We start from the raw sequence: 55,435 nt of genomic DNA on the forward strand, positions 1-55,435 counted from the left end.
GCGGCGTTCTGAGCATTCGCCGGAGAACTTCATCGCCATCATGTTCTTGTTGAGAGTTACCTTGCATGTCAAATCCTAGAGAATACAAATGGTCTGACGAAGATATTATCGCATATGGGGAACTATGTCAGTGGGTCGGCATGTGTCTCAGCGTTTTTTCTAGAATAGAAGAAAGTCTAGCCGTCTTGTTTGGAACCGCTGCTGGCATCCCATTAATAGAAACAGCTTTTCGCACACATGACGAAATCCGAGAATTTCATTACCGACTAGATGCGACGAACTCCGTTGTTCGTCTATGGATATCGTCATTGCCCCAACATCAATCCAGAAACACACTTGAATCTGAATGGAACGCGCTGTGCAGAATCATCAAAGAAGACTCACAAGATCGCAATAGACTTGCTCATTTTAGAATAGCGCCTAACGACAACAAAGACGGCTCAACAACATACTTTGTATGCCCATATTTTCAGATATTTTCTCATGTAACCGCTCTTCAGGCGATGAAAGGGAAAGCAAAAATCCCTAATGGGGTTAGGAAATTTGACGTCAAATCATTGGAGGCAAAATTGAACAGATTTGAGAGCACCGCAAAAAGAATTGACCGATTTATCGGCGGGCTCACCGAGCACGGAGCGCAGCTTCCAAAACTTTCCTGATCTCTAGAGCCTCATATGAATTTAACGCCTTGGCCGGCGTAACACTCGGGAACTCGACAAGTGTCGTTTTAAAAAGCTCCTTGGTTGCCGCCTCGACCATATCATCAGTAACGACAATCTCGTCGTTTTGAACCGGCCTGTCACGCTCTGGCATGATACGTTCTCGATTCTTGGTACGTTAAGTATATAATTAGGAAATTAATCCTTTACAATGAGAACAAAAAGGGATTATAGCTTGTGGATCAACACCGGAAGTGCATCCGGAAATAGCTTTGATGCGGTCAGAATGGCGGAAAACGGCATGTAAGCCGGGTTTTGCACGTATCACGTTGGCAATCTTTACATATCCGGCAACAGGCGGTTTTGCGCAGTCGATGATGCGCAAAAGGGGAGATTTGTACGCTTTTTTTCGGGGGTGTTGATGCGAGACAGGCAGTTCAGCAGGAGGGTAGAATGAGTGAGCAAAGACTTTTTCCCAAGCCGATAGCGGACCGCGTGACGACCCCGTTTTCCAGCGCCATGCAGGCGTGGTTCTGGTTCGTGCGGTGCCAGGCGGCCCGGATTGAAGGGGCGCGTGTGGTGGCCGATGCCAGCGATGTTGTGCGCCCGTGCGACCCGGATGATATTTATAACGCGGTCATGCGGCTCAGGCGTGAAAATGTGCTGGATGACCGGCATTTGCAGGTGATCGAATATTACGGTCTGGTGGAACGCACGCCCGATCCGCGTGATGGGCGGGAGCGACCGAAATATGATCTTTGGTGCGATGCGATGGCGGTCTTGCAGGATGCGCTGATCGCGCGCGATATCGTCCTGCCCGGTGCCGAGGATGCCTTTCACCATCCCGAAAAGATGATTAAAATGACGGGGGAATTGCCGCCATGCAGGCTTTGATTCGTGAGGCGAATCCAGCCCCCCGAAGGGTGGAAAAATCCCCGGCCCGGACCATGTCCGATGGGGATTCGGAAATGCCGGTCATGCGCGATGTGCTTGTCGTGTTTGCCGATGCACCGGAAAAGCGGCTTTTGCGGTGTTTGAAACCCGGTTTCCGGCATTGTTTCGTGCTGATGTCGGGGCTTCGTGCCGGGGAGTGGATCTGCCTTGATCCGCAAAGCCACAGGATCGCGTGCGATGTCTGGCAGTATTCGGTTCTGTTCGACCCCGAAGCCCATTACCGGGCGCGCGGATTTGACTGCATCTGGGTCAGTTATCCGGCGGAAGTGCCAAGGCGGGTGCGGTTGGGCGCGTTTACCTGTGTCGAGTTCGTCAAGCGGTTGCTGGGCATTTCCGGGTTCTGGATCGTGACACCGCATCAGCTTTTTTGCGCGATAAAACGTGCGGAAACAAAGGCTTATCACGGGTCGGTGTTTTTTTCTGAAAAATGTTCTTGATTTGTTCTTTTTTCTGTGCCATAAGAGACAAATCAACACCAGAACTGCGCCCGCATCGCTTCATCGCGTTGCGGGCGTTTCTGTTTCTAGCCCCGGTTTGGGGCTTTTTTGTTTTCGGGCCCCGTTTCGGGGCGGAACAGGGGGAGGCACAAGGGGCATCATGGGCAGTCTGTTTTCGACACCAAAACCATCCGCGCCAGCGGCACCCCCACCGATTGCCAGTACGCCCGCAAATCCGGCGTCCGTCGATGACGGGGAAAGTGCGGCAGAAGCGGCACGACGTGCGCGGACCGAGGCGCTGGAGCGGCGACGCTATGGCAGAGCCGGTCTGATCGGCACGGGGTTTCGCGGGTTGCTATCGGACCGGATCGACCGTGCGGCGGGTGGCAAAAATCTTTTGGGGGATTAGGCGATGACAGAACGGCAGAACCGCAAAGCGCGCCCGGCCCGGAAGGTGGGTGCGGCGGGCAACGGACGGACTGGAACGCAGCGTGCTGCCGGTCGGAATGCGACCGGGCCGGGTGATGCCAGGCCGGGGGATGCCAGCCTGTCGGGAGCAGATCCGCGGTTGGCGAGATTTGGCCGCATGGCGAAGGAGCCGGTGGGCCGCCGTGGTGCTGGTGCCGGTGCGGGAACAGGCAGCAATGCCGGGACCGGGGCCAAAACCGGTGCGATTGCGATTGCCGATTTGCGGGCCCGATTCCGGGCGGCGATGGGGCAGAAGCGCGGCTGGCTCCGGCATTGGCAGGAATGTTATGAATTCGCCCTGCCGCAACGCAACGGGGCAAGCGAGCAGCCGGGGGCATCTGGTGGTGCGTCTGGTGGTGCATCGGGCGGGGCCAAGAAATTTGATCGGGTGTTTGATGCCACGGCCCCGGATGCGGTCGAACAGCTTGCGGCCAGCCTGATGGCGGAAATTACCCCGCCGACGGGTGGCTGGTTCACGTTCGAGCCGGGCGGCAATGTGGCGGATGCGGATCGCGACATTCTGACCGCACGGCTGGCGCGGGCCGCGAGCATTTTGCAGGGGCATTTTGACCGGTCCAATTTCGCAGTCGAGATGCATCAGGCGTTTCTGGATCTGGTGACGGCGGGGACGGCGTGCCTTCGGCTTGAAGCAGATGATTTTTTAAGCCCGTCGGCGTTCCGGTTTGGCGCGGTGCCGCTGCGTGAACTGGCGTTCGAGGAACGCAGTGACGGCAGAATGGATGCAGTGTTTCGCAAGCTGTCGCTGAGCCGGGACGAGATCGCCCGGCAATGGCCGGATGCGACATTGCCGGATAGGGATCGGGATGCGGGCGAGAACCCGAAACGATACGCGGTGGTCGAGGCGGTTTTGCCCGATCCGGGGATTTCGGGGGGCTATCAGCTTTGCGTGTTTTTTGAGGATGGCGGGCAGGTTTCTGGTGATGTGGGGGACGCAGACGGCGTCCTTCACCGCGACCGGTTTGATGTGTCGCCGTATATCGCGTTTCGCTGGATGAAGGCACCGGGCGAGGTTTATGGCAGGTCGCCGGTGATGAAGGCGCTGCCCGATATCAAGACCGCGAACAAGGTGGTGGAGCTGGTGCTTAAGAATGCCTCCATCGCGGTGACCGGCATCTGGCAGGCCGATGATGACGGGGTTTTGAACCCGGCGACCATCCGGCTTGTGCCCGGCTGTATCATCCCCAAGGCGGTCGGATCGGCGGGGTTAACACCACTTGATGCGCCGGGGCGGTTTGATGTTTCCGATCTGGTGCTGTCCGATCTGCGTGATCGCATCCGGCGGAGCTTGCTGGCCGACCGGCTGGGGCAAAGTGACCAGCCGGGCATGACCGCGACCGAGGTTCTGGAACGGGCATCGGAAAATGCCCGGTTGCTGGGGGCGACTTATGGACGGTTGCAGGCGGAACTGCTTTATCCGCTGATCCGGCGTGCAATCCATATTCTGGTGCGGCGTGGGGAGCTTCCCGACATGCCGCTTGACGGTGATGTGGTGCAGTTGCGCCATAGCGCGCCGCTGGCCCAATTGCCCAAACGGGTGCAGGCCGGGCAGGCGATGGATTGGTTATCAAGGATTGCGACGCTGGGGCCGGAGGCGCTGGGCGAGGTCGATATGCCGCAGATGGTCCGCTGGCTTGCCGATCAGTTTGGCGTGCCGGATCATTTGCTCAGGCCGGTTTTGCCGCCGGTCGAGCCATCACTTGAGGCGGGCGTTTTGGAGGATGCGGTATGAGTGGCTGGGACTGGTTTGAGGGGGTGGCAGCCGCCGACGAAACGGATGAAGCGGATCGGGTGCATTGGCAGCAATGCTTTGGCACGCACGCGGGGCAGAAGGTTCTGGCGGAGCTTGAACGCAGCATCATCAAAACCGCATTTGGTCCGCACAGCCCGGATCGGGCGATCTGGATGCGGGAAGGGCAGCGGGCGCTGGTTTTGCAGATGATGCGACTTGCACGGGGCAGCGTAAACGGAGGCGCGGCGGATAATAATGGATGACAGGCCTTTGCCTTGGCGGAGATCAATGTTGTTGAGGAGCCTGCGGCACGATGGACTCCCGCGTTCGCGGGAGTGACGGGGAGGGTGTGGTGACGGGAGAGGTTGGGGCGGTATCATTCTCCCCAACCGTCATTCCCGCGAACGCGGGAATCCAGACTTGGTGCCACATCGACGATGGGGAGCGCGCGGCGCGAGGGAGTAACGGCGTCATTTGCCTGACCGTCCAGACTTCGCTGCCCCGCTCAGTGTTAATCAGGACAAAACCCAAATTTATGAACAGCAATCCGGCAGCAGAGAGGCTGCCCGGAGAGGGGAGAGTGCATCATGACGATTGAGCAGAATCCGACACGGCCAGAAGCCGGACAGGGGGCAGGGGATAATCTGTTGCGTCCGGCCGATGTGGCGGGCGGCGTGACTGAGGCGGCGGAAGATGTGGCCGAGGGCGGGGTTTTGGAAGCCGGGGCTTTGCCGGAAGGTGAGGTTGAGGCCGGTGAAGCCATCGCGGTCATTGACCCGGCCAGCATTCCCGAAACGCCGGACGGATACGAGATTGCGGTTGATGAGGTGTTGGGCGCGGTGGATCCGGCGTTGAATGCGCGCTTGCATGCGGCGGGATTTAACGGGGCGCAGGCCCAGCTTGTTTATGATCTGGCGGCGGAGGTGATCGGGCCGTTAATCGGCGAGGTTGAGGTGGCAAGCCGACGTGCCACGGATCGGGCGGCACTGGCGGCCGAGTTTGGCGGGGCGGAAAACTGGAAGCGACTGGCTCCGCGCATTGAAAAATGGGGGCGCGAAAACCTGCCCGACGTGGCGTTTGAGGTTTTGTGCCAAACGGCTGATGGGGTGCGCAGCATTCACCGGTTGATGAGTGGCGGGGCGGAACCGGGATTGGCGGCGGGAACGGGCGCGGATGGCGCGGGTGATCTGCGCGCCGATATCCGGTCCAAAATGAATGATCCGCGATACTGGCGCGACCGTGATCCGGCGATTGTGGCCGAGGTGCAGGCGGGTTTTGACCGCCTGCATGGTATTTCCTAGTTCACCTGATAGCGGCCATCGGTTTTGTGGACTTCGGGGGGAATGCGGGTGCGCTCGAACGCGGCATAAACGTCATAAAGCCCCGGTGCGGGGACGCTGGCGAAGGCGTCTTCGGTAAGGGTTACGGCATCATTCATGTTCTGGCGTTTTTCAAAGACGTGGACGGGCACCCGTGCCTGACCGGCGCGAAGGGCTGTATCGATCAGCATATAGACCGGTTCGATATCGCCGTTTTCAAGGGCAATGCCGCCCGTGCCCTCGCACTTGCCACGAAGGGCGGGGCGGGCGGTTTGGGCCTGTTCTGCCATTTCTTCGGGGGCGCCCGATGTGAGCGGGGTCAGGGCGATTTCAAGGTGATGGGGGCTGTTGGGGGCAAGGTCGTCGCGCGTGACATGATAAACGCCAAGTTCGGCGGTATTGCCGATGGCGGCACCAGACGCATCGGTTGTGCTGCTGGCGGCGTTATCGGCATGGGTGATGGCATCGGCATCGCAGAAATTATAGCGGGTAAACAGGCGGTAACGGTTGTTTGCCTTGAGCCAGATTTCGACATCGCGATCCGCATTGAATACGCGCACGAAAACCGGCGCGCCAATCGAAAGGTCGGCGTTGGACAGTTCGGCTTCGAGATCGGGCAGAACCCGGTCGCGGATATTTTCCGCGCCAAACCCGGCAAGGGACGAAACCCGGCTGGTGAAATCGTTGAAATAGCCGGGAACAGGGGTATAGGGCAGCAGGGTATACCCCGCTGCCCCAATCCCGATCAGGGCGATGGTGGCAAACAGTTTTGCGCGCAACGCAAACTCCAGATCATCAATTTTGCAACAGGTCCGGCCAAACCGGACAGATGTTCGAAACCGGCCGAGCAGGCGGGGTTCCGAACCACAACACAAAACCACTCAACCATGACCGCAAGATGACCGGTTCGGGGTGCAAATAAGGCGAAATCGCCTGATTTGCCGCCCTTCGGGGCCGTTTCATCGCCTTTGTGGTCGGAAAATTGTTTATGGGCAGAAGGATATAAACCGATGAGCGTGACAATCGATAAAAGCTTTGTGGATCATTTCCAGGCCGATGTGCATCAGGCCTATCAGCGGATGGGATCGAAGCTTCGCAATACGGTGCGGGTCAAAAACAGCGTGAAGGGGGCCAGCACGGTTTTTCAGAAAGTCGGCAAGGGCACGGCCACCACCAAGGCGCGCCACGGCAAGGTGCCGGTGATGAATGCCGAACACGAGGCGGTGCGCTGTGACCTTCGCGATTATTATGCCGGTGACTGGGTCGATGCACTGGACGAGCTTAAGGTCAATCACGACGAAAAGATGGTTCTGGCCAATGCCGGGGCTTATGCCCTTGGCCGCAAGACCGATGATCTGATCATCAATGCGCTGGCAAGCGGCGAGGAGCTTATTGATCACAATGATACGGGGTTTACGCTTGGCAAGGTGATGACGGCGTTTGAAGGCATGGGCAACCGCGATGTGCCCGATGACGGGCAGCGTTATGCGATTGTCGGCTGGAAACAATGGTCGCAGCTTTTGCAGATCAACGAATTTTCCAATGCCGATTATGTCGGCGATGATGACCTTCCGTGGAAGGGAACGCAGGCGAAGCGCTGGCTTGGTACGCTCTGGATGCCGCATTCGGGGCTTCCGGTGGCGGACGGCATCCGGTCGTGCTTCTGGTATCACAGAACGGCGATTGGCCATGCGATCGGGGCGGATGTGCAGTCTGACATTACCTGGCACGGCGACCATGCGGCGCATTTCGTCAACAATTCCATGAGCCAGGGTGCTGTGCTTGTTGATGATGCCGGGGTGAGCTGCATCCGGGCCAAGGAATAAGCCGCGACAGAGCGCGGCTTTTTGAAGATTTTCCATACAAATAACGGAGACCAAAATGGCAGAAGGTTTTAAAGCCAGAAACCTCAGTGTTCTGGCCTATGCCAACGGCTTTACGCTTTGGCATTACATCACCCCGGATTTCGCCGCCGATGTCGATACGGCGGGCTATTTCCAGGACGCACGCGACATGCTGCGGGTTGGTGACATCATCATCGCCAATACCAACCGCGATGCCACGATGTCCGGCGGGTTTTTCGTCGTGGCGAGTTCGGGAGCGGCAGGTGTTGATGTCCGCGATATGACGGCGATTGGCAGTTCGAATACGGACTGATCCCGTCCGGCGCACGCCGCGATTTTACCCACAGATTTGATCTTTCCCTCGACCCGTTTCTGCCCCGGCAGGAGCGGTTTTTTTTATGTTCAAGCAAGGAGAATGTCCATGCAGGGTTCCAAACCGGTCGAATGCGAAGTGCTTAACGTTATCCAGGCGGCCGGTATCTGGCCGGACTGCGATGACAAGACGCAGCTTTTGCAGGCGATCAATACGCTTATTTCGGGTGGCGGCAATGGTGGTGGCGGTGGTGCGACCCCGCTTGGCACGGTGCTGCCCTTTGCCGGTGCTACGGCGCCGGAGGGTTTCATGCTGTGCGATGGCACCGAGCTTCTCGCCAGCGACCATGCTGATCTGTTTGCCGTGATCGGGACTGTTTATGGCGAAGGTGCCGCACCGGGCAGCTTTAAGCTGCCGGACTTGCGAGGTCGTGCGGCGGTTGGGGCCGGTCAGGGTGTTGATCTGAGTGATCGGGTTCTGGGGGCGATGGCCGGGGCAGAGAGCCATCAGCTTACTGTTGATGAGATGCCGTCGCACAGTCATGGAATAGACTATCGATCAAATCTCGCAGGTGTTGATAATGGTAATCAAATGAGAGCGGCCAACTCGGAAAGCACTTCTTTGCAAACCCGCTCGACCGGCGGCGATCAGCCGCACAACAACATGCAGCCTTTCGTGGTGCTGAACTACATCATCAAGGTCTGATTTTACGGCGTTAACTTTTTCCCTCGACCCGGCAGCTTTCCGCTGCCGGGTTTTCTTTTGACTGAAACGGAGAATATCCATGCAGTGTAATACCCCGGTTGCCAGCGAAGTACTGAACGTTGTTCTGGCGGCCAATATCGCGCCGGATCGGCAGGATGACACCCAGCTTTTGCAGGCGATCAATACGCTGATTGCCAATGGTGGTTCGGGTGGAAATGGCGGTGGTTTTGGTGCCGAAATCGGCTCTGTCACGGCCTTTGCCATGCCGACCCCGCCGGAAGGCTGGCTGGTCTGTGATGGTTCGGCAGTTTCGCGGACCGACTATGCCGATCTTTATGCCGCGATTGGGACCGTCTGGGGCGATGGTGACCAGATTGCCACCTTTAACCTGCCGGACCTTCGCGGCGAGTTCATTCGTGGTTTTGATGCCGGGCGTGGTGTCGATGTGGATCGTGTGTTTGCATCTGGGCAGATTGGGGAGGTCGAAGCACATTCGCATTCGAACAATGGGCAAACCGGTCCTATTAACTCGCACGGTGACCTGTACCCGTATCGAGTAGCTATTGCTGGTTCGGGTACTTTTGCCGCTGGTAAAACGGGTGATTTTGGTGGCTCCGAAACCCGCCCACGGAACATCGCCATGACCTATGCGATCAAGGCGTTTTATCCGGTGGCGGCTTCGGCCTGATATCTGACGGATGAATGATGGGCGGGGTTCGGGTTTCCGGGCCCCGCTTTTGCATGTGGCACGATGGACTCCCGCGTTCGCGGGAGTGACGGAGAGGGTGCAGATCCTTTGTTTCAATCGTCATTTCCGTGCAGGCGGAGATGGTGATTTCGGGGATTGGCTGGTTCCGGTTTTACGCACAAGGCAGGAGGTTTCATGGCACTTGGCGACATCGCACTTTGTGCGCGTGCATTGGTGATGATCGGGGCGGCGCCGATTGTTTCGTTCGAGGATGACACCGCCGAGGCCGAGGTGGCGGGGATGCTTTATCCGGCCATTCGCGACGGGGTGCTGGCGGCGTATCCGTGGCGGTTTGCCGCGCGTGGCGCGTGGCTGGCGCGGAGGACCGGGAGTGGTGAAGGCGGGGATGATGCGCCTGATGCGGGAGAGGGGCGGTTTGTTCTGCCCGGTGATTTTATCCGGCTGCTGTCGCTTGAGACCGAGGGCGGGGCGGTGCCGGAGTTTGAGCTGGTGCAGGGGGCTGTGAGGTGCGCGGCGGATCGGGCGTATCTGCGTTATGTCGGGCGGATGGCGGAGGGGGCGTTTCCGGCGTTTTTCGATCTGGCACTGATCACACGCCTTGCGGCGGAGTTCTGTGTGCCGCTGACCGAAAGTACCACGCGGGCGGAATATCTGTTTAAACGCGCCGAAGACCAGTTTCGCGCTGCGAGGCTGGCCGATGCGCAGCAATCGACCCCGCGGGCGATTGGGGATTTCACCCTGATCGGGGCGCGGGGATAAGGGTTTTGACCAACGGGGAGGGGACGGGATATGGCGCGCAGGGTTCTGGAAAAGACGACATTTTCGACCGGTGAACTGGCCCCGGAATTGTGGGGGCGGTCGGATCTTAATGCCTATGGCAATGGGGCGGCACGGTTGCGCAATGTGTTCATTGAACCGAGCGGCGGGGTGCGGCGCAGGCCGGGTATTGCGTTGATTGATGCGTTGTCCGGCCCGGTGCGGCTGATCCCGTTCGAGTTCAATACAGAGCAAACCTATCTGCTGGTGTTTGGCGATTATCAGGGCACGGTGTATCGCGACGGGGTGGCGATTGTCGGGTTTGAAACGCCGTTCGGGGTGATGCACCATGCGCTTCTGAACTGGACGCAAAGTGCCGATACGCTGCTTGTCACCCACCCGGAGGTCGAGCCGATGCGCCTGACGCGCAAAGGATCAGACGACGGGGCGGGGACGTGGGAGATGACCAACTGGGCGTGGCGCGAAACGGCGAAAAAGCGGTTTCAGCCCTATTATAAATTCGGCGATCCGGCGGTTTCGATCACGCCATCGGGCAGCAGTGGTACGGTCAGCCTTTCGGCAAGCAGTGCAATTTTTCAGGCCGGGCATGTCGGCACGCGCTGGCGCATACAGGGGATCGAGGGGGAGATTGCCGGGGTTTCGAGTGCGACACTGGCAACCATTACCTTGAAAGAGGCCCTGCCCGATGCCAGCACGACACAGGATTTTGAAGAACAGGTGTTTTCGCCGGTTCGTGGCTGGCCGCGCAGCGTGACCTTTCATCAGGACCGGATGGTGATTGGCGGATCGCGGGATTTGCCCAACCGGTTGTGGATGTCGAAATCGGGGGATCTGTTTAATTTCGATCTGGGCGAGGGGCTGGATGACGAGGCGATTGAGTTTGCCCTTCTGGCCGATCAGGTCAATGCGATTACCGGCATTTTCGCCGGTCGCCATTTGCAGGTTTTCACCAGCGGATCGGAATGGATGGTGACGGGGGACCCGTTGACGCCGGCCAATATCCAGGTCACGCGACAGACCCGGATCGGCAGCCGGGCGGACCGGACGGTGCCGCTGGTCAATGTTGATGGGGCAACGATCTTTGCCGCGCGCAGCGGCCGGGAATTGCGCGAATTTCTGTTTACCGATGTCGAGCAGGCCTATGGGGCGGCGGACTTGGCCCTTTTATCGCGCCATCTGGTGCAGGGCCCGGTTGATCAGGCGTTTGATGCCGATCATCGGCTTTTGCATGTGGTGATGGGCGATGGCAGCCTTGGCACCCTGACGCTTTATCGGAGCGAGGCGATCACCGCCTGGTCGTCGCAAAGTGTTGAGGGTGCGGCGTTTCGGGCCGTCGCGGTGGCGGGCGGGCAGGTTTACCTTTGCCTTGAGCGGGACGGGAAATTTTACCTTGGCCGGTTTGATGAGGGTTGCGGGCTTGATCTTTCGATCACCGCGCAATTGACCGAGGGCGAGGAACCACGCCGCCATTGGGGCGGGTTTGATGATCTGGAAGGTGTGACTCTGGTCGTCTGGGCCGATGGTGTGCTTTACCGCGATATCATGGTTTCGGGCGGTACGATAAGCTTGGCCGATGCGGTTTCAAAGGTCGTGGCCGGATTGCCGTTTACCCATGAAATTGCCGCTTTGCCACCCGCCGGATCGGATGGCAGGCGTGCACATGGGGGCAATGCGCTGCGGCTTGTGTCGGTGACATTCCGGGTGCAGCAGACCGAACAGTTGCGGGTTGATACCGGGCGGGGGTTTCGGGATGTGGCACTTGGTCGTGGTTTGGGTCGGGGAAGGAGTGAAGATGCGGCCTATAGCGGCGATGAGCTGGTTTCATTTGCATCGGATTGGCGGGTAGGTTTTGAGGCTGCGGCACGGCTGACTGGATTCCCGCGTTCGCGGGAATGACGGGTTTTTTGGGGTAAGGCCTTTCCATCCGTTCGTCACTCCCGCGCAGGCGGGAGTCCATGGGGCGGCGGGCTCGGTGGGTGGTTTTGTTATTCCGTTATTTGCCATTTGGCATAAAAATGCTATATTGATGCCAAATGGAGGTGTGTGATGGAATTCGCGATTGTGGAGCCGACCGGGGCGCGGCCGGATCGGGCGGTGATTACCGAGGATGAGGCGGCGGCGCTGGCGCGCGCCACTGTTAATCTGTTTGGTGTCTGGGATCTGAGCGATCAGGAAGCGCGTGTGTTGCTGGGCGATATGCCCGCGCGCACATGGGCACGGTGGAAGAAGAAAGATATCGGGCGGATTGATCGTGATTTGCGTACGCGCATGGCGATGCTGATCGGGATTCACAAAGGGTTGCGATATCTGTTTCGTGAACCGGCACGGGGTTATGCCTGGGTCCGCAAGCCCAATGCGGCGTTTGGCGGGCAGAGTGCGCTTGAGATCATGTTGCGCGGCGAGATCATGGATATCGCCGATATCCGAAGTTACCTTGATGCGGAGCGCGGTGGCTGGTGAGCAGGAGCAGGCATGTTGCGTGGCCGCAATGCGTGCGGATCATCCGGTCGATCTATCCGCCGATTGACCTGTTTGAAGATATCGCCGATCCCGCCGATTGGGAGGCCCTGGCATCGGCCGAGGCCAAGATGAACCCGCGCATTCGTGACAGCATCGGCAATCTGGCCAAGGTGCCGGTCGAACGCCGGGTATCGGGACCGGGGGCGAGTTACGTGATGGCGCCGTTTGTTCATTGTTCGCTCTATCGCCCCGGCCGGTTTTCCGATGGCACATACGGGCTTTATTATGCGGGGGATGGCCGGGCGGTGGCGATTGCCGAAACCGTGCATCACCATGCGCGGATGATGCGGGCGACCGAGGAGGAGCCGGGCTGGACATCGCAGTTTCGCGAGCTGGTCGGGCGGATCGAGCATGTGTTTGATGACGTGAGCGATCAACCCGATCTGCTGGACCCCGATGATTATAGCGCATCGCAGAAATTTGGGGCGGAACGGCGGGCAGCGGGATCGGACGGGATATACTGGCCCAGTGTGCGGTTTGACGGCGGGCAGTGCATTGCGGCGTTCTGGCCCGATGTGGTGCCGATCCCGGTGCAGGGGGATCATTTTTCCTATCACTGGAACGGGGAGGCGGTCGATTATGTTCGCAATCTTGCCAGTGGGGAGACTTGGCGGGTTTTTTAGGGGCGGGTTTTGTAAAGCCGGATGGTTGTGAGGATGCGGCGCGGAGGACTGGATTCCCGCGTGCGCGGGAATGACGGAAGTTTACGATGATATTTCCCTTCCTCGTCACTCCCGCGAAAGCGGGAGTCCATGGCGCGGCGGGCGCGGTGGCTGCACCTTGGGTGCGATGCAGCCACCGGGTTTCAGGCGTTATTTGAGTGTGACATGGGCATGTGACGGGGCGTGATCGGCAAGGGCTTTGGCGGCGTTCGCCCATGACGTATCAGCCGGATCAAGCGCGGATTTGAGGTAGGCCAGCGTCATGCGTTGAGTGATGGCAAGGCGGTCGGGGTCTTCGTCGTCGGTTTCCTTCGCATCATAACCGGCAATGCCGCCAAGGCCGTGTTTGCCGCCAATCAGGGTCAGCAGGGCATCGGCACCGGGGCTGTGATGGAACGGGTCGGTGTGCCAGGCGGGGCCACGGGTCGTCAGGTGCGGGTTGTCATCGGCATCGCCGGCAACGACCAGGGTTTTTGTCGTCAGGTGGCTGAAATCGGGGTTGAGCGATGTGTAGTTTGCGCGCGCAAAGTCGCTGAGGCTATCCCCGCCCTTGCCGGGGGCGGCCAGCAGCACACCGGCCCTGATGCGCGGTTCGATCAGATCGACATTCTGTGCATCCGGGTCGTTGATATCGGTCAGACGCGCGCCAAGCAGCATGCCGACCGTCTGCCCGCCCAGCGAATGGCCGATGGCGGCGATTTTGGAGCGGTCGAGCCGCCCGGCGATGGCGGGAAACTGGTCCTCTATCGCGTCAAGCTGATCAAGGATGAGCTTCATATCCAGCACGCGCGAACGCCAGAAAAACGGTGCGCCCGGTGCATCGGCCGGAAGACCCGCGACCCTGGAATTGCCGTGTGTCGGCTGGATCACGACAAAGCCGTGCGCGGCATAGAAATTCGCAAGCGGCCCATAACCATCCTTCGACGGGATATACAGCGACGGCCCATGCCCGTGCGAGAGCAGAAGGATCGGAAGATCCCGATCATTCGAGGGCGGGGTGAGAGGGGCGGTGATGCGCAGTTCAAGCGGCAACCCGCGATCCGGGGCCGGAAGGGTGACCGGATTGATGCACAGGGTCGGAAAGGACGGGCCGGTCGGGATATGGCGGGCATCGGTAAGCAGATTGTTCATGACTTGGTGCCTTGTTTTGCTTGGCGAAGGTCGGGGGCTTCGCCTATATAGAAAAACGGAACGTTGATCCGATAATAAACGGAACTTTGTTCCACTTGATGAAGTGTATATACGGAACGTTGTTCCGTATATCAAGGGTAATTGCGTGCGGGGTCTTTGGACCGGCGGCAGCAGGGAAGATTTGCGTGGCGGATGACGTGACAAAACGTGACTTTGACGGTGAGGACGGCACACCGAAACGGCGCGTGCGGGCCGATGCCAAGCGGAACGAGGATGCGGTGCTTGAGGCGGCCAAGGCGGTTTTTGCGACGGCTGGCGTGGATGCGCCGGTGCGCGAAATTGCCGCCAGGGCCGGGGTTGGCGTGGGGACGCTGTATCGCCGTTTTCCGACCCGGTCCGACCTTGTGGCGGCGGTTTTCAGGCGGGAGGTTGATGCCTGTGCCGCGACGGCGGCAACGCTTGCGGCGGATTATCCGCCGGGCGAGGCGCTGGTGCGCTGGCTTAATCGCTATACCGATTTTATCGCGACCAAAAAGGGGCTGGCGGCGGCATTGCATTCCGGTGATCCGGCGTTTGATGCGCTGCCTGATTATTTTCGCGCGAAGTTCGAGCCGGTTCTGATGTCGCTTCTGGAAGCCGCGGCGGCAGCGGGCGAGGTGCGGCGCGATATTGCCGCCTATGACCTTTTGCGCGCGATTGGCAACCTTTCGGTCGCCGGTGTTGGCGATGAAGCGGGGGCGGCGCATACGCGCAGCATGGTGGAGCTTCTGGTGGATGGCTTGCGGTTTGGCGCGGTGAAGGCGGGGCGGTAGAGGCGGAGGTCTTCGGTTTTGCGCGAAGAGCTTTTCCACTCTGTCGTCACTCCCGCGCAGGCGGGAGTCCATGGGGCTTGCGGGTTCGGTGGATGGTTTTGAGGCTGTGGCACGAAGGACTGGATTCCCGCGTTCGCGGGAATGACGGTTTATTGGGATAAGGTTTCCGCCCGTTCGTCACTTCGCGGAAGCTGGAGTCCATCGGGCTTGCGGGTTCGGTGGATGGTTTTGAGGCTGTGGCACGAAGGACTGGATTCCCGCGTTCGCGAGAATGACGGTTTATTGGGACAAGGTTTCCGCCCGTTCGTCACTCTGCGGAAGCGGGAGTCCATCGGGCTTGCGGGTTCGGTGGATGGTTTTGAGGCTGCGGCACGAAGGGCTGGATTCCCGCGTTCGCGGGAATGACGGTTTATTGGGATAAGGTTTCCGCCCGTTCGTCACTCCCGCGAAAGCGGGAGTCCATGGGGCTTGCGGGTTCGGTGGATGGTTTTGAGGCTGTGGCACGAAGGGCTGGATTCCCGCGTTCGCGGGAATGACGGTTTATTGGGACAAGGTTTCCACCCGTTCGTCACTCTGCGGAAGCGGGAGTCCATGGGGCTTGCGGGTTCGGTGGATGGTTTTGAGGCTGTGGCGCGAAGGACTGGATTCCCGCGTTCGCGGGAATGACGGAAGAGAGTTTATCGACGCTTATGCGTTCAGGCTGTCGAACAGGTCGTTCCAGTCGGGATTGTGTTTTTCGATCAGGTCGAGCTTCCAGGCGCGGCGCCATTTTTTAAGGCGCTTTTCGCGCAGGATGGCGTTTTCCATGCTGTCATGCAGTTCAAAATGCACGAGTTGCCCGACATTGTAACGCTGGGTGAAGCCCTTATCCGTGGCTGTGCGGTGTTGCCAGATGCGGGCACGCAGATCGGCGGTGACGCCGATGTAAAGCGTGCCGTTGCGGTCGCTGGCAAGGATATAGACGCAGGGCTGTTTCATCGTGGAAGGATAGCAGGATTTGGCCGGATGGCGGAGCTTTTGGTGATGCCGATGGGTGGTTCTGGTTGCCGGGTTTGAGGTTGCGGCGCGAAGGACTGGATTCCCGCGTGCGCGGGAATGACGGTTTCGGGGATGGGCTTTCGACACATTCGTCACTCCCGCGAAGGCGGGAGTCCATCGTGCTGAGGGTTCGGTGGTTGGGGTAGAGGACGTGGCCCGCAAGGACTGGATTCCCGCGTGCGCGGGAATGACGGCTTTGGGGATGGGCTTTCGACACATTCGTCACTCCCGCGAAAGCGGGAGTCCAGGGTGCAGCAGATTGGATGGTGAGGGAAGCGGGCATGGCGCAGGTGATTGATCGGGGGCGGGCGAGGTGTGCCGGGTTTGGCGAGTTTGTCTGGATCTGGAATGCGATGATGGGGTTTGGGTTGCCGGGGCATCATCGCGATATGGCGGCGTGGCTTGAGGATTGCTGGAAGGCGGGGAAGGGGCAGCTTTTGCTGATGGCGTTTCGCAATTCGGGCAAGTCCACACTGGTCGGGCTGTTTTGCGCGTGGCTTTTGTATCGTGATGCGGATTTGCGTATTCTGGTTCTGGCGGCCGATCTGGGACTGGCGAAAAAGATGGTGCGCAATGTCAAGCGCGTGATCGAACGCCATCCGTTGCTGGCGGGGCTTTTGCCCGAAAAGCGTACTGATTGGGGGACTGAGCGTTTTACGGTCGAGCGGCCGGGTGTGTTGCGTGATCCGTCGATGCAGGCGGCCGGTATTGGCGCCAATATCACCGGATCGCGGGCCGATGTGGTGATTTGCGATGATGTCGAGGTGCCCAAAAACAGCGACACGGCCCATAAACGCGCCGAACTGCGCGAGAAGCTGGGCGAGATTGCCTATGTCCTGTCGCCCGATGGCACGCAGATTTATGTCGGTACGCCGCATAGCTATTATTCGATCTATGCCGATGAAATCCGGGCCGAAACCGGAGAGGCCGCCCCGTTTCTGGCGGGGTTTGAGCGGTTCTGCCTGCCGATTTTGGATGAACAGGGGCAATCGAACTGGCCAGACCGGTTTTCAGCCGCCAGGATCGAGGAAATCCGGACCCATACCGGGGAGCGGAAATTTGCCAGCCAGATGATGCTGGAGATGCTGGCCCCCAGTGACGGCATCCTCGACCCCGCGCGGTTGCACCGTTATGGCGATGATGCGGTGATCGAGCAGGCCAACGGGGCGCTGCGCCTGTCGATTGCGGGGCGGCGGATGGTGGCGGGGGCGTGCCATTTTGATCCGAGCTTTGGGGCCAGCGGGGGCGTACCTGGTGGCGCATATGGGAGCGCAAAGGGGGGCGATGGCGCGGTGATTGCGTGCGTTTATGTCTGCGAGCGCGGGGAATACTGGCTGCATGATATGGCGTGGCTGACATTTGATGCGACGCGCCTGCACGAAGCCGATGAAGCCAGCCAGATTTGCGCCAAGGCAGCCGCATTCATCCGGCAGAACCATCTGCCGTCCGTTCGGGTCGAGACCAACGGGGTCGGGCGGTTTTTGCCCAATATCCTGCGTCGCGCCTTAAAGCAGGCCGACTGGGCGGCAAGTGTGGTGGAGCATCACGAGGCGAAAAACAAGGACGCGCGGATCGAGGATGCATTTGGCGCGGCGTTGAGTGCGGGGCTTTTGCATGCGCATGCGCGTATCTGGCAAACGCCGTTCATCCGTGAAATGCGCGAATGGCGCCCCGGCGAGGGACGGGGGCGGGGAAGGAGCAAAGCAGGGCAGCATGATGACGGGCTTGATGCGGTGGCGGGGTGCCTGATCCATGAGCCGGTGCGCCTGCCGCGGGTGGAAAAAGTCCGGTCCGGGGGCGACTGGCGGCCATCGGGCACGGCATTTGCGGTGGAAAAGGCGTTTGTGCCGTAAAACATTTCGTGAATTCACAAATGCTTATGCACATCGTCGATCACAAAAGCGCGATATTCATGGAAAATTCAACTTTCATGATTACCTTAACTATATGAAGGCATAGTTTTGGGGTAATTTATCTATACCAAAGGCGTATATTCGACGACATAATCTGCCTGCCGGTGCCATCGGGCCGGACCTATTTCCGCTTTGCGGCGTTGGTCAATTTATAGATCGGTTTACAAGTTGCTTCGGACTTCAACCGAAGCGCGCCGTCTGTGATCCCTTGAAGGAGGGCCTGACCATGAGGAGAATGACAAAACTCATCGCCGTGACGGCAGGCGCGATTGCGGTCGCCACCCTGCTTGCCATGCCTGCCAATGCCGCGTCCCCGGTTTGCGGGGACCGCACCAAGGTGCTTGACAGCCTGAGTGCCAAATATGCCGAGGAACCGGTCGCGGTTGGTGTGACCGCCAATGGCGGCGTGATCGAGGTGCTGAAAGCCCCCGACGGCAAAACATGGACCATCCTGTTTACATCGCCCAACGGGGCAAGCTGCCTTGTGGCATCCGGCGAGGCGTGGCAGGAGCTTGAGGTAAAGATCAGCGGACCGCATGCCTGAACCCGTAGTGCGGTAATACTGCGCGACGTTTTGAATGTGCATGGTGCGGCCTGTTGCGGGATACCGGCCAAGACGGTGGCCGGGATGAGACCGTGACGATGATTGCGACGAGTGACCTCCTTGACTGATCCGCAAGCCTTTCGGTTTGCGGGTCTTTTTTGTGGCCGGGCGGCAAGGTGGAGGATGCGGCACCAAGGACTGGATTCCCGCCTGCGCGGGAATGACGGAGGTAGAGACGGGCGATGTTCCCCATGCCGTCACTCCCGCGCAGGCGGGAGTCCATCGGGCTGCGGGTTCGGGAATGACGGGTGAGGTATTTGTTAAACTTTTGAAAATAAAGTTCTTTTTCGTGTTGACCTCAATATAGGTTCAAGTCCTAGTGTGACGATATCGTCCGGCGACGGGCTTTACCCATCGGTGAAAGGAAATTTATGGAACAGGTTTTTGTCACGCGAAAGCGTACCGCGCCGCCGCGTGTGATTGACGCGATATTGCAAAGCGGGTGGCTTTGGCTGATTGCGCGGATCTGCATGGTGTTTGTTTTTGCCGCGTCGGGGACGGCCAAGCTGATTGATTTTGACGGCGGGGTGGCGGAAATGGCCGCCGCCGGGCTTTCGCCCGCATGGCTGTTTAACATTCTGGTGGTGGCAACGCTTTTGATCAGTGCGGTTCTGGTGCTGCTGGATCGGGCGGTGTGGCTGGCGAGCGGGGCGCTTTCGGTGTTTCTGGTTCTGACCATTCTGGTCGTGCACAGTTTCTGGAACATGGAGGGGCCGAAGGCACAGATTTCGATGTTCTTTGTGCTTGAACATATCACGGTGATCGGCGGGCTTATGGCGGTGGCGATTGCCAGCCGGTTGCGCCACCTGATCAGGGAGGCCGGGGCCTGAGCCAAACCCGGCAGCACCGAAATAACAACCCGGCCCGCATTGCGTGACAGCGATGCGGGCCTTTTTCATGCGCGATTTATGCAAAGGGGCAGGAGGATGTGATGGGGGGACCGGTTGATCTGATCTGGTGGATTACGGCGGTGGAAATCCCGGCGGTGGCGGGGCTTTTCTGGCTGACCTGGCGGATGCGCGGCGAGTTTTCCGAGCGGCTTGAGGCCATGCGCGCGAGCCATGACGCGGAGATGATCGCGCTTCGCGATGGCTTGGCGGACTTCAAGCTCGATGTGGCGCGAAATTATGTTTCGATCCCGTACCTTAAAGATATTGAAAAACGCCTGACCGCGCATCTGCTGCGGATCGAGGCGAAGCTTGATCATAACGCGCCGGCGGCGTGAGGCCGGGCGCAAGGCATGAAAGGAAACAGCGATGAATGATGTTCTGACGATGGATGCGATCACCGACCCGCACGCATTGCCGGTGGGCGAGGTGCTGGCACGCACACTTTATGGCGAGGCGCGCGGCGAGGGATTGCCGGGGATCGAGGCGGTGGCCTGCGTGATCCTGAACCGGGTGGCGTTTGCGCAATCGCGCGGGCGGTATTGGTGGGGCAGTACTGTGGCGCAAGTGTGCCTGAAGCCGGGGCAGTTTTCGTGCTGGAACGCCGGGGACCCGAACCGGGTGAAGTTGCTTAAGCTCAGTGCGCGCGACCCGGCATACCGGCTGTGCAAACGGGTGGCGACCCGCGCCCTTGCCGGGGAGATTGGCGACATGACCCAGGGGGCGACGCATTATCATACCCGTGCGGTTGATCCCTATTGGGCGCGCGGGCAGGTACCGGTGGCCGAGATTGGCGGGCATGTGTTTTTCAAAAACATCGGGTGAACGTAAAGCCCTGCATCAATTGGCGATATAGGCCCCGGACCACATATGGACGATGTTCTGGAACGGGACGGGCTGGGTGAAATAGGACAGCGGATCATTGATATAAAGGACTGCTGTCGGCCCCATCGGGGTTTGCACCCATGCCATGCCGCGCAGAACCACAACATGCCCGGAATAGGGGGTGTTTTGCAGTTTCAGGATGATGGCGCGGCCCGATGCAAGGGTGTTGTAAAGCACCATCGGATGGGCGGGCATGCCGTAACCGGCGGCATTGTTGCTGACCAGGCTTAGCAACTGCATGATTTCGGGGTCCTGCCCGGTGCGCACGCATTGCTGTGCCAGCATCGGATTGGCATTCACCGCCGCAGCATCGCAGCAAAGCGGCTGTGACATGCCGTTTGCGCGGGAAACAAGTTCGCACTGATGCGGGGATGAATTGGGATGTGTCTGGCTTTTCCAGTGGGCGATCTGTTCGACCACGGCGACCCAGCACCAGACCTGTGTCTGTTGCGGGATATTGACAATGCCAAGGTCAATCGGCGGCGGGAGTTGCTGCGCGGTGGCCTGATCCATCCCCAGAAACAGTAGCATTGCGGCAAGAAATCTTTTCATGGCTGCCCCCTGATATCCCATGCAGTCAAACGTGAACATTAGGATTAATTAATAAATCTATTGGTTTTTTATCCGCACGTCAATTTATTCAGGGTTGTGTCGGGCGGGGGAGGAAACCGGTGGGAAATCGGCTGGCAAAATACGCATTTTCAAGGAAGGAGGTATCACGTGATACCAGCATTACTGGCGCAAATCGGCCTGCCGCTTTTGATGAAGGCGGTGGGTGCGGGGCTTGACAATATAGATCATCCGGTCGCGAAAACGGCGGCCGAGGGGCTTAAACAGGTGGGCGATGCGGTGACAAAAGGGGATGTCACCCCGGCCCAGATCATCGAGGCCAACCGTCATTCCGAACGCATGGCGGAAATCGAGCTTTCGCGCGATAGCCAGATACTGGCGACCATCAACCGCACCATCCGGGCCGAGGTGCAAAGCGAGGATGCGTTTGTGCGCCGCTGGCGACCGAGCTTTGGCTATGCGGTCGCACTCACCTGGATCATGACGATGGGATCGATTGCGGCGGCGATTATCTTAACGCCGCTTCAGGCCCCGGCGATTATTGCGGCATTGGTGAATACCAGCCCGATCTGGGGCATTGCGCTGGGCGTTCTGGGGGTGAGTGTGGTGAAGCGGAGTGCGGATAAGAGGTTGGGGTAGAAGGGATTTACTTTCCTCAGGAAAAAGCTTGTCCCACTCTTTAGGATAGTTGTTTTTCCTCGTGATAGCGTAAAGACTGAAATTTCTAATGTTTGAGGGGGGTAAGTTGTCATTTTCTTTAAACCGAATGTTATCATCAAACCAATTGTTAGAGACAGTAAAAGCTGACTGGGTAAGCCAAATCAACGACGATGAGGGAATGCCTGTCGAGCAATTGGAAGTCTATTTCAATCAGGCGAAGCGTATCAGCAGCTCAAAAAATATTCCTGATGACAAAGGGATGTTCGTTTTGGTTTCAGAGGAAGGTGGGAGCACGACATATGATGCCATGTGCTATATAAATCATGCTTTCACTAAGTGTGAATTGCGAGTCGTGAACATTTACTTGGCTCCGCGATTTGATGACCGAGAACATATGCAGATCAGTATAGCAGAAATTTTTGCAAAATTGCTGTCACAGTTTGTCCGATTAGCGCGTCAAGGGGAATGGAAGTCTCCTGCCTTAAAAATGTACCTGCCTGACGCTTTTTCCCGCAATTTTGCTTCTAGTTTCGCGTCTACATTAAAACTTCGAGACGGCTTGCTGACTGTTGAAATTATTGGGAGCTGGCTACATATAAAGGGTCTTGATACGTTAAAGGCGGAATGAACAAATAATTGACAATATCGTCGATATAGTGTTTTGGGATATGTCCTTTGCTTCATGGAGGGTTAATATGACCTTTGAACAGTTTGACCTTGCGATTAAAGAAGCTTTTGAAAAAGCGGCAGCTGAGCGCAGCGATGAGCTTGCGAACATGTCGTATCTTTTCCGCAATTGGCGATATGAGTTTTCAGAAGAAGAACTCAAACGCGCTGCGTAAAGGCTGTAGTTACGGAGTAAGGCCCCACTTTACGAGTGGGGCTTTTTTTTGAAACTGGGTGCAATTTTTTGCACTGAATAAGACGATATCTATCAATTTGGCATCGAAGAGGCGGGATAAGTTATCTGTTTAGTTAATCTTCTTCAGCTTGCCAATAATCCTGCCGCCCATGCCGAACATGCAGGATTGAAACCTGATCTTCCTCGACAGAATAAAACACTCGCCAAGGTGCTCCGCGCCCATAGAGCAATTGCCGGATTTCAATATCAAAGGCGTCACTTTCCGGGGCAATTGCGTGGGCAAAGGGGAAGGTTTTCAGGTTCGTTACGGCTTCTTGCAAACCATCCCGCCACTGATTGGCATAGAGCGGGTTTTCGGCATGTAGCCAGTCATAGGCCGCGATGATATCCGCCATTGCCTTGGGCGATATGACGATCCGGTAATGCTTCATTTATGCCGGGTGGAGAGGTCGTTAAAGAAGCTTTCCGCGTCCTGACCCTGACCGTCTGCAATCTGGTTCAGCCCTGTGCGGATGCCCGCAACCGTCTCGTTATATTCCAGACGATTTTGCATGTCCTGCCACGCCTTGGCATCCATCACCACCACAGATGCCTTGCCATTGACGGTCAGGATCGCGGGTTGCTGCGTTTCACGCAGGCGTTTGGTGAAGGTCGCCGTATCGCGTTTGAATTCGGTCAGCGGGCGAATATCCTTGGTGATATCCATATTTGCACCTTTAAAGCATCGAATTGAATGCGAATTTAGCATTTTTTTCCGCGTGGTGCGATAAAATTCCCGGTGGGACTAGCGTGCGGGACGGGGACGGTAGGCAGGGCAGGGCTCATCACTTCTTTCCTTGATCAACGTCATTGAACGGATCGGTATCCGGAAAGGGTCTTTTCTTTCTGGCCGGTCCGATTTTGTCCAATGATCACATCAAAGGAGAAAAGTGATGAGTATGATCGGACGAATTGCAATGGCGGTGTTTGCCCTTGGGGCATTTGCCGCCCTGTCGCCTGCACCGGCTTATGCCGCGTGCAGCGATGCAGACCGGTGCACAGAACAGGAATGCAATACGCGCCAGTCGCGGGTTCATCCGACCTGTGATCAGCCGCGTTCCTGCAATGGTATTACGGATCAAGCCGAATTGCAGCGTCGTTTGGCTGTGAACCAGGCCTGCCTTGCGGCGCGTCAGAATGTTCAGGCGTGCTTCAGTGCTCCGGATTCTGGCCATAACGAGGCCATCACCGGTGTTCAGAATGCCATCGATAATTGCCAGGCTGCACTTGGCGGCTAAGTGCGAGCGCATGTGATTTAACGTTCGGGAACGGGGCATGGCCCCGTTCCTGTCCTGCACCAGAGAGGAAGGAGGATGGTCATGGTTTCGGATTATGAGAGCTGGCGGCGATGGGTGTTTGATCATCCGGTTGCGGGCGAAGGTGAACGCCCGTGGTATTTCGCGGGCGGAGACATGGCGTTTGACCCGGAAGCGGATGTGGAAAAGGCGCTTTTGTGGATAACGAAGCTGTTTGGCGAGGCAAACCTGTTGCCGGATGATTTCAGCATGGCACATATCGGGCAGGGGCTTTGGTTTCTGATCGACCCGTCGGGATCAAGCCATATGTTTGTGTTAACAAATCCGGCCATACCGTTTGCGAAGCGGGCAGACGGCATTGCCAGTATTGCAGCACTTTATCAGGGGCTTTTTGATCCGCAATGCAGCCGGGCGAAGGGGGCGCGGAAGCTTCACAGTATCTGTGCAGTTTTCTGGAGCGTGGCCCCGTTTGCGCCAAACGGCAATGGGGCTGCGCCGACAGAGCAGGATCAGGCTTTTCTTGATGTGCTGGAGAAGATTGCGATGCTTGAAAACCCGGTTTGCCGGAAATCGGTGCTTGAGGCGCTGGATTTATGGAAGGGGTCATATCCGGAAAAGGCAAAAGCCATTCGGGCAAAGATAACGGGGTAACGAATGTGCCCCTTGTATCCCTGCGTGCATTTGCATCCTGCCGGATCACCCTGAAACAAACCCGTCGCCCCCGCGTTAGAAGGACAGGGTTTCATTTGGCACACAGGCAAAAAGGATTTGGCATGACGGACGCAGAACCGGTTTCCGTGGGCGAGATTGTCGCGCGGATACGGGATCGGGCGGTGGCGGGGCAGCGGACGGTTTCGGTTGAGGATATGGTGACGGTTCTGGGGCGGCGGAGTTACGGGCCGTTTCTGTTTGTGCCCGGCCTGATCGGGATCACGCCGTTATCGGGGATTCCGATGGTGCCCGCGATCCTTGCGGTGATTGTGGCGGTTTTTGCCATTCAGATCGTTCTGGGCCGGTCGCATTTATGGTTGCCGGGTATCCTTGCTCGCCGGTCGTTTGACGGGGCGAAGGTCGCAGATGCGATGGCGCGGATCGAACCGGTGGCGGGGAAGCTTGATCGCTGGTTTTACGGGCGGTTGCCGGGCCTGACCGGGCGGCATGGGGTGCGGGTGGCGGCGGTGATGAGTGTGTTGCTGGCAGTGTGCGTGCCGTTTTTTGAAATGGTGCCGTTTGCCGGGATTGCGCCGATGAGCGCGATTGCCGCCTTCGGGCTGGCGATCCTTGTGCGCGACGGGGCGCTGATGCTGGCGGCGATCATCATCACGGTGGCGGCGATGACGGGATTTATGGCAGTTCTGCTATAGTTCGCAGTGTTCGATTGATGCCATATTGCGCAAAGCGGGGACGCGCCCTACATTCCCCGGATGACAAATACATCACACACCATGATTTACCGCGTATTGGGGTCGGACGAATGGGCCGAAGCACTTGCGACCGGGCATTATGCCGGGGCACCGTATGATATTGCGGACGGTTTTATCCATTTTTCGACCATCGATACGCTGGCGGAGACGCTTGCGCTGCATTACCCGAAACGCGGGGGCCTGCGGCTTTTGCATGTGCCGGTCGAGGCGGTCGATGACAAGCTGAAATGGGAACCGGCGCGCGGTGGCACGCTGTTTCCGCATCTTTATGATGAACTTCTGGTCGAGCATGTCGCACGGGTCGATGACCTCAAGCTTGATGATAACGAGGTTCACATCCTGCCCGAGGATCTGCGCCCCGACTATATGCGCAAAGGATAGTCACACCCGGCGATAGACGCGCCCGCCGCCGTGCTTTTGGCCGGTATCCTCGACCGTGGGGAATTTACCGGCCCGGACCGCATTGAGAAATTCCCGCCCGATTTTGACCTTGTCCCCGATATAGAGCCGGTCCCAGCCGGGGCCGTAGATTTCCGGGAAGTGAAATGTACCGGGATTGCGGGCGGCGATGCGGTTTTGCAGTCGGGTGATTTCCTGAGAATCCATGAGGGGCTCCATTGCGGGCCTCCTTTTTTGTATGTGGCTTTGCTTCAGGTAGTTTTCAGGCGGGCATAAAGAAAGGGCGATGCCGGGATGGCACCGCCCTTTTGCCTTCGAGATCGGCAGGATCAGACCAGTTCGCCCAGCGTTGCCGGATCAAAGCCGAGCAGGGCATCGGTTTGATTGTCGCGCACCTTGGCCGTCCAGGCCGCATCGGTGATCAGCGCGCGGCCGACCGCGATCAGATCGAAATCGCCGCGTTCCATGCGGCTGACCAGTTCATCAAGCCCGGCGGTGGCAGCAGCTTCGCCGGCGAAGGCAGCCATGAAATCACCGGAAAGCCCGACCGAACCAACCGAAATCGTCGCCGCCCCGGTCAGTTTTTTGGCCCATCCGGCAAAGTTCAGGCCCTTTTCACCGTCCAGTTCGGGGAATTCCGGTTCCCAGAAACGGCGTTGGGACGCATGAATGATATCCACCCCGGCATCGACCAGCGGGCCGAGCCAGTCGGTCATTTCATCAGGCGTTGTTGCCAGACGGGCGGCGAAGTCCTGCTGTTTCCATTGGCTGACGCGCAGGATGATCGGGAAATCCGGGCCGACGGCAGCACGCATGGCGGCGACGACTTCGCGCGCAAATGTCGCACGTTCCCGGATGGTTTTGCCGCCAAAGCGATCGGTGCGCAGATTGGTGCCCGACCAGAAGAACTGATCGATCAGGTAGCCATGCGCACCGTGAATTTCAAAGGTATCAAACCCGGCATTCTTGGCATCAAGGGCGGCCTGGGCGAAGGCGGCGATGGTGTCGGCTATATCGGCATCAGACATGGTGTTGCCGCGCGGCTCGTCGGGCGCGACAAGGCCCGACGGGCTTTCGACCGGGGCATCCGCCACCCATTCGGTCTGAAAACTTTTGACCGATCCGGTATGCCAAAGCTGCGGCCCCATTTTGCCGCCCGCGCCATGCACGGCATCAATGACGTTTTTCCAGCCCGAAAGGGCATCGCGGCCATGGAAGAACGGAATGCCCGGATCGTTGCGCGATGCCGGGCGGTTGATCACCGTGCCCTCCGACAGGATCAGGCCGACACCGCCTTCGGCGCGTTTGCGGTAATATTCCGCATTGGCCGGGCCGGGGATGCCGTCAACGGCGTGCGAACGGGTCATCGGGGCCATGACGATGCGGTTGGGAAGCTCAAGGGTTTTCAGCTTGAAGGGTTGAAAAAGAATGTCGGCATTTGACATCGGGTATCCTCCGATTGGAAATGGGTGTATGATGGCTACTAGATATACGCTGTATACCTACTGTCAATCAGGCACCTTGAGGGTACCAGGTATACTTGAGGAAACCTGCGTGGCGCTCGCGCCGGAGGAAATGGGGTGGAAATGCCATGGAAATGAAAGAATGCCCGGTCGAGATGTTTCGCGCGATGTGCCCGAGCCGGGAGCTTTTTGACCAGATCGTCGATAAATGGTCGATGATGATCCTGGCGGTGCTGTCTCATGGGCCGTTACGGTTTAACGCGATCAAGCGCGGGCTTGAGGGCATCACGCAAAAGGCATTGACGCAGACGCTGCGCAAGCTGGAACGCAACGGCATTGTTGCGCGCCACGTGATTGCGACATCGCCGGTCGCGGTCGAATATGAAATCACCGAACTTGGCCGGTCGCTGGTCGGGCCGTTCAGGGCGCTTTATCTGTGGACGCGCGATCATTACGACGAAGTGGAAAAGGCGCGGGCAGAATTTGATGCGCGGATGGAGGAGCGGGTTTAGGACCCCATGCCCCAGCCGCCGCCCTGTGCGACGAAGCTGTCGCGGGTTTTCTTGCCTGACAGGAAAACCGCAAATGTCAGAAATAACTGACAAAACCGTCAGTTTCGGCATTTTCCCCTTCAAAGTAAGATATAGCTGACATCTGATGGTGGATGCGGGGCGTGGCAGGTGGCTTTAACGCCATTGATCCTTGCCCCGTCCCCTTACACAGCGTAAGAACAGGGCAGGTATTTACAAGCACGGAGCAGGTCGCGTGGGGTGGTACAAGTCACTGGTTTTGCCGGTTGTGCGGTGGATCGATGCGGAGACCGCGCATGGTCTTGCGATTTGCGCACTGAAAAACAATCTGGTGCCGCGCGATGATGATGCGACGGATGCAACGCCGATCCTTGAGACCGAGGTGTTCGGGCGCAAATTTGCCAATCCGGTCGGGCTTGCCGCCGGGTTTGACAAAAATGCCAAGGTGCCCAATCAGATGCTTCGCCACGGGTTCGGTTTTGTTGAAATCGGATCGGTGACGCCCGAACCGCAACCGGGCAACCCCAAGCCCCGGCTTTTCCGGCTTTATTCCGACCGGGCGGTGATCAACCGCATGGGCTTTAACAACGAGGGTGCGCAAGTGGTGGCTGATCGCCTGCGCAAGCGCGCGCGCAAGGGCATTTTGGGTGCCAATCTGGGCAAAAACAAATATTCCGAAGATGCGGCGGCGGATTATGTGAAGGGGGTTGCGGCCCTTGGTCCCTATGCCGATTATCTGGTGGTCAATGTATCCTCGCCCAATACGCCCGGTTTGCGGGCATTGCAGGGGCGGGGGCCGCTTGAGACGCTTCTGACGTCGGTTTTAAAAGCACGCGATAGCCATGCCAAGGGGGTGCCGGTGCTGCTTAAGGTGGCACCGGACCTGACGGAGGAAGACAAGGCCGATATTGCCGCCGTGGTGTTAAAACTCCGGCTTGATGGCATGATTGTTTCAAACACCACGATTGACCGGCCGGTCGGGCTTAATTCCTATGATCAGGATGAAAAGGGTGGTCTTTCCGGCCCGCCTTTGATGGAGCCGTCCACCAAGGTTCTTGCCGATTTTTATCGCCTGACCGGGGGTAAAATCCCGTTGATCGGGGTCGGCGGGATTGCATCGGGCAAGGATGCCTATGAGAAGATCCTCAATGGGGCGTCGCTGGTGCAGCTTTATTCCGCCCTTGTCTATCACGGGCTGGAGCTTGTCACCGAGATCAAGGAAGATTTGGCCAGACGCCTGCGCAAGGATGGTTTTACCAGCGTGGCGGACGCGGTCGGTGCGGCCTATCCGGAGATTTCCGGGCGCAGTGCCCCGGTGGATGAGGCGCGCGCGGCCAAGGCGGCGGTGACGGCGAAGGCGGAACCCGCCAAGGCAGATGAGGCCAAACCGGCGACCGCAGCGAAGGCGACCGCCAAGAAGCCAGCGACCAAGAAACCGGCGGCGAAAAGCAAGACGGCACCAAAGGGCGGTTCGGCGACAGATTGATTTGTGGCACCATGGATTCCCGCGTTCGCGGGAATGACGGGGAGTGGAAAACGAACGCTCAGCCCGAAAACCGTCACTCCCGCGAACGCGGGAGTCCATCTTGCTGCATGTGCGATGACGATTTTAACATGAAGTGGAATGCGTGAATGACGGTTGGCACCAGCTATCAGATGATCAACGGCCTGTCGGAAGTGATCGAACAGTACGATGCCGTGATCCTTGATCTTTGGGGCGTGGTGCATGACGGGGTCACACCCTATCCAAGCTCCATCCCGGCGATGGAGGCGCTTAAAAAGGCCGGTGTGCCGGTCGCCCTTCTGTCGAACGCGCCACGCCGGTCAAGCGTCGTGGTCGCACGCATGGAAGAGATGGGCATTGCGCGCGACCTTTATGGCCCGGCGGTCGCATCGGGCGAGATCGCCTATAGCCAGCTTCTGGCGCGTTCTGATCCGTGGTACGCCAAGCTTGGCCGCAAGGTGATGAGTGTCGGCCCGGTGCGCGACATGTCGATGTTTGAAGGGCAGGATATCGAGATCGTCAAGAATGTCGCGGATGCCGACTGGCTTCTGGTGACCGGGCCGAATGACGATTATGACGCGGTATCGGTTTATGAGGATCTGCTGCATGCCGCCAAGGCGCGGGATCTGCCGATGCTGTGCCCGAACCCGGACCGCGAAGTGATCCGCGGCGGGGATCGCATCATCTGTGCCGGTGCGATTGCCGCACGTTACGAGGTGATTGGCGGCAATGTCCGCTGGGAAGGCAAGCCGCTGGCGAGTGCCTATGATTTCTGCCTGCAACTGTTTGACAAGGGCCCGGATGCGAAGCTTCTGGTGGTGGGCGACAGCCTTTCGACCGACGTGGCCGGATCAAACAATGCCGGGCTTGATGTGGCACTGGTGACCGGTGGCATCCATGCCGAGGAACTTGGCGCGCCGCGTGGGACGTTGCCGGAAAAGGGCAGGCTTGATGCGCTGCTGAACGCGACCGGGCGAAGCATTACCTATGCGGTTGGGGATTTTTGTTGGTAGTGTAAGATCGTTTTTGGTTAGCGGAATTGAGACTGGAATATTGTCCATCTCGTTATGAAATTGGATTTCGTAGGTCCATCTTTGGGAATTGAAACCGGTTTTCCGTCAAGGCTGGCATAATCTGAGTGGCAATTTGGGCCAAACTTAACTTTCATCGTATCGGGATCTATGGCGATCTGGTTTGCGTCAAATAAACGATGAAGGTCGGCGCGCAGTAAAATACCGTTTCCAATAGTGTCACTTCCGCCAGTTGAGAACGGTTGTACGTGTGCGGCTTCCAACGCATATATAGTTTGGCATCCGGTAATTGCGCAGGAATGTCGATAGTATCCCAAAAGCAATTCTCTGAATTTGGATTGATCTGGTCTTGCCAAGGTTTTGTAGTAGGTTGGCAAACGCTCACCCACTTCAGACGTGGGACCTGACAGTAGTGTCGGAGATGAAAGAGGAGTCAGGGAATATTGAAACGTGATGAAGTTGCGTTTCTGGGCTAGGCACCAGTTAATCTCGGGAATTAGCCAGTGAGGACCCCTGAATTTTTCTGGATGTTCTGTTGCCGCAAATTTGGCGATCTCACGTAATTGTTCGAGTGTCTTTCCTTCGTTTTTCTGAAGAAAGTCGAACTGATGCCAAGCGATAGTTCCGATCCTCTTGGGATTAGAGTCTGCTAGGATTTGTAACACTGCATCAGGTGCAAAGTCTTTTGCTGAAGCCATTTTAGTGTCATCCTGATCAAGCAAGTATATGTGAATGGATTTTTACATGAACAGGATAGCTCTTTCAGACTTGTCAAAGCAATTGGACCTACGGAAGGCCGAGCTTGGCTATTCCGGAACGGATTATGTTGCGCGCAATTCCGGGAAATACCGTACCCAAAGCAAACGCGACCTGCTGCGCAATATTGCTGAGGCGGCAGCGGCGCGCGGTGAAAAGCCGCCTTTTAAAGCCAATTACTGATCGGTTGTAACCGTCGTTTTGCACCCGCCTTTCCCGTTGGAAGGCGGGTTTTGTTTTTGTGGTTTCGGGTTTGCGGTGGCAGAGTGATTGCGGTGCCAACAAACCGGAAAAACCATGCTTCTGACAGATGACATTCGCGATTATGCCGGGCGGTCGGTTTTGTGCTGGCTGGCGAGCGTGTCCGAAGACGGGCCGTCGGTCAGCCCCAAGGAAATCTTTGCCTGTTATGGCGAGGATCGCATCATCATCGCCAATATCGCATCACCGCAATCGGTCAAGAATATCCGCCATGACCCGCGTGTCTGTGTGAGTTTTGTTGATGTGTTTTCGCAGAAGGGCTGGCAGCTTTATGGGCAGGCCGTGCTTCTGAAAAACGGTGATGACGGCTTTGCCGAGCGGCAGGTGGTTTTGCAAGGCATGGCGGGTGAAGCGTTCAAGGTCGGCATGGTGATTGATGTGGCAATCGATCAGGCGCGCGAGATTATTGCGCCGAGTTATCGGTTCAAGGCCGATGTTAACGAAGCCGACATGCGGGCCGGGGCGATGGCGAGTTATGGGGTGAGGCCGTTGGATTAGGCCCTTCGTCCTTTGGCGTTTGAGGATGCGGCACCGCTGACTGGATTCCCGCGTTCGCGGGAATGACGGTTTGGAGGAGCATCAGCTTTCGGCCACGCGCTTTTCGCGGAAGATGATGAAAATGCCGCTTCCGGTGATGATGGCGGCACCGACAAAGGTCAGAAGATCGGGCGTTTCGCCCCAGAAAAACCAGCCAAGCCCGGTGGCCCAGACGAGGGCGGTGTAATCAAACGGGGCGACGGTCGGCGCGTCGGCAACCCGGAAGGCCTGGGTGATCAGGGTCATGCCGCTGGTGCCGACAAGGGCGATGGCGATGAAAAGTCCGATATCCTCTGCCCGGATCGGGGTCCAGAAATACCAGACGGCAGAGGCGCTGAGCAGGGTGCTGGTGAAGCTGAGGTAAAACAAAAGCGTCCACATGCTTTCGCGGGGATCGAGCAGGCGCGCACTTAGCATCAGAAGCGCATAGGTAAAGGCGGTCGCCACCGGCAAGAGCGAGACGGGCTCAAAGGTTGCCGCACCGGGGCGCACAATCACCAGAACGCCGAGAAAACCGACCATCACGGCAACCCAGCGCCGCCAGCCGACCCGCGCAATCAGCAGTGATGAAATCGCGGTGATGAAGAGCGGGGCGACAAAGGCAAGCGCGGTGGCTTCGGCCAGTCCCATCAGATGGATGCTGGTGAAGAACATGATGGTTGCCGTGATCCAGATGACGGTGCGCATGAAATGCACGCCGATCCGATTGGACCGCAGGCCGCCAAACCCGACCATTTTTATGGCCAGCAGGGCGGCAAAGGGCAGGGCAATCGAATTGCGCAAAAAGATGATCTGGATCGGTGAATAATGATCCATCAATCCCTTGGCCAGGGCATCATTGACACACAGCAGGGCGACGCCGGCACACATTAAAACGATGCCGGTCAGATTGTGCTGGGGCTGTTGTGCATTCATGGTTCGTGGCGCTTTCCCTGTGACGCTTCCCTGTGACACTTCCCTGTGACACTTCCCTGCGATGGCTTTTCTGTTGGGGCGTTTTGCCATCTGTCTTCGAGTGTTAGGGCAAAGTGCCGGATGAGGCCAGCAAAGAAAGCGCCCGGTGGGGCTTCGGGGTGGCAGCAGAGTTTGAGGTTGTGGCACGAAGGACTGGATTCCCGCCTGCGCGGGAATGACGGTTTGGGGGGAGGGCTGTGCGCAACTTCATCGTCACTCCCGCGAAAGCGGGAGTCCATGGGGCGGTGGGTTCTGTGGTGGGGCCCGGGCTATTTCAGACAGAAAAAAACGCCGCCCGGGAAAGGCGGCGTTTTGCGTTTGGGACGCGAGATGCTGAGTGGTCAGATCGCGGTGGCGCGGTTGGCTTCGATATAGATTTCGCGCAGCCGCTTGGCGATCGGGCCCGGCGTGCCGTCGCCGATTTTTTTGCCATCGACTTCGGCGACCGGGCAGACAAAGGCCGAGGCCGAGGTCGAGAAGGCTTCCTTGGCGGCATAGACTTCATCGACCGTGAACAGGCGTTCTTCGACCTTGAGCTGCAATTCCTCGGCACATTTCAGGACGGCCTTGCGGGTGATGCCGTGCAGGATGTCGTTGGAAAGCTGCCGGGTGACGATGACGTTATCCTGGGTCACGATATAGGCGTTGTTCGACGAGCCTTCGGTGACATAGCCATCCAGCACCATCCACGCATCATCAGCCCCCTTGGCGGCGGCTTCGGTTTTGAGAAGCGACGCATAAAGAAGCTGCACGGTTTTGATGTCGGATCGGCGCCAGCGGACATCCGGGTAGGTCAGGATTTTCTGGCCGCGTTCGGCGAGTGGCGATTTGATCAGGGATTTGGACTGCGTGAACAGAACGACGGTTGCCGGGGTGTCATCCTTGATCGCGAAATCACGATCACCGGCCGACCCGCGCGAGACTTGCAGGTAAACCAGTCCCTCGGTGATGTCGTTGCGTTTGACCAGTTCGCGATGGATTTCAAGCAGTTCGTCGATATCGGGTTTGTAGGTGAAGCCCAGTTCGGAGAGCGAACGCGCCAGACGGTTCATGTGACCGTTGAAATCGATCAGCTTGCCATCGAGTACCGAGGTGACTTCATACACGCCGTCGGCAAACAGGAAGGAACGGTCAAAGATCGAAATCCTGGCTTCATTTTCCGGCAGATAGTCGCCGTTCACATAAACAGTACGCATGTCATCTTCCTGTCTGTTCGGGAACCGTCGAAAGGCGATGCCGGAAATCCGGTTTCCGTGCGGGGCCATTCACGGGAGATAAAATATACCTTAAGGAAATATCATAGCTCGGCTGGCTTTGTCGTGCCACGCTTTGATTGTTGCGTGTAAAAGGTGAAATGTTGCTTTGGTGGTGCCAATTCTGGCGGTTATATCGTGGCAGCGGGCGGATTTTGCTGTGATTTTCGAATAAAATTCGGTGGTTCTGATGTGGGGGCGATGTTTATCTCGTCGCGATCAGCTTGGAGGCTTGTGTGCGGAAAAGGTTTGAATGCTCCAATCTATGAAGGCGCGAACCGTTGGGGAAATATGACGGTTATGCGGATACATGATTGAAACAGGTTCTGGCGGAGCGGTGTTTTCGGGCAGTACCTCGCACAATGCGCCGCTTTGCATAAGTGGATCAACGATATAGCTGGCGGCACGAATAAGGCCAAGACCGGCAAGCGCACAGGATATGTATGCATCGGTGTCGTTGACGATCAGACGGTCATTTGCGGGGATGTGGCGTTGCTGCCTGTTGATTTCGAAGGTCCAGTCAATCGGACGTCCCGTCGCGCTGGCGACATATCCCACCAGGTGATGTTTTTGCAGATCATCAAGGTTTGAGGGGCGACCGTATTTTTCGAGATAGGACGGGGCGGCGCAAACAACCCAACGAAAAGAATGAAGGCGGCGGGTTATCAGGCTGGTCGTGTCTGCGGGAATGCCGGTGCGAATAACGCAATCAATGCCGTCCTGAAACAGATCAACGACATTATCGCGCGTCGTCAGAAACAGCTTAACGTCGGGATAGCTTTCCTGAAAATCCTGCAATCGCGGCACGATAAAATGTCGGGCGATTGATGCCGTTGTATCAACCCGAAGAATGCCCTGTGCACGCCCTGCACGACCGGGGAAGGACGCCTCGACGAGTTCAATTTCATGAAGGACGCGCTGGCAATCGGTAAAATAGGACGCACCATCGACGGTCAGGCTGAGTTTCCGTGTGGTTCGGTTTAACAGGGATACGCCAAGATAGTCTTCCAGTTCCTTGATCGCGCGTGTCACCGTCGAGGGAGGAAGGGACAATGTTTCGGCGGCCTTGCCAAATCCCCCAGCCTGAACAATGCGAACAAATATTTCCATCGCTTTCAAACGGTTCATTCTTTCCCCGGTCATAAGAGAGGTTCAGCGGAGGGCGTACAGGTATCACAATAATTGCGTCATATGGATAAATATGGCGTGATTTTCAGAGGTGAAAAAATTGGTATTAAAATAAGTATTTTATATCAAATATTTATGGTGGCATCCGGATTTTATAATTTTTGATTATTCCATTTTTGAGAATTAACTGCGCAGGATTGCTTCATAGTCAATGGCGGTAAAGCTGCGTATCCAGCACCTATCAGTTATCGGGATGATCCCGGTTGTTTGAAAAGGAAATGGATATGACAGACAAGAATGCAGCACAAAAAGAACCCATACTTGTGCTTGGTGCAGGTCAGCTTGGATTTTCGGTTTTGCGCGAACTGGCATCGCAACTTGATCCGGAAAAACAGCCTTTGTCCGTGCTGGTTGCGCCGGGGATGACCCGCTCGGAAAAGGAAATGGACCGTGAAATTGTCGCGCAATTAAACCAATGGGGGGCGGAGGTTATCGAGGTTGATTTGCGCACTGTATCGGTTAGTGATCTGGCGGACCGGTTTCGGTCGTTCCATACGGTCGTTAGCTGTACCGGTTTCGTCGGCGGCAAGGGCACGCAGCTTAGAATTACCAATGCGGCTCTTGATGCCGGTGTGACACGATATTTCCCGTGGCAGTTCGGTGTTGATTACGACATCGTCGGGCGTGGCAGCCCGCAGGATGTTTTTGACGAGCAATATGATGTTCGGTTGTTGCTTCGCGCCCAGAACAAAACCGAATGGGTTATTATTTCGACCGGTATGTTCACGAGCTTTCTATTCGAGCCAAGCTTTGATGTCGTAAATCTTGACGAGAAAACGATAAATGCGCTGGGGAGCTGGGAGACAAAGGTCACGGTCACAACACCGGAAGATATCGGCATATTGACCACCAAAATCATTCTGGCAAAGCCGCCTTTTGCCAATGAAGTTGTTTTTGTGGCGGGTGACACCGTTTCCTATGGCCAGCTTGCTGCGATTGTCGAAGCCGTGACTGGCGAGGTATTCCGAAAGACGGAACTGACCCACGAGGTTCTTGGGGAATTTCTGAAACGTAATCCGAATGATGTCATGGGCAAATATCGCGCGGCTTTTGCACAGGGGGATGGCATGCATTGGGATAAGGCCAAAACGTTTAACGCTGCCAACAATATCCCGACAACCGGTGTTGAACGCTGGCTGCGTGCAAACCTAGGTAAAAAATAAGAGTTCGGCAGGTTTGGATTTTTTGGCCGTCTGACCAGGATACGGCGAGGGATTGTTCAAGACACCCTCGCCAGACGGCCAAGAGATCAGGACCGCAGAACATTCGATGAAAATCTTTTGAAATTAGTGTTTGACCTGAACTTAACTTGAGGTCCTATGGTCCTGCTTCGGATACGGAAGTCCTTAGAAATACCGCCCCAAACGGACAAGACACGGAGCCACCCGATGAATAATCATCTGCCGATGAATGCCCCCGAATTCGATGATGCAAGCGTGCAAAGCGCGATTGATGCAAGCTGGGCCAAGCCCTTTAACCTGCCGGAACCGCAGGTCGATCTGGATGCCTATTTTGCCCGGATCGGCTATGACGGTCCGCGCGAGGCGAGCCTTGAGGTTTTGCGCGATCTGCATGCGCTGCACCCGGCGCATATCCCGTTCGAGGCGATCAATGTGCTGTGTCGCAAGGGTGTGAGCCTTAAGCCCGATGATGTTGACCGCAAGATCATTTTCGAGGGGCGTGGCGGATATTGTTTCGAGCAGAACGGCCTGTTCCGCCGGGTTTTGCAAAGCCTTGGCTTTGAGGTCGAAAGCCTTGCCGGGCGGGTATTGTGGGGGCACAACCCCGATGATGGCCCGCGGCCGCGCTGCCACATGGCGATGCGCGTCACACTCGATGGTGAGGCGTGGCTGGTTGATGTGGGCTTGGGCGGATGTGTGCCGACCGCGCCGCTTTTGCTGGGCGTTTCGGTGCCGCAGGTCACCCCGCATGATACCTTCCGGGTGCGGGAACGCAATGGCCGTTACCTGACGGAGCTTGAACGCGATGGCGTGTGGAAGCCGGTGCATGAGGTCGATATCGTCCCGGTCGAGGATATCGATTACGAGGTGATGAATTTCTATGCCAGCACCCATCCCGAAAGCGGTTTTGCCGATGTCCTGATGGTGGCGCGCAGTGCGCCGCATGCAAGGTTCACGTTATTAAACAACCGCCTGACCATCCGGTTGCGGACCGGCGAGGAGGAGGAGCATCACCTGTCGGTTGGTGATGTCGAGCAGACATTGAGCGATATTTTCGGCATCAGCGTTGACCCGTCGTGGCGGCGTTACCTTGAGGATGTGATCGCCCGTGCGGAAGCCGTGCGCAAGCAGGGGTGACGTCGCGAAACGAGAAAGGATCAGGGGCCGTGGCGGAATGCTGCGGCCCTTTTGCATGCTTTAGTAGTTCACTGCCAATCCATGCCGGTTCATCAGGCTTTCGAATGTGCCGTTCTGTTTGACTTTGGCGAGGGCGGCATTGAAGTGTTCGAGCAGTTCATCGCCGTTCGGATAGTCTTTTGACGTCATCAGGTAAAGACCCGCCCCTTCGAGCAGCGGTTTTTCGATTGTATAGAATTTTTCGGCTTCTTCGGGCGGGAACAGGCGTCGGATCACATGCCAGCCGACCGAGCGCGCGGTGGAAAACAGGTCGATCCGGCCCATGTGCAGCATTCTGAAATTCTGTTCTTCGGACAGGGCGTATTCGACGTTTAGCCCGGCTTCATCAAACCACGGCTGATAATAATATCCCTGTATCCCGCCCAGGCGGTAGGAATGCAGATCGGCCAGGGTTTCATATCGGATTTCTGGCTTCGCACCCTGTGCGTTATAGGCGAAAAACGGGGAATCTTCGATATAGAGGGCGTCGGAGAAATTGAATTTTCGCGTGCGTTCTTCGGTGCGGCGATAGGGTAGCGTGCCCCATGCTTCGAGATTTTCAACATCCTGTTCGCCGCGTTTCCACGGCTTGAAATCAAATTCGAAATGGACATTCATTTCCCGCCCGATGGCATCAAACAGATCGGGCAGGAAGCTTTGCGGGGCATTGGCGCGTGCATAGGGCGGGTAATCGTTGGTGACGATCACCAGCGTTTCACCAGCATGTACCGGTGGCAGTTCATGCGCGTTGGCGTGCGTCTGAGCGAACAGCAAAAGCGCGGCTGCGAGCCCGATTTCGCGAAAAAATGTCATCCGTGTCCTTTTCCCGGTGCCCCGGGCGATTGGTTGCGGTGTTCTTTGGGGACCGCAATTCAACCGTGTGTTTTGTTGTATATGGGTCGGGCAAAAGGACTTTGCAGGGGGGAGACACGCAAAAGCCAAAGGCCGCAGAGGGAGAGCTGCGGCCTTTGAGCAGATGCGCCGTGGTTAGAAGGGTGCAAACGGCGCGGGAGGTATCGGGGTGCCGACGTTCAAGCGGATCGGGCCGTGAGAGGCTCGATTTCCGGGGGCAGGCGCAATTCGGTTTTTGTGTCAAAGACATGGATTTTTTCCATGTCGAACGCGATATGGATGAAGCTGTCGACGGCAAAATCCGGGCGATCAAGGGTAAAGATTTTGACCGGATTGCCCGCGAGTGACACATGGACAAGGGTTGAAAGCCCCATCGGTTCGATCAGTTCGACCCGGGCGGGAATGCTGCCATTGTCACCCGTTTCATCGGCAAGAATGGTGATATGTTCGGGCCGCGCGCCAAGGGTGACGGCCTGATTGGCCGTTGCCCCGCGGGCGGGCAGGACGGGCACCAGTGCCCCGTCGGTCAGCCGGATACCGGCATTGCCGTTTGGCAAGATTTCATAGGCCCCTTTGAGGAAGTTCATCGCCGGTGACCCGATGAAGCTTGCGACGAAGATGTTGGCGGGGCGGTCATAGATTTCGACCGGGCTTCCGACCTGCTGGATGATGCCGTCATGCATGGCAACGATCCGGTCGGCCATTGTCATGGCTTCGATCTGGTCATGGGTGACATAGACCGAGGTGGCACCAAGGCGGCGGTGCAGTTTGCGGATTTCGGTGCGCATCTGTTCGCGCAGGCGGGCATCCAGATTTGACAGCGGTTCGTCAAAAAGGAATGCCTGCGGTTTGCGGACAATGGCGCGGCCCATGGCAACACGTTGACGTTGCCCGCCCGAAAGGGCCTTTGGCCGCCGTTCCAGAAGGGCGGTCAGGCCAAGGATTTCGGCGACATTGGTGATCGCATCGGTGATTTTTTCCTTTGCGGTTTTGCGCAGTGTGAGCGCGTAGCTCATATTTTCGGCGACCGACATGTGGGGATAAAGCGCATAGGATTGAAACACCATGGCGATGTCGCGGTCCTTGGGCTGCAATTCATTGACGACCGTGCCGCCGATGGAAATCGCGCCCGATGTAATGTCCTCCAGCCCGGCAATCATGCGAAGCAGGGTCGATTTGCCACAGCCCGACGGGCCGACCAGAACGATGAATTCGCCGTCCCGGATATCAAGGTCGATCCCGTGCAGGACATCGACCGCGCCATAGCTTTTGACGGCATTTGAAATTTCGATGGAAGCCATTTGGGTCCTCTTATCCTTTCACAGCGCCAGCGGTGAGCCCCTGCACCAGATAACGCTGGATCAGCAGGAAGAACGCGCAGGCCGGGATCAAGGCCAGCACACCGGCGGCCATCATCTGGCCGAAATCGACGCTGAATTTTGAAACGAATGACAGCAGACCGACCGGGAAGGTCGAGGCACTTTCGCTGCTGACCAGCATCAGGGCGAACAGAAGCTCGCTCCAGGCGGCGGTGAAAACAAAGCCGAGAGTGGCGGCTACACCGGGCAGGGTAAGCGGCAGGATGATGCGGCGGAAGGCCTGAAAGCGGGTATTGCCATCGATCATCGCGGCTTCTTCGAGATCCTTGGGGATGCCGTCAAAGAAGGACTGCATCAGGAAGGTCGCGAACGGCACATTGAACGCGGTATAGACGATGATCAGCCCGGTCAGGCTGTCGGTCAGGCCAAGCGGGGCCAGAATTTTGAAGATCGGCGCAATCAGCATGACCAGCGGGAACATCTGGGTGATCAGCATCAGGGCGACGATGATCACCTTGCCGCGAAAGGCAAAGCGCGAGAAGGAATAACCGGTGACGGCGGCGACCAGTGTGGTCACAATCGCGGTGGTGCCCGCAACGATCACGGAATTGAGGAAATAATGGGGAAAGTTGCTTTGTGTCAGGACGAAGAAATAGTTTTCCCACGTCGTGCGTGACGGCCACATCCGCACCCCTTCGGTATAAAGGATGTCGTTGGGTGTGACGGAAACCTTGAGCAGCCAGTAAAGCGGGAACAGGGCAAAGACGACAAAGGCCCCGATCATCAGATAATGGCTGCCCCAATAGACCAGTTTGCGGGCGGGTGAATTTCCGGAAACGTTCATGTTCTTTGATCCCTTGCCCTAGCTGTCGGCGTGCGTCATGGCGCGGCGAAGCGCAATCACACCCAGCGCATAGGCCAGCAGCAGAACCAGAAGGACGGCTGCAACCGCCGAGGCATAGCCGAAATCAAGGCGGCGGAAGGCCTGGGTGAAGATGTAGGAGGCGACGATCTGGGTTGAATCGGCCGGGCCGCCATTGGTCATGACGACAATCAGATCGGCGAAATTGGCAATCCAGATGGTGCGCAGCATCAGCGTGATCGCAATGGTGGGTGCCAAAAACGGCAGGGTGATGCTGAGGAATTGCTGACGGGTGGTCGCGCCATCGATGGCGGCGGCCTCGTACAATTCCTTGGGGATGGATTGCAGGGCGGCCAGCAGGGTGATGGCAAAGAACGGAATGCCAAACCAGATATTGGCCACAATCGGCCCCCACATCGCAAGGTCCGGATCGGACAGGATGTTAAACGGTGCGTCCATCAGGCCAAGGGCGGTAAACCAGTGGGGCAGCGGCCCGACAACGGGATTGAACATCCAGGCCCAGTTCAGGCCCGACAAAAAGGTCGGCACAGCCCACGGGAGGAAGACCAGCGCCTGAACCAGCCGACGTCCAAGGAAATCCCGGTTGAGCAACAGGGCAAGGATCAGGCCAAGCGTGAACTGGAATAACAGGGAGCCGAAAGTCCACCACGCGGTATTGACCAATGCGCCAAGAAACGCATCGTCGGTGATCATGGTCTGGAAATGGGCCGTGCCGACAAAGCCGCCGCTGAACGGATTGAGGATACGGATATCGCGAAAGGCGTAGCTTAGCCCGAGAACAAGGGGCATCAGCATCACCGCGATGATCAGGATCAGGGCGGGGGAAACATAAAGATAGGGTTCAAGGATGCCGGACAGTCTTCTGGAGATCACCCCCCGCCTTTCGACGGGGAGTTTTCCGGCCTGCATTGCAGTGGTCACTGATTTGCCGCCATCCATTTTTTCTGTGCCGGGGTCAGGTATTCGGCCCATTGTTCTGCCAGTTCTTCGGGCGTGATCCGGCCAAGCAGGGCTTCCTGACTGGTGCGGATCACGAGGCTGTCCTTGAAGAAGGCGAATTCTTCAAGATGGGTCGGCATGACGGTCGGATGCACGTCGGGATCGGACAGTTCGTTGAACCAGCCTTCGAATTGCGGACTGGCAAAGAACGGATCGCTTTCGGCACCATTATGGATCGGCAACGCCCCGATGCGCTTGTTCCAGGCAAGGTTGCTTTCCTTGGATTCAAGATGGGCGATCAGGTTCCATGCCTCGTCCTTGTGTTCGCTGTTGGCAAACATTGACCAGCCGGCATAGCCGATGGTCGGGAAGGCCTTGCCCGACGGGCCCTTTGGCATGGTGGTGACGCCGAAATCCTCTTCGTTCATGCGGCTTGAAATCGCGATCAGGGCGTCCGGGTCCTGATCAAGCATCGCACAGGTGCCGGAATAGAACCCGGCGACGATTTCGTTAAAGCCCCAGTTCAGGCTGTCCTTGGGGGCGAGCCCGTCCTTGTAGAGATCGATCAGATATTCAAGACCGTCGGTCCAGCCCTCAGACGCAAAGGTGCTTTGGCCGTCTTCGGTGAAAAATTCGTTCGATCCGGCGGCGGTCGCGCCAAACATCACCCAGCCATTCAGCCCGCCGGGCCCGCCGCGCATGCAGTAACCATATTTGCCGGGAAGGGCGGATACCTTTTCGGCGGCTGCGCGGAAATCATCCAGCGTTACCGGTACATCGGTTACACCGGCTTCTTCGAACAGCTTTTTGTTATAGAACATCGCGCGCAGATAGAAGCCATAAGGCAGCATATAGGCGGTGTTGTTGGCAGAACGGGCAAATTCGATGGCCCGGTCATTGAGCGTTTTCGCCCCGTCCCATTCCTTGATGTAAGGTTCGAGACTTTCGAGCGCGCCGTTATTGGCATAAAGGGTTAGCCACGTATCAGGCATTTCAACGATGTCGGGGGTTTGCCCGGCCGAGACCATGGTGGCGAATTTTTCAAACGCCTGCCCCCATGGAAGGGAGGTGATTTCGACGGTCACACCGGGATTTGCCGCCTCGTATTCCGCAACCAGGCTTTTGAGGGTTTCGGTGCGTTCCGGGCTTGTGATGACTTCGACAAGTTTCAGCGTGGTATCGGCATGGGCCTGACTTGTCAGAACGAGAGAGGTCACACCTGCCAGTAATGTTGTTTTCCAGTTCATTGTGAAGTTCCCTGTTTTAAAGAGTATTCTTACTTCAGGCTTGCCCCGATCGCCTGTGTCAGGTCGGCCCGGAGGTCTTCCGGGCTTTCGAGGCCGATATGCAGGCGGACCAGATTTTCCGGTACGCCAAAGCGCAGTGCGGAATTGGGTCCGCCGACTTGTGCGCGCGTCACCAGCGCAGGCACAATCAGGCTTTCGTGCCCGCCCCATGACACGCCGATCTTGAAGATGCGCAGCGCATCGACAAATTTCGGGATATCGACATTCGGGGTGAACTCGAACGAAAACAGACCGGATGATCCGGTCAGACCGGGGGGCGTTTGCCCGCCCAGACGCGGATGGTGAACCGCGATGACTTCGGGGTGGTCGGCAAGGAAACCGGCAATGGCCAGCCCCGATCTTTCATGTTCATGCATGCGGGCCGACAAGGTGCGAAGCCCGCGCAGCAAAAGCCAGCCGTCAAAGGCCGAAAGCTTGGCCCCCAGATAGGGCAGGATGGTGGACCGGACATTGCCGATGAATTCGGACGATCCGGCAATCACGCCTGCGACCACGTCGCTATGCCCGCCAAGATATTTGGATGCGGAATGAACCACGATATCGCAGCCAAGGGTCGCGGGCTGGCAAAAGATCGGCGATGCCCAGCTATTATCAATGATCGATACCGCCCCGGCGGTGCGGGCGATATCGCAAAGGGTTTTGATATCGTGGGTGTGGAAGGTCCAGCTTGTCGGGCTTTCGAGATAAAGTATCCTGGCACCGGGAATGGCGGCGCGCACCGCATCGATATCGCGGCCATCGACATAGTCGACCGTGACATTCATATCGCGCAGGAACATCTCGAAAAAGCGGAAGGCATCGGGATAAAGATGTTCGACGGCAACGATCCGATCCCCGGGGCGGACCACCGACAGGACGGCGGATGAAATCGCGGCCATGCCGCTGGCGGTGCCCAATGCGTCCTCGGTTTTTTCAAGGGCGGCGATTTTTTCCTCGAACGCGCGGACGGTCGGGTTGAGGCCGCGCGAATAGACCGGGCGGGTTTTGCGCCCGGCATAGGTTTCGACCATTTCGGCGAAGTTTTCGAACACGAAAAGCGAGTTCTGGAAAATCGGCGGCACGACCGCATTGGCGAAATGGTTTTCGTCATAGGCCAGCCGGGTGGCGGGGGACAGGGCATCGTCCATCGTTCCGTCATTTGCCGGTTTATCGGAATTATTGTTGTTCATTGGACATTCTCACGATGTCGTTTTCGACAATTTCAAGGATGGCAAGCGTGTGCTGGCGGGCGGCTTCGGGGTCGCGCGCGACAATCGCGTCAAACAGCATGCGGTGAAATTCAAAGGATTCCTTGGCGAAGTCCGGGCGGTTGAACGGCTGGGCAAAGAAGCTTTCGAAGGCTTCGCGCATTTGACCCAGCAACTGTTCAAACAGCGGGTTGCCCGACGCCTTGTAGATCGAGAGGTGATAGACAAGGTCGGCCTGGCCGGCGGTGCCAAATTCCAGATGTTCGGCTTCCATTGCCTCAAGGGCGGCGCGCATTTGCGCAATGTCATCTTCGCTTGCGCGTTTGGCGGCCAGCATGCTGGCTTCGACTTCAAGGCCGCGGCGGACTTCGAGGGTTTGCAGCAACCCGTCACGCTGGGTGGCGATGGAAAGCGGCATGAACAGGGTCTGTTCGCTGACCGGACGTTTCAGGTAAGTACCCGATCCGCGTTTGATTTCGACAATGCCAAGGGCCTGCATATGGCCGATTGCCTCGCGGATGCTGGACCGGCCGACCTGAAGGCCCGCCATCAGTTCGCGTTCGGGCGGCAATTGATCGCCGGGTTTCAGGTCCGACTGCACGATGAACTGTGTTAAGGATCCAAGGATCGCATCGCGACGCCCCGATGTTTGTATGGGTCGGATAGTGGCACCTGCCGATTGCGACACTTCACACCTTTATCTGATTTTCACCTCGCCCCGGCGACCGGTTATGTGGTCAGCCATCAGACGTCAGACCAATTTTGGAATTGAATCGGTTCAAGTCAAGCGGAAATGAAAAAGACGATGATGTTTTGCACTTGCGGATGGGGAAATATGCGGGTTTTCAGTCAGTTGGCCGTGATCGATGTGGTGTTTATGGTGCGCTGCAAATTCGGATGATCCGGGGGCGTTTGACTGGGAAATTCCGTTAATCGGCGTGTGCAAGGTGGGGAGTCGGTGAGGCAGCTACAACATTAGGCTACTCAACGAACAAATATTGAGATCGCTGTTCTAATAGAAGTTGTGAAAGAACTCGGATAAAATTCTGGGGCCAGTTTATAACGCATATCAATTTAGGGGGGGATAAATGAGTAATAGTGATGAACTGCAGATAGTTAGATTGAAAATTGCAGCCCTCAAAGAGGCAATGCAAACAGTAATGAATGGCGGGACTCCTGATCACTCAAAGTGGACAAATGTTAAAGGATTTGCCCGAAGGTACAATGAGATTGCTAAAGAATTTCAAGCATTGAGCAATTGCAATCAGGTAAACATTTTCAATTTAGATAAAATTAGAAATCCCTATGATATGGTTTGGCCTCAGCAGAAAGAGATATTCGACAGTGTATTTACTGAGGTGCTGATGCTGGGGGCGAGTGCGACTGAAATACCTTCAGTACCTCTTGGCCCATCTTATAATCTTTTCGTATCAAGCAATCAAAATGACTGGGAGGGGAGACCTTTTAATCTTGAAGCTTCAAGGTGCATACGAGAATATACAGCGGGTCATATTGCTAAGAAATATGCTTCTCTTAGTGCAGATAACATTGAAGAGCTCAAGCGTTTTCCCTGCATATTCGCTTACGAATCCGGAAAAAATAAATCCCCTAAATTTGGTTACATTAAGAATATAACCCTTAGTCAGAATGGGGTTCGCATTGAATATGAAACTCACGATATTTCTCCATTTCTGACTGATGAACAACTAGAAGAAATGTCTATCGAGTTGGATATCGGAAAATTGGAGTTATTCCGTACCCATTGGGCTGTAAAAGAAATTAATCTTCCAAAAGAACTTCATTTGCGTGGGATTAATATACCTAAATCACTTCGAGATGTTAAAAATTCCGTAGATATATCATCTCATATATTCGATGTGGCTCTTTCATTTCCTGGGGAAACTAGAGACCTCGTTGAAGATGTTGTGAAAGAATTGGAAGGAAAATTAGGGCCGAACTCATACTTCTATGACAACAATTACGTATCTCAACTAGCACAACCCTCTTTAGATATCTTGCTTCAGGACATTTATAAGAGAGCTAAGCTTGTTGTGGTTTTTATTGGCGCTGATTATCAGAAAAAGAATTGGTGTGGCGTTGAGTTCCGGGCAATCAGAGCGGCGATATTTGAACGTGAGCACAACAAAGTGATGTATGTTCGTATCGATGATGGGGCAGTTGAGGGCGTTTTGAGTACAGATGGCTATATAGATGCTAATAAGTTCACGCCAAATGAAATAGCGGGTTACATTGAAGAGCGGCTAAATTTACTAAATCGGCAATCTGATTAGTCGACCTAGTTCATTTGACTTAAATCCGCTTTCACGGAATCCACTAACGTATAATTACTTTCCAGCATGCTGGTGGGCCTATATCTGAGCTGATAAATCCTTTGATAAAAACGCGCCGCAGGGGGAATGCGGCGCGCAAAGTTGGGGCAGTCATTCAGAGGTGCCGGACATCAGGCATTTTCAGGCTTTGCCGTGCGGTAGCGTTCGCCGGGCAGGTGGTAGCTGAGCCGGGTCGAGATATCCCGGCGCATGGCTTCGTATGTGTCCCATTCCTTGCCGTCCTGAAGCGGCGGGATGGTGACAGTTTCGCCCATATCAAGACCGGCAAGGGCGGCATCGACCATGACATCGGTGGTCATGACCCATTCGGCAGGCAGATTGTCGTAATGCATGCCCGAAGCTTCCCAGAAACCGGTGGCGGTGGCACCGGGCAGGACGGCCTGAACACGGACACCCTTGTCGGCCAGTTCATGGTGCAGCGACTGGCTCAGGGCAAGGACATAGGCCTTGGACGCGCCATACACGCCATTGAGGATTTCCGGCCCGATGGCAACGACGGAGGCAATATTGATGATCGTGCCATTGGCCCGTTCGACAAAGGCCGGGGCGACGGCATAGGTTAACCGGGTCAGGGCGGTGACATTCAGGCCGATCATGTATTCCATTTTGTCGATATCGGCTTCGAGCAGCGGGGCGACCGAACCAAACCCGGCATTATTGATCAGCAGGGTGATTGATTTATCGCTGCGAAGGCGGCTTTCAACCCGGGCGAGATCGCCGTGACGGGAAAGGTCGGCGGCAAGGGTTTCGACAGTCCGGCCGGTTTCGGTGCGGATGGCTTTGGCAACATCGTCAAGCGCATCCTGATTACGCGCAACCAGGATCAGGTCATAGCCGCGTTTGGCCAGACGGTCGGCATAGATCGCCCCGATACCCGACGATGCGCCGGTGATGAGTGCGGTGCCCTTTGTGGTGATTGCAGTCATGGTTTCGGTCCTTGGAAATGTGAAGCTTGTTGATGAACCGATAATAACCTTGAGGGGTGGTGTCTTAAATGTCATATTAACGTCGTTTTAGGACATTCAGGTGACGGGTGATGATTTCAGTCGGTTTTGTTCTGCATCCCGGGTTTTCGCCGATGGGGCTTTCGGTTTTGTCGGCGTTCGAGGTTGCGAACCTGCATGCACGGGAAAAGCTTTATGATGTCACCCTGCTGTCGCCAAATGGTGGTGTGGTGCATGGCAGCATGGGATTGCAGGTGAATAGCCAGACGGTTTCGGGGCGGTATTTTGATCTGGTGATCATCGGCGGTGGCATGGACGAGGGCGGGCCAGACGTGATCGATTTCGTGCGTCATTTGCCCGATATCAGCCGACGGGTGGCTGCGACCTGCGTCGGGGCGTTTCTTTTGGCTGAGGCCGGATTGCTTGACGGGCGACGGGCGACAACCCATTGGGCGCGGGCCCGCGAATTGCAGCAACGGTTTCCGAAAATCCGGGTCGAGGAAGACCGCATTTTCATCCGTGACGGGCCGGTCTGGACATCTGCCGGGATGACGGCGGGGATTGATCTGGTTCTGGCGTTTATCGAAGATGATTTCGGGGCCGATCTTGCCCGTGCGGTGGCGCGCAAGCTGGTGGTTTATCATCGCCGGGCCGGGGGGCAGTCGCAGTTTTCCACCTTGCTTGAGCTTGAGCCGACGTCGGATCGCATTCAGAAGGTTCTGACCTATGCGCGGCGTAATCTTGCCAATCGGCTGAGTGTGGAGGAACTGGCGGGGGTTGCCAATCTGAGCCCGCGTCAGTTCAGCCGTGCCTTTCAGGCGGAAACCGGCCAATCCCCGGCCAAGGCGGTTGAGAACATGCGGCTTGAAGTCGCAAGGGGGATGATGGAGGACACCCATCACACGATTGATATGGTTGCGCGCGAAACCGGATTTGCCGACCGGGACCGGATGCGACGCGCCTTCATTCGTGCCTTTGGTCAGCCGCCGCAAACCATCCGCAGATCATCAGCCCTGCAATCCGCGGGGTGATGGCGGCCTGATCGGGCATGGCACAAAAAAACGCGCCGCAGGGGATGCGGCGCGTGAAGTTGGGGCAGATGTTGAGGGAGGCAGGCGTTAAAAGATCAGTTGGCGCTGGCGGCCTTGAGGATCAGGTCGGCAACTTCCTTGGGGTGGGAAACCATGACGACGTGGGATGCGCCGTCAATCACGACGGTTTCCTGTGAATTGGCGCGTTTCGCCATGAATTCCATCGCCGCGGGCGGGATGTTTTTATCGGCCGTGCCATAGATATGGTAGGACGGCAGGTCCTTCCATGTGGCATCGCCGGACGGTTCGTTCAGGGCAAAGTCGGTGACCGGGCGCTGGGCGATCGCCATCAGGCGGGCTTTATCCGCCGGAACGTCAGCGGCAAATTGCGCGTGGAATTTTGCCGGGTCGATATAAAGGTCATTCACACCGTTGCCGAGGGGAACCGGGGCGGCCAGGGCCTCGCCCAAGGTGCCGCCGGGGAATTTTGCGGCCAGTTCGGCAATGGTTTCACCCTTTTCCGGGGCGAAAGAGGCGACATAAACCAGCGATTTCACATTGGCCGCACCGTTGGCCGCGTTGGTGATGACCGGCCCGCCGTAGGAATGACCGACCAGAACCACGTCACCCGGAATGCTGTCGATAAGCGACCGGGTATAGGCGGCATCGCCTGATACACTGCGCAGCGGGTTGGCAACGCTGATCACGCGATATCCTTCGTCCTGCAGGATCGGCGCGACACCGTCCCAGCTGTCAGAGGCGGCAAAGGCACCATGAACCAGCAGGATGGTCGGTTTGGTGTTGGCGGCGGCGGTCGCAGCAGTATCGGCGGCAAAGGCCGGAGATTGCGTGGCCATCAGACCGAAGGCAAAGGCGGTCGCCTTGAGCAGGTTTTTCACATTCAGCATTTTCATCTTCCTTTTCCCGGTTTCGCCGATGACCGGCCAAACGTTGTTTCGATGACATGCTTGTAGCCGTGATTTTATGATCGTGCAATATTAAATCGTGTGCGATTTAATCACGTGAGATCACATGAGTGTGAGGTCGGTATTGTGGCGGCCTTGATCGTGGCGGGGCGGGTTTGGTAACGGGTTTTAAGGGAGAGAGCACACACCCGCCGTCATTCCCGCGAAAGCGGGAGTCCATGGTGCAGCGGGCTTGACGGGTGATTTAGAGGATGCGGCACGGAGGACTGGATTCCCGCCTGCGCGGGAATGACGGGGAGGGCATGGGCGTTCGTGGTGCGGTGGGGCTCAGAACTTCATCCTGAAGCCGGCCCCGAAGGCATGTTCACGGTTGTTTTCGGAGATTGAGGGTTGGTAATCGGTATACAGCGTCCAGCCATCGTCATCGGCAAGGGCAAAGCCGAGATTGCCGACCAGCCGGTCGCGGTCGGTTTCGCTGCCCGAGACGGTGAAGGACGGGGTTCCGGCAAAGGCGAGCGTGGTGGTGTTGGAAACCGGGCCGATATGATGATCCCATCCCAGACGGAATTGCGGGATCAGGGTTTTGCCATCGCCGGTATTGATCATGCCGGCGAAACGCACGCCAAGGCTTGCGGTGCCAGAAAGATCGTCATCGGACGCGCGCGAGATATTGGCCGATCCGGCGCCGGTTTCGGAAAAGCTGCCATAGCGGTTCCAGATCACGCCAAGCCCGCCATAGGGTTCGGCGCGCCAGTTGCGGGCCACGTCAAATCCCTTTGCCAGTTCGATATCGGCGCTGAGCGCATTGTCGGTATAGTCCGCGGTTGCGGTGCGGTCGATGCTGCCGAAATCAAGGTTGCGGCTGCTGTCGATGCCAATGCGGGTCCATCCGGCCTTCCCGGACATGCGCCAGTCATCGCCGAGATCATGCGTACCATAGACCCCGGCCATGAGATTGGCGGAATCAAGGGTGGCGTCGCGGCCACTTTGGCGGCTGTTGCCGTCGGCATAGCCGAAATAGATGCCAATCGTGGTGGCATCCGAAAGGCGGGTGTCATAGCCACCGATCATGCCGGTCCATTGGTAATCGGTGGTGTCGGCATTACCATCGCCGTCAATCCGACCGGCTGCGCCGATGGCCTGAAACCAGATGGCGGATGCGGCCTGTGGCGTATTTTCAGTGCCCAGCGACAGCATGTTTACGTCACTGGCATATATTTCACTGTCACTTGCCATCGGGCCGGAACGGGCAAAGCCGGTAAGTTCGGCGGGGGACAGGGTGTTGGCGGCGACAAGGGACCCGCTCGTGGTTTGGGCAATGGTGCGGCTGCGGTTCAGATCAGCAAGGCGTGCGCCGATCTGGCCGGTGGCTTGATGGGTGATGCGGTCATTCATGGCGGGGGCGGCGGCAAAGATATCGCCCGAGAGCTGTTGATAGGCGTGCTGTGCCCCAGCATTCGTCAGGCCAAGAATGGTGTTGCTGATGGTGGTGCCGTCCGTGCCCGAAAGGTTGCCAATCTGGCCAGCGACGGCTTTTTGATTGGGGGTTGTGGCAATGTCGGTGAAGCTGCTGGCGTTGCGGGTCAGTGTCAGGGAGACATCATTGCCGGTGCCGCCGATGGTTGAACGGGCGGCTTCATAAAAGGCGAGCTGATTGTCAATTGTTGCAAAATCGCCGGTAATCGCATCAACGCCATCATTTTCGATGATCACGTAACTATAGGTGGTCTGACCGGAAAAACTGTTATCCGATACGCCTTTGACCCGCAGGGTCGAGCCGGTGATATCGACCGTGCCCGTCACGATGACCTTGTCGGAATTGCCGGCATCGTCCACCTCGATCTCGAGGATGGAACCGGCATTGAGGACATAGGCACCATTGACGGTTTGTGTCCCGATGGAATTGCCCGGCGCATGAATGCCGCCTGACGAAATGTTGGTTGCCCCGACGGTTCCCGTGCCGCCAAGGGTGGCACCGTTCGCGACCGTGACGGCAGAGGCAATTGATCCATTGACCGCAAGGCGGCCCGCAGAGACGGTCGTGGTGCCGGAATAGGTGTTGGCCCCGCTGAGTGTGACGGTGCCGGTGCCGGTTTTGGCAAGTGCCCCGGTCCCGGCCAGAACGGCGCTGATGGTGCCTGATTGGGTCGCGAAAGTGCCCGATGATGACAATGTGCCGTTTGACACGGTTGCACCATTGAGCGTGATGGTGCCGGTCCGGGTCTGTGTCGTCGTGCCGAGATCAAGCGTTCCACCGGTCAGATTAAGCGCCCCGGCGGCATTTCCGAGTGTTCCCGATCCTGACAGGGATAATGTGCCCGCCGAAAGATTTGTTGCACCAGTATAAGTGTTGGCCGCACTTAATGTGACGGTGCCGGTGCCGGTTTTGGTTAGCGCCCCGGTCCCGGCCAGAACGGCGCTGATGGTGCCCGACTGGGTATCGAAGGTTCCCGATGACGACAATGTGCCGTTTGACACGGTTGCGCCATTAACCGTGATGGTGCCGGTGCGGGTTTGTGTTGTCGTGCCAAGATCAAGCGTGCCGCCGGTCAGGTTAAGTACTCCTGCGGCATTGCCAAGTGTTCCCGATCCTGACAGGGATAATGTGCCCGCCGAAAGGTTTGTTGCGCCGGTATAGGTGTTGGCGGCACTGAGTGTCAGGGTGCCTGCGCCGTTTTTGGTCAGTGCCCAGCTTCCGGTGCCGCCCGATCCGGCCTGATCGGTGATGGTATTGGCAAGGGTTTGCGTGTTGCCGGTATCAGGATTGAAGGTCAGGGTACCGTTGCCTTGCAGGAAAACACCATCGCCAAAGGCCGATCCGTCCTGGGCCGTGCCTGCCGCGCCGGTTCCGCCGGTTCCCCCGGTGACGGTGTTGTTATTGACGGTCAAGGTTCCGGCAATGGTCAGGGTTGCGCCATCCATGACAAAGATTGCGCCCCCGGCACCAAGGCCACCGCCCCCGGCAGCCTGAGCGACGGTGCCGCTTGATACACCGTCGCCAGCGCCAAATCCGCCCTGACCGACATTGGCGGTGCTGCCAAGGCCGCCGCCGCCACCCCCGCCACCAAAACCACCATCACCCCGGAATGCGCCGCCCCCGCCGCCAAAACCGCCAGTGCCAGAATTGCCACCGCCGCCGCCAAAACCGCCATCAGGGTCGTCGAGAAACGAGCCATCGGTGCCGTTGACACCGCCGCCGCCGACCGATTCATCGCTGGAACCACCGCCGCCGCCATTGTTGCCGCCCGTACCACCCCCGCCGCCGGAATCGGCGCCATCCCCACCGGCACCTTCGCCCTGGGCGATCCCGTCACCGCCATTGCCCCCGTTTGATCCACCGGTTGCCCCGCTGCCAAGGCCGCCGCCGCCGCCGGAAATGCCACCGGCAGCAACGCCGCCATCGCCCCCCATACCGCCACCCCCGCCGGTGATCCCCCCTGTGGTTTGCGCACCGCCATCACCGCCGGTTGCGGCGTTGTTCTGGGCGACAAGATTGCTGATGGTGACATTGGCTCCGTCCTTGACAAACAGGGCCCCGCCAAGTCCGGCGCCGCCGCCTGCGGCCTGACCGGCATCGCCACCAGATGCAACCGCATTCTCGATGGTCAGGTCGTTGATTGCCACGGTGCCGGAATAGACAAGCAGGCCGCGAAACGCGTTATTGCCACTGAGTGTATTGCCATTGCCGTTCAGCGTGATGTTGCTGTTAAGCGCGTTCAGATCGCCGCTGGTCAGCGTGATGGTGCCAAGGCTGTTCTGGACCTCGATGGTGTTGGTACCGCCCGCGGCGTTGGCATCAAAAATCGCCTGACGCAGCGAACCGGCACCGCTATCGGCGGTGTTGGTCACATTGAAAGTTGCGGCCTGTGCCGATCCTGCTGGTGCGGCGCATGACAGGATCAGGGCGACAAGGCCGTATCGGGCATGCGCAAAGATACCGCGCCAGCAGGAGAATTGACGTGCCCGCCGGGATGGTTGATGCAGGCCCATATGAAAGCACGCCTTTGGTCATGAGAAATGATGATTTCCCAATCCTTTGGGCGACTTTTGCCAAGGGGACAACCCGCTATCTGGGGCCTTAGGCTTTATTCTGCGCAATCTGGATATCGGGTTGCGCAAAGTGGATATTTGACAGGTTTTTAAAAGATAAAAAGATCATCCGCCGGGCCGGATCATTCGGGATCAGTTCGCCGGTCTGGCATCGGCCCGTTGGGAGAGATCATCCATATAGGCGAGAAGATCGGCGATGGTTTCTGGCGTGAAGGTGAATTCCGGCATGGTCAGTTGATCGTGCGACACGGTGATGCCCTCGGCGAGCGCCTCTTCGAGGTTTTCAATCGGCCAGCGTTGGCCGAAGCTTGCGAGCGGCGGGGCGGTGGTGATGGCCGGGTCGGGATAGGGATCACCGGCAAATTCCATATGGCAGCGCAGGCAGGCCTGTTCTGCAATGGCCTTGCCGCGTGCGATATCGCCCCGTTCCTCGCCGCGATGGTCGAGCTGGTTGCCGATCAGCAGGAAGGCGGCGGTGGCGGCAGCCGCCCCGGTGATCAGGATGACGAGGCTGCTTTTGCGGGTTTTGATCTTCATGGCGGTTTCCCCCTTTCTTGCTTGCGCGGAGTATAGCGCCATTTGGTAAAGGAACGTTTTCGAATGTCGCGGGGAAGATTGCGAAAGATATTGATAATCAGTCTTAATATCTGCTAGTGACATATTCGGTGCCTGAAGCATCGTTGTTTGTGCCGGTCCCGAGGAAATACGGCTTTGTCCGCGAACCCCAATGCCCTTGTTCTGTTCATGTTGCATCGCCCGGCGCTGGTGAATTATGCCAGCAGTATCACGGGCAATCGCGTACAGGCCGAAGACCTGGTGCAGGAAGCGTGGTTGCGGTTTGATGCGGCATCGGACGGGCGGCTGATCGAGGATGCGACGGGGTATCTTTACCGGATCGTGCGCAACCTGGCGCTGGATAGCAAACGCAGGCTGGTGCGCGAAAGCCGTGTGACCTGTGCCGGGGACTTTGACGAGGCCGCCCGCACATCGCCCGATGTCACCCCGGACCCGGAAACCGTCGCGCTTTACAAGGATGAATATGCGATTGTGATGGCGGCGATGGATGAATTGCCCGAACGCACCCGCATTGCGTGCGAAATGCACCGGTTTGGCGGCGCGAAGCTTAGGGAAATTGCCGCCTTCCTTGAAATATCCGTGCCGCTTGCGCACAAGCTGGTGGCGGACGGGATCGAGCATTGCAAACAGCGGCTGGATCAGGCATGAGCCGATTTCACAATATTTATAGAAAAAAGTTCCGCAAATGCGTTTAGTAGTTGCAGGGATTTTGGCTTTGGTTTTTTCCGGGGCAGGCCGGTACGCACCCGCAATTTGCGAGACCGGTCAGGGATAGAGACGAGAATGGCAGCGAACACAGATGCGATCCCGCCGCAGGCCTCACGGGAGGCGACCGACTGGCTGATCCTGTTGCAGGAAGAGCCGGACGATCAGGATATTCTGCGTGCATTCGCGCAATGGTGCGATGCCGACCCGGCCCATATGCAGGCATGGGATGCCACGCGGCGCGCAGCCGATGTAATGGCGGCAGGTGCGCCCGAACATGCCGCCCGATGGCAGCCGTTTGTGCATGAGATGCGGGCGGGGAGTAACGGATCGCCGGTTTCATCATCATCGCGTAAAGACAATGTTGTGCGCCCGGCGTTCGGGCGGCGGAAGATGCTGCTTGGGGGCGGGATGGCGATTGCCGCATCGCTTTTTGCCGCCGTGGTCGGGCCGGGGATCGTTGCCCGTGCCGTGACCGGCTGGCAGGCCGATTATGTGACCGATACCGCCGAGATGCGCACCATCACCCTTGCCGATGCCAGCACGGTGACGATGGCACCGGAAAGTGCGATCCGGGTGCGATTTGAGGCGGGGGAGCGCCATGTCGCGCTTTTGGGGGGGGAAGCGTTTTTTGACGTGACGCCCGATCCAAAACGGCCATTTCGGGTATCGTCGGATGATGTCGATGTGACGGTGCTGGGCACCGGGTTTGACGTGCGGCGCAATGATGCCGGTACGCTGGTTGCGGTCGAACATGGATTGGTGCGGGTCGGATTTGATGCGATTAACCCGCCGGTCGATGAGAGGCTGGCAGCCGGACAAAGTGCGAGTGTGACATGGCAGGGGGCGGTGGCACGCGGCAGCCTTCCGGCCGGGCAGATCGCGAGCTGGCGACAGAACCAGCTGATTGCGCAGGATCAGCCGTTGGGGACCG

62 protein-coding genes (1 of these 62 only partly in view) are annotated in these 55,435 nt (G+C 57.5%); 39 read left to right on the forward strand and 23 right to left on the reverse strand.

The genetic code is table 11. The features are described from left to right. The first annotated feature begins 65 nt into the window (after positions 1-65). From LG297_RS04780 to LG297_RS04810, 7 genes are all read left to right on the forward strand, one after another. Positions 66-659, forward strand: coding sequence for a hypothetical protein (locus LG297_RS04780; RefSeq protein ID WP_404425655.1), 594 nt, complete (start codon positions 66-68; stop codon positions 657-659). Positions 660-1,112: 453 nt separating this feature from the next. Continuing rightward, positions 1,113-1,553 (forward strand): hypothetical protein, encoded by a 441-nt coding sequence (locus tag LG297_RS04785; protein WP_404425657.1) that lies wholly within the window; start codon positions 1,113-1,115, stop codon positions 1,551-1,553. 53 nt (positions 1,554-1,606) lie between these two features. Further along, positions 1,607-2,050, forward strand: coding sequence for a hypothetical protein (locus tag LG297_RS04790; RefSeq protein ID WP_404425659.1), 444 nt, complete (start codon positions 1,607-1,609; stop codon positions 2,048-2,050). A 160-nt stretch (positions 2,051-2,210) separates the two neighbouring features. Then, positions 2,211-2,459 (forward strand): hypothetical protein, encoded by a 249-nt coding sequence (locus tag LG297_RS04795; protein WP_404425661.1) that lies wholly within the window; start codon positions 2,211-2,213, stop codon positions 2,457-2,459. Between the two features lie 3 nt (positions 2,460-2,462). After that, positions 2,463-4,268 carry a portal protein gene (locus LG297_RS04800; protein ID WP_404425663.1) on the forward strand — a complete coding sequence of 602 codons (1,806 nt, stop codon included), beginning with the start codon at positions 2,463-2,465 and terminating at the stop codon, positions 4,266-4,268. Continuing rightward, complete coding sequence (locus LG297_RS04805) at positions 4,265-4,531, forward strand: hypothetical protein (protein WP_404425665.1); 267 nt, start codon at positions 4,265-4,267, stop codon at positions 4,529-4,531. Before LG297_RS04800 ends, LG297_RS04805 begins: the two co-directional genes overlap by 4 nt. Positions 4,532-4,855: 324 nt before the next feature. Beyond that, a complete protein-coding gene (locus LG297_RS04810; protein WP_404425667.1) occupies positions 4,856-5,569 on the forward strand; it encodes a hypothetical protein in 714 nt (237 codons plus the stop codon). Here the strand turns inward: LG297_RS04810 and LG297_RS04815 are convergent. Then, positions 5,566-6,366, reverse strand: coding sequence for a hypothetical protein (locus LG297_RS04815; RefSeq protein WP_404425669.1), 801 nt, complete (start codon positions 6,364-6,366; stop codon positions 5,566-5,568). The two genes, LG297_RS04810 and LG297_RS04815, sit on opposite strands and share 4 nt — an antisense overlap. Positions 6,367-6,597: 231 nt before the next feature. Here LG297_RS04815 and LG297_RS04820 point away from each other — a divergent pair, with 231 nt between their 5' ends. From LG297_RS04820 to LG297_RS04855, 8 genes are all read left to right on the forward strand, one after another. Further along, on the forward strand, positions 6,598-7,413 hold the full coding sequence (locus LG297_RS04820; RefSeq protein WP_404425671.1) for a phage capsid protein: 816 nt from the start codon (positions 6,598-6,600) through the stop codon (positions 7,411-7,413). A 55-nt stretch (positions 7,414-7,468) separates the two neighbouring features. Then, positions 7,469-7,744: a hypothetical protein gene (locus LG297_RS04825; RefSeq protein ID WP_404425673.1), complete on the forward strand. Its 276-nt coding sequence runs from the start codon at positions 7,469-7,471 to the stop codon at positions 7,742-7,744. A gap of 108 nt (positions 7,745-7,852) precedes the next feature. Beyond that, a complete protein-coding gene (locus LG297_RS04830; protein ID WP_404425675.1) occupies positions 7,853-8,449 on the forward strand; it encodes a phage tail protein in 597 nt (198 codons plus the stop codon). Positions 8,450-8,528: 79 nt separating this feature from the next. Continuing rightward, complete coding sequence (locus tag LG297_RS04835; RefSeq protein ID WP_404425677.1) at positions 8,529-9,137, forward strand: phage tail protein; 609 nt, start codon at positions 8,529-8,531, stop codon at positions 9,135-9,137. A gap of 195 nt (positions 9,138-9,332) precedes the next feature. Continuing rightward, entirely contained in the window at positions 9,333-9,917 is a 585-nt protein-coding gene (locus LG297_RS04840) for a hypothetical protein (protein ID WP_404425679.1), read from the forward strand. 30 nt (positions 9,918-9,947) lie between these two features. Beyond that, positions 9,948-11,831: a hypothetical protein gene (locus LG297_RS04845; RefSeq protein ID WP_404425681.1), complete on the forward strand. Its 1,884-nt coding sequence runs from the start codon at positions 9,948-9,950 to the stop codon at positions 11,829-11,831. A gap of 150 nt (positions 11,832-11,981) precedes the next feature. Beyond that, complete coding sequence (locus LG297_RS04850) at positions 11,982-12,395, forward strand: antitoxin Xre/MbcA/ParS toxin-binding domain-containing protein (protein ID WP_404425683.1); 414 nt, start codon at positions 11,982-11,984, stop codon at positions 12,393-12,395. Then, positions 12,392-13,078 (forward strand): RES family NAD+ phosphorylase, encoded by a 687-nt coding sequence (locus tag LG297_RS04855; protein ID WP_404425685.1) that lies wholly within the window; start codon positions 12,392-12,394, stop codon positions 13,076-13,078. The genes LG297_RS04850 and LG297_RS04855 overlap by 4 nt, the downstream gene beginning before the upstream one ends. A 189-nt stretch (positions 13,079-13,267) precedes the next feature. On the opposite strand, the gene LG297_RS04860 is transcribed toward LG297_RS04855, so the two are convergent. Then, on the reverse strand, positions 13,268-14,248 hold the full coding sequence (locus LG297_RS04860; protein ID WP_404425687.1) for an alpha/beta hydrolase family protein: 981 nt from the start codon (positions 14,246-14,248) through the stop codon (positions 13,268-13,270). A 197-nt stretch (positions 14,249-14,445) separates the two neighbouring features. Here LG297_RS04860 and LG297_RS04865 point away from each other — a divergent pair, with 197 nt between their 5' ends. Continuing rightward, complete coding sequence (locus LG297_RS04865) at positions 14,446-15,060, forward strand: TetR/AcrR family transcriptional regulator (RefSeq protein ID WP_404425689.1); 615 nt, start codon at positions 14,446-14,448, stop codon at positions 15,058-15,060. 687 nt (positions 15,061-15,747) lie between these two features. On the opposite strand, the gene LG297_RS04870 is transcribed toward LG297_RS04865, so the two are convergent. Continuing rightward, the gene (locus tag LG297_RS04870; RefSeq protein ID WP_404425691.1) at positions 15,748-16,185 is read right to left on the reverse strand and encodes a GIY-YIG nuclease family protein; all 438 of its coding nucleotides are present in this window, start codon (positions 16,183-16,185) and stop codon (positions 15,748-15,750) included. Between the two features lie 194 nt (positions 16,186-16,379). On the opposite strand from LG297_RS04870, the gene terL reads away from it, so the two are divergent. The 5 genes from terL (at position 16,380) to LG297_RS04895 (ending at position 20,327) form a co-directional block, all read left to right on the forward strand. Then, complete coding sequence (gene terL / locus LG297_RS04875; protein WP_404425693.1) at positions 16,380-17,951, forward strand: phage terminase large subunit; 1,572 nt, start codon at positions 16,380-16,382, stop codon at positions 17,949-17,951. A 295-nt stretch (positions 17,952-18,246) separates the two neighbouring features. After that, positions 18,247-18,555: a hypothetical protein gene (locus tag LG297_RS04880; protein ID WP_404425695.1), complete on the forward strand. Its 309-nt coding sequence runs from the start codon at positions 18,247-18,249 to the stop codon at positions 18,553-18,555. A 431-nt stretch (positions 18,556-18,986) separates the two neighbouring features. Further along, a complete protein-coding gene (locus LG297_RS04885) occupies positions 18,987-19,445 on the forward strand; it encodes a DoxX family protein (protein WP_404425697.1) in 459 nt (152 codons plus the stop codon). A gap of 101 nt (positions 19,446-19,546) precedes the next feature. Next, the gene (locus LG297_RS04890; RefSeq protein ID WP_404425699.1) at positions 19,547-19,840 is read left to right on the forward strand and encodes a hypothetical protein; all 294 of its coding nucleotides are present in this window, start codon (positions 19,547-19,549) and stop codon (positions 19,838-19,840) included. A gap of 31 nt (positions 19,841-19,871) precedes the next feature. Then, the gene (locus LG297_RS04895) at positions 19,872-20,327 is read left to right on the forward strand and encodes a cell wall hydrolase (RefSeq protein WP_404425701.1); all 456 of its coding nucleotides are present in this window, start codon (positions 19,872-19,874) and stop codon (positions 20,325-20,327) included. Between the two features lie 15 nt (positions 20,328-20,342). Here the strand turns inward: LG297_RS04895 and LG297_RS04900 are convergent, their stop codons facing one another. Next, positions 20,343-20,939, reverse strand: coding sequence for a papain-like cysteine protease family protein (locus tag LG297_RS04900; RefSeq protein ID WP_404425703.1), 597 nt, complete (start codon positions 20,937-20,939; stop codon positions 20,343-20,345). A 168-nt stretch (positions 20,940-21,107) separates the two neighbouring features. On the opposite strand from LG297_RS04900, the gene LG297_RS04905 reads away from it, so the two are divergent. From LG297_RS04905 to LG297_RS04915, 3 genes are all read left to right on the forward strand, one after another. Continuing rightward, complete coding sequence (locus LG297_RS04905) at positions 21,108-21,596, forward strand: 3TM-type holin (protein WP_404425705.1); 489 nt, start codon at positions 21,108-21,110, stop codon at positions 21,594-21,596. Between the two features lie 106 nt (positions 21,597-21,702). Beyond that, the gene (locus LG297_RS04910) at positions 21,703-22,245 is read left to right on the forward strand and encodes a hypothetical protein (protein ID WP_404425707.1); all 543 of its coding nucleotides are present in this window, start codon (positions 21,703-21,705) and stop codon (positions 22,243-22,245) included. 67 nt (positions 22,246-22,312) lie between these two features. Beyond that, the gene (locus LG297_RS04915; protein ID WP_404425709.1) at positions 22,313-22,459 is read left to right on the forward strand and encodes a hypothetical protein; all 147 of its coding nucleotides are present in this window, start codon (positions 22,313-22,315) and stop codon (positions 22,457-22,459) included. 133 nt (positions 22,460-22,592) lie between these two features. Here the strand turns inward: LG297_RS04915 and LG297_RS04920 are convergent, their stop codons facing one another. Beyond that, complete coding sequence (locus tag LG297_RS04920; RefSeq protein ID WP_404425711.1) at positions 22,593-22,910, reverse strand: type II toxin-antitoxin system RelE/ParE family toxin; 318 nt, start codon at positions 22,908-22,910, stop codon at positions 22,593-22,595. Beyond that, entirely contained in the window at positions 22,907-23,185 is a 279-nt protein-coding gene (locus tag LG297_RS04925; protein WP_007092311.1) for a type II toxin-antitoxin system Phd/YefM family antitoxin, read from the reverse strand. The genes LG297_RS04920 and LG297_RS04925 overlap by 4 nt, the downstream gene beginning before the upstream one ends. Positions 23,186-23,411: 226 nt before the next feature. Between LG297_RS04925 and LG297_RS04930 the strand changes: the two genes are divergently transcribed. The 4 genes from LG297_RS04930 to LG297_RS04945 all read left to right on the forward strand — a co-directional run bounded on the left by LG297_RS04930 (position 23,412) and on the right by LG297_RS04945 (position 25,579). Continuing rightward, a complete protein-coding gene (locus LG297_RS04930) occupies positions 23,412-23,756 on the forward strand; it encodes a hypothetical protein (protein WP_404425713.1) in 345 nt (114 codons plus the stop codon). A gap of 81 nt (positions 23,757-23,837) precedes the next feature. After that, positions 23,838-24,425 carry a hypothetical protein gene (locus LG297_RS04935; RefSeq protein WP_404425715.1) on the forward strand — a complete coding sequence of 196 codons (588 nt, stop codon included), beginning with the start codon at positions 23,838-23,840 and terminating at the stop codon, positions 24,423-24,425. Positions 24,426-24,547: 122 nt separating this feature from the next. Then, complete coding sequence (locus LG297_RS04940; RefSeq protein WP_404425717.1) at positions 24,548-25,138, forward strand: exopolysaccharide biosynthesis protein; 591 nt, start codon at positions 24,548-24,550, stop codon at positions 25,136-25,138. A gap of 60 nt (positions 25,139-25,198) precedes the next feature. Next, positions 25,199-25,579, forward strand: coding sequence for a DUF952 domain-containing protein (locus LG297_RS04945; protein ID WP_404425719.1), 381 nt, complete (start codon positions 25,199-25,201; stop codon positions 25,577-25,579). Here the strand turns inward: LG297_RS04945 and LG297_RS04950 are convergent, their stop codons facing one another. Then, positions 25,580-25,804, reverse strand: coding sequence for a DUF1413 domain-containing protein (locus LG297_RS04950; protein ID WP_404425721.1), 225 nt, complete (start codon positions 25,802-25,804; stop codon positions 25,580-25,582). A gap of 122 nt (positions 25,805-25,926) precedes the next feature. Continuing rightward, a complete protein-coding gene (locus LG297_RS04955) occupies positions 25,927-27,042 on the reverse strand; it encodes an NADH:flavin oxidoreductase (RefSeq protein WP_404425723.1) in 1,116 nt (371 codons plus the stop codon). Positions 27,043-27,188: 146 nt separating this feature from the next. On the opposite strand from LG297_RS04955, the gene LG297_RS04960 reads away from it, so the two are divergent. From LG297_RS04960 to LG297_RS04970, 3 genes are all read left to right on the forward strand, one after another. Next, a complete protein-coding gene (locus LG297_RS04960; protein ID WP_404425725.1) occupies positions 27,189-27,572 on the forward strand; it encodes a winged helix-turn-helix transcriptional regulator in 384 nt (127 codons plus the stop codon). 253 nt (positions 27,573-27,825) lie between these two features. Beyond that, positions 27,826-29,076, forward strand: a complete 1,251-nt coding sequence (locus LG297_RS04965; RefSeq protein ID WP_404425727.1) for a quinone-dependent dihydroorotate dehydrogenase — start codon at positions 27,826-27,828, stop codon at positions 29,074-29,076. A 146-nt stretch (positions 29,077-29,222) separates the two neighbouring features. Beyond that, positions 29,223-30,107, forward strand: a complete 885-nt coding sequence (locus LG297_RS04970) for a TIGR01459 family HAD-type hydrolase (protein WP_404425729.1) — start codon at positions 29,223-29,225, stop codon at positions 30,105-30,107. A 17-nt stretch (positions 30,108-30,124) separates the two neighbouring features. Here the strand turns inward: LG297_RS04970 and LG297_RS04975 are convergent, their stop codons facing one another. Continuing rightward, positions 30,125-30,823, reverse strand: coding sequence for an HNH endonuclease (locus tag LG297_RS04975; RefSeq protein WP_404425731.1), 699 nt, complete (start codon positions 30,821-30,823; stop codon positions 30,125-30,127). 34 nt (positions 30,824-30,857) lie between these two features. Here LG297_RS04975 and LG297_RS04980 point away from each other — a divergent pair, with 34 nt between their 5' ends. Beyond that, complete coding sequence (locus LG297_RS04980; RefSeq protein WP_404425733.1) at positions 30,858-31,064, forward strand: hypothetical protein; 207 nt, start codon at positions 30,858-30,860, stop codon at positions 31,062-31,064. Between the two features lie 114 nt (positions 31,065-31,178). Beyond that, positions 31,179-31,640, forward strand: a complete 462-nt coding sequence (locus LG297_RS04985) for a pyridoxamine 5'-phosphate oxidase family protein (protein ID WP_404425735.1) — start codon at positions 31,179-31,181, stop codon at positions 31,638-31,640. Positions 31,641-31,721: 81 nt separating this feature from the next. Here LG297_RS04985 and LG297_RS04990 read toward each other — a convergent pair whose 3' ends face one another. The 3 genes from LG297_RS04990 to LG297_RS05000 all read right to left on the reverse strand — a co-directional run bounded on the left by LG297_RS04990 (position 31,722) and on the right by LG297_RS05000 (position 35,014). Continuing rightward, a complete protein-coding gene (locus LG297_RS04990; protein WP_404425737.1) occupies positions 31,722-32,594 on the reverse strand; it encodes a DMT family transporter in 873 nt (290 codons plus the stop codon). A 380-nt stretch (positions 32,595-32,974) separates the two neighbouring features. Then, on the reverse strand, positions 32,975-33,829 hold the full coding sequence (locus LG297_RS04995; RefSeq protein WP_404425739.1) for a D-amino-acid transaminase: 855 nt from the start codon (positions 33,827-33,829) through the stop codon (positions 32,975-32,977). Between the two features lie 276 nt (positions 33,830-34,105). Beyond that, positions 34,106-35,014, reverse strand: a complete 909-nt coding sequence (locus LG297_RS05000) for a LysR family transcriptional regulator (RefSeq protein WP_404425741.1) — start codon at positions 35,012-35,014, stop codon at positions 34,106-34,108. Positions 35,015-35,298: 284 nt separating this feature from the next. Here LG297_RS05000 and LG297_RS05005 point away from each other — a divergent pair, with 284 nt between their 5' ends. Both LG297_RS05005 and LG297_RS05010 read left to right on the forward strand, forming a co-directional pair. Next, a complete protein-coding gene (locus tag LG297_RS05005; RefSeq protein ID WP_404425743.1) occupies positions 35,299-36,237 on the forward strand; it encodes an aromatic alcohol reductase in 939 nt (312 codons plus the stop codon). A 225-nt stretch (positions 36,238-36,462) separates the two neighbouring features. Beyond that, positions 36,463-37,392 (forward strand): arylamine N-acetyltransferase, encoded by a 930-nt coding sequence (locus tag LG297_RS05010; protein WP_404425745.1) that lies wholly within the window; start codon positions 36,463-36,465, stop codon positions 37,390-37,392. A gap of 60 nt (positions 37,393-37,452) precedes the next feature. Here LG297_RS05010 and LG297_RS05015 read toward each other — a convergent pair whose 3' ends face one another. The 7 genes from LG297_RS05015 to LG297_RS05045 all read right to left on the reverse strand — a co-directional run bounded on the left by LG297_RS05015 (position 37,453) and on the right by LG297_RS05045 (position 44,606). After that, positions 37,453-38,244 (reverse strand): substrate-binding periplasmic protein, encoded by a 792-nt coding sequence (locus tag LG297_RS05015; protein ID WP_404425747.1) that lies wholly within the window; start codon positions 38,242-38,244, stop codon positions 37,453-37,455. Between the two features lie 218 nt (positions 38,245-38,462). Next, positions 38,463-39,584 carry an ABC transporter ATP-binding protein gene (locus LG297_RS05020; RefSeq protein WP_404425749.1) on the reverse strand — a complete coding sequence of 374 codons (1,122 nt, stop codon included), beginning with the start codon at positions 39,582-39,584 and terminating at the stop codon, positions 38,463-38,465. A 10-nt stretch (positions 39,585-39,594) separates the two neighbouring features. Further along, complete coding sequence (locus tag LG297_RS05025; protein ID WP_404425751.1) at positions 39,595-40,446, reverse strand: carbohydrate ABC transporter permease; 852 nt, start codon at positions 40,444-40,446, stop codon at positions 39,595-39,597. An 18-nt stretch (positions 40,447-40,464) separates the two neighbouring features. Continuing rightward, on the reverse strand, positions 40,465-41,358 hold the full coding sequence (locus LG297_RS05030) for a carbohydrate ABC transporter permease (RefSeq protein ID WP_404425753.1): 894 nt from the start codon (positions 41,356-41,358) through the stop codon (positions 40,465-40,467). A 44-nt stretch (positions 41,359-41,402) separates the two neighbouring features. Further along, complete coding sequence (locus LG297_RS05035; RefSeq protein ID WP_404425755.1) at positions 41,403-42,671, reverse strand: ABC transporter substrate-binding protein; 1,269 nt, start codon at positions 42,669-42,671, stop codon at positions 41,403-41,405. 29 nt (positions 42,672-42,700) lie between these two features. Further along, positions 42,701-43,900, reverse strand: coding sequence for a PLP-dependent transferase (locus tag LG297_RS05040; protein ID WP_404425757.1), 1,200 nt, complete (start codon positions 43,898-43,900; stop codon positions 42,701-42,703). Further along, complete coding sequence (locus LG297_RS05045) at positions 43,887-44,606, reverse strand: FadR/GntR family transcriptional regulator (RefSeq protein WP_404425759.1); 720 nt, start codon at positions 44,604-44,606, stop codon at positions 43,887-43,889. Before LG297_RS05045 ends, LG297_RS05040 begins: the two co-directional genes overlap by 14 nt. 400 nt (positions 44,607-45,006) lie before the next feature. Here LG297_RS05045 and LG297_RS05050 point away from each other — a divergent pair, with 400 nt between their 5' ends. Continuing rightward, complete coding sequence (locus tag LG297_RS05050; protein WP_404425761.1) at positions 45,007-46,209, forward strand: TIR domain-containing protein; 1,203 nt, start codon at positions 45,007-45,009, stop codon at positions 46,207-46,209. A gap of 170 nt (positions 46,210-46,379) precedes the next feature. On the opposite strand, the gene LG297_RS05055 is transcribed toward LG297_RS05050, so the two are convergent. Beyond that, the gene (locus LG297_RS05055) at positions 46,380-47,195 is read right to left on the reverse strand and encodes an SDR family NAD(P)-dependent oxidoreductase (RefSeq protein ID WP_404425763.1); all 816 of its coding nucleotides are present in this window, start codon (positions 47,193-47,195) and stop codon (positions 46,380-46,382) included. Between the two features lie 110 nt (positions 47,196-47,305). Here LG297_RS05055 and LG297_RS05060 point away from each other — a divergent pair, with 110 nt between their 5' ends. Further along, positions 47,306-48,244, forward strand: a complete 939-nt coding sequence (locus tag LG297_RS05060; protein WP_404425765.1) for a GlxA family transcriptional regulator — start codon at positions 47,306-47,308, stop codon at positions 48,242-48,244. A gap of 95 nt (positions 48,245-48,339) precedes the next feature. Here LG297_RS05060 and LG297_RS05065 read toward each other — a convergent pair whose 3' ends face one another. The 3 genes from LG297_RS05065 to LG297_RS05075 form a co-directional block, all read right to left on the reverse strand. Next, positions 48,340-49,152 carry an alpha/beta fold hydrolase gene (locus tag LG297_RS05065; RefSeq protein ID WP_404425767.1) on the reverse strand — a complete coding sequence of 271 codons (813 nt, stop codon included), beginning with the start codon at positions 49,150-49,152 and terminating at the stop codon, positions 48,340-48,342. Positions 49,153-49,497: 345 nt separating this feature from the next. Then, positions 49,498-53,160 (reverse strand): autotransporter domain-containing protein, encoded by a 3,663-nt coding sequence (locus tag LG297_RS05070; RefSeq protein ID WP_404425769.1) that lies wholly within the window; start codon positions 53,158-53,160, stop codon positions 49,498-49,500. 192 nt (positions 53,161-53,352) lie between these two features. Beyond that, positions 53,353-53,757, reverse strand: coding sequence for a c-type cytochrome (locus LG297_RS05075; RefSeq protein WP_404425771.1), 405 nt, complete (start codon positions 53,755-53,757; stop codon positions 53,353-53,355). A 174-nt stretch (positions 53,758-53,931) separates the two neighbouring features. Between LG297_RS05075 and LG297_RS05080 the strand changes: the two genes are divergently transcribed. Further along, positions 53,932-54,444: a sigma-70 family RNA polymerase sigma factor gene (locus LG297_RS05080; RefSeq protein ID WP_404425773.1), complete on the forward strand. Its 513-nt coding sequence runs from the start codon at positions 53,932-53,934 to the stop codon at positions 54,442-54,444. A gap of 135 nt (positions 54,445-54,579) precedes the next feature. Next, a protein-coding gene (locus LG297_RS05085) for a FecR family protein (protein ID WP_404425775.1) crosses the window boundary here: on the forward strand, positions 54,580-55,435 show its 5' portion. It continues 188 nt past the right edge of the window; only the first 856 of its 1,044 coding nucleotides appear in the window; the start codon lies at positions 54,580-54,582; its stop codon lies off the right edge, out of view.

This window comes from Thalassospira australica (assembly GCF_044790785.1).
Classification (GTDB): domain Bacteria; phylum Pseudomonadota; class Alphaproteobacteria; order Rhodospirillales; family Thalassospiraceae; genus Thalassospira; species Thalassospira australica_A.

Excerpts from the sequence above, each read along its gene's own strand:
- LG297_RS04970 (WP_404425729.1), top strand. The coding sequence starts at position 29,223 with ATGACGGTTGGCACCAGCTATCAGATGATCAACGGCCTGTCGGAAGTG.
- LG297_RS04810 (WP_404425667.1), top strand. The coding sequence starts at position 4,856 with ATGACGATTGAGCAGAATCCGACACGGCCAGAAGCCGGACAGGGGGCA.
- LG297_RS04945 (WP_404425719.1), top strand. The coding sequence starts at position 25,199 with ATGACAAATACATCACACACCATGATTTACCGCGTATTGGGGTCGGAC.
- LG297_RS04825 (WP_404425673.1), top strand. The coding sequence starts at position 7,469 with ATGGCAGAAGGTTTTAAAGCCAGAAACCTCAGTGTTCTGGCCTATGCC.
- LG297_RS04830 (WP_404425675.1), top strand. The coding sequence starts at position 7,853 with ATGCAGGGTTCCAAACCGGTCGAATGCGAAGTGCTTAACGTTATCCAG.
- LG297_RS05025 (WP_404425751.1), bottom strand. The coding sequence starts at position 40,446 with ATGAACGTTTCCGGAAATTCACCCGCCCGCAAACTGGTCTATTGGGGC.
- LG297_RS05055 (WP_404425763.1), bottom strand. The coding sequence starts at position 47,195 with ATGACTGCAATCACCACAAAGGGCACCGCACTCATCACCGGCGCATCG.
- LG297_RS04835 (WP_404425677.1), top strand. The coding sequence starts at position 8,529 with ATGCAGTGTAATACCCCGGTTGCCAGCGAAGTACTGAACGTTGTTCTG.
- LG297_RS04795 (WP_404425661.1), top strand. The coding sequence starts at position 2,211 with ATGGGCAGTCTGTTTTCGACACCAAAACCATCCGCGCCAGCGGCACCC.
- LG297_RS04995 (WP_404425739.1), bottom strand. The coding sequence starts at position 33,829 with ATGCGTACTGTTTATGTGAACGGCGACTATCTGCCGGAAAATGAAGCC.
- LG297_RS04840 (WP_404425679.1), top strand. The coding sequence starts at position 9,333 with ATGGCACTTGGCGACATCGCACTTTGTGCGCGTGCATTGGTGATGATC.
- LG297_RS04885 (WP_404425697.1), top strand. The coding sequence starts at position 18,987 with ATGGAACAGGTTTTTGTCACGCGAAAGCGTACCGCGCCGCCGCGTGTG.
- LG297_RS04985 (WP_404425735.1), top strand. The coding sequence starts at position 31,179 with ATGCTTCTGACAGATGACATTCGCGATTATGCCGGGCGGTCGGTTTTG.
- LG297_RS05075 (WP_404425771.1), bottom strand. The coding sequence starts at position 53,757 with ATGAAGATCAAAACCCGCAAAAGCAGCCTCGTCATCCTGATCACCGGG.
- LG297_RS04850 (WP_404425683.1), top strand. The coding sequence starts at position 11,982 with ATGGAATTCGCGATTGTGGAGCCGACCGGGGCGCGGCCGGATCGGGCG.
- LG297_RS04990 (WP_404425737.1), bottom strand. The coding sequence starts at position 32,594 with ATGAATGCACAACAGCCCCAGCACAATCTGACCGGCATCGTTTTAATG.
- LG297_RS05035 (WP_404425755.1), bottom strand. The coding sequence starts at position 42,671 with ATGAACTGGAAAACAACATTACTGGCAGGTGTGACCTCTCTCGTTCTG.
- LG297_RS05020 (WP_404425749.1), bottom strand. The coding sequence starts at position 39,584 with ATGGCTTCCATCGAAATTTCAAATGCCGTCAAAAGCTATGGCGCGGTC.
- LG297_RS04940 (WP_404425717.1), top strand. The coding sequence starts at position 24,548 with ATGACGGACGCAGAACCGGTTTCCGTGGGCGAGATTGTCGCGCGGATA.
- LG297_RS05010 (WP_404425745.1), top strand. The coding sequence starts at position 36,463 with ATGAATAATCATCTGCCGATGAATGCCCCCGAATTCGATGATGCAAGC.
- LG297_RS04895 (WP_404425701.1), top strand. The coding sequence starts at position 19,872 with ATGAATGATGTTCTGACGATGGATGCGATCACCGACCCGCACGCATTG.
- LG297_RS04925 (WP_007092311.1), bottom strand. The coding sequence starts at position 23,185 with ATGGATATCACCAAGGATATTCGCCCGCTGACCGAATTCAAACGCGAT.
- LG297_RS04805 (WP_404425665.1), top strand. The coding sequence starts at position 4,265 with ATGAGTGGCTGGGACTGGTTTGAGGGGGTGGCAGCCGCCGACGAAACG.
- terL (WP_404425693.1), top strand. The coding sequence starts at position 16,380 with ATGGCGCAGGTGATTGATCGGGGGCGGGCGAGGTGTGCCGGGTTTGGC.
- LG297_RS04950 (WP_404425721.1), bottom strand. The coding sequence starts at position 25,804 with ATGGATTCTCAGGAAATCACCCGACTGCAAAACCGCATCGCCGCCCGC.
- LG297_RS05000 (WP_404425741.1), bottom strand. The coding sequence starts at position 35,014 with ATGAACCGTTTGAAAGCGATGGAAATATTTGTTCGCATTGTTCAGGCT.
- LG297_RS04780 (WP_404425655.1), top strand. The coding sequence starts at position 66 with ATGTCAAATCCTAGAGAATACAAATGGTCTGACGAAGATATTATCGCA.
- LG297_RS05070 (WP_404425769.1), bottom strand. The coding sequence starts at position 53,160 with ATGGGCCTGCATCAACCATCCCGGCGGGCACGTCAATTCTCCTGCTGG.
- LG297_RS04845 (WP_404425681.1), top strand. The coding sequence starts at position 9,948 with ATGGCGCGCAGGGTTCTGGAAAAGACGACATTTTCGACCGGTGAACTG.
- LG297_RS04960 (WP_404425725.1), top strand. The coding sequence starts at position 27,189 with ATGGAAATGAAAGAATGCCCGGTCGAGATGTTTCGCGCGATGTGCCCG.
- LG297_RS04890 (WP_404425699.1), top strand. The coding sequence starts at position 19,547 with ATGGGGGGACCGGTTGATCTGATCTGGTGGATTACGGCGGTGGAAATC.
- LG297_RS04790 (WP_404425659.1), top strand. The coding sequence starts at position 1,607 with ATGTCCGATGGGGATTCGGAAATGCCGGTCATGCGCGATGTGCTTGTC.
- LG297_RS04880 (WP_404425695.1), top strand. The coding sequence starts at position 18,247 with ATGACAAAACTCATCGCCGTGACGGCAGGCGCGATTGCGGTCGCCACC.
- LG297_RS05015 (WP_404425747.1), bottom strand. The coding sequence starts at position 38,244 with ATGACATTTTTTCGCGAAATCGGGCTCGCAGCCGCGCTTTTGCTGTTC.
- LG297_RS04915 (WP_404425709.1), top strand. The coding sequence starts at position 22,313 with ATGACCTTTGAACAGTTTGACCTTGCGATTAAAGAAGCTTTTGAAAAA.
- LG297_RS05065 (WP_404425767.1), bottom strand. The coding sequence starts at position 49,152 with ATGCTGAATGTGAAAAACCTGCTCAAGGCGACCGCCTTTGCCTTCGGT.
- LG297_RS04785 (WP_404425657.1), top strand. The coding sequence starts at position 1,113 with ATGAGTGAGCAAAGACTTTTTCCCAAGCCGATAGCGGACCGCGTGACG.
- LG297_RS04920 (WP_404425711.1), bottom strand. The coding sequence starts at position 22,910 with ATGAAGCATTACCGGATCGTCATATCGCCCAAGGCAATGGCGGATATC.
- LG297_RS04930 (WP_404425713.1), top strand. The coding sequence starts at position 23,412 with ATGAGTATGATCGGACGAATTGCAATGGCGGTGTTTGCCCTTGGGGCA.
- LG297_RS04975 (WP_404425731.1), bottom strand. The coding sequence starts at position 30,823 with ATGGCTTCAGCAAAAGACTTTGCACCTGATGCAGTGTTACAAATCCTA.
- LG297_RS04955 (WP_404425723.1), bottom strand. The coding sequence starts at position 27,042 with ATGTCAAATGCCGACATTCTTTTTCAACCCTTCAAGCTGAAAACCCTT.
- LG297_RS04900 (WP_404425703.1), bottom strand. The coding sequence starts at position 20,939 with ATGAAAAGATTTCTTGCCGCAATGCTACTGTTTCTGGGGATGGATCAG.
- LG297_RS05060 (WP_404425765.1), top strand. The coding sequence starts at position 47,306 with ATGATTTCAGTCGGTTTTGTTCTGCATCCCGGGTTTTCGCCGATGGGG.
- LG297_RS05040 (WP_404425757.1), bottom strand. The coding sequence starts at position 43,900 with ATGAACAACAATAATTCCGATAAACCGGCAAATGACGGAACGATGGAC.
- LG297_RS05005 (WP_404425743.1), top strand. The coding sequence starts at position 35,299 with ATGACAGACAAGAATGCAGCACAAAAAGAACCCATACTTGTGCTTGGT.
- LG297_RS05050 (WP_404425761.1), top strand. The coding sequence starts at position 45,007 with ATGAGTAATAGTGATGAACTGCAGATAGTTAGATTGAAAATTGCAGCC.
- LG297_RS04800 (WP_404425663.1), top strand. The coding sequence starts at position 2,463 with ATGACAGAACGGCAGAACCGCAAAGCGCGCCCGGCCCGGAAGGTGGGT.
- LG297_RS04935 (WP_404425715.1), top strand. The coding sequence starts at position 23,838 with ATGGTTTCGGATTATGAGAGCTGGCGGCGATGGGTGTTTGATCATCCG.
- LG297_RS04980 (WP_404425733.1), top strand. The coding sequence starts at position 30,858 with ATGGATTTTTACATGAACAGGATAGCTCTTTCAGACTTGTCAAAGCAA.
- LG297_RS04820 (WP_404425671.1), top strand. The coding sequence starts at position 6,598 with ATGAGCGTGACAATCGATAAAAGCTTTGTGGATCATTTCCAGGCCGAT.
- LG297_RS04860 (WP_404425687.1), bottom strand. The coding sequence starts at position 14,248 with ATGAACAATCTGCTTACCGATGCCCGCCATATCCCGACCGGCCCGTCC.